Origin of the sequence: Variovorax ginsengisoli (assembly GCF_030811835.1) — a bacterium.
GTDB lineage: Bacteria > Pseudomonadota > Gammaproteobacteria > Burkholderiales > Burkholderiaceae_C > Variovorax > Variovorax ginsengisoli_C.
The window spans coordinates 225,748-275,963 of the sequence record NZ_JAUSRO010000008.1 but is presented as its reverse complement, the minus strand read 5'-3'; the positions used below and the strand labels follow the sequence as shown (position 1 = coordinate 275,963).

The window sequence follows — 50,216 nt, the reverse complement described above, 5'->3', positions numbered from 1 at the left end:
AGGTGGAGCAGGCGCTGGCGGCGGTGTGGGCGCAGGTGCTGGGCGTGGAGCGCGTGGGGCGTAACGACAACTTCTTCGAGCTCGGCGGCGATTCGCTGATGGCGCTCAGGCTGCTCGCCCGCATCCAGCGCATGCCGGAGCCGCGGCTGCAGCTGTCGCTTCAGGACCTGCTCCAAAAGCAAACCATTGCCAAACTGATGGCGGGCACGGCCGCGCCGCTCGCCCCGTCGACCTCGGCGCTGCAGCGCCTGAGCGACAACCGCGCATCCGCATGCGGCATCCCGCTGTTCTGCATCGCACCGGGACTGCGCAACGCGCTCGACTACCAGGCTCTGGCGCGCCGTCTCGAAGACGCGCGTGCGGTCTATGGCCTGAGCTACGTCGACACGGACCGCCTCGACTCCGTCGAACAGATGGCCGAGCGCTTTGCCGGCATGGTTCGCGCAGCCCAGCCCCATGGTCCCGTGGCCCTGCTCGGTTGGTCGCTGGGCACTGTGATGGCGATGCACACGGCCAGCGTGCTCGAGAGGTCGGGCGTGCAGGTGGCGTTCGTCGGACTGGTCGACAGCTTCGTGATGGACGACGAGTTCGATGCAGGCAGCTGGTACGACGACCTGCGGCAGTTCGTCGCCGACGTGGCCAGCGAGGGTGCCGGCGATGTACGGGTCGGTTCCGTGCTCGATCGTTTCGAGTCGATCCGCGATGCACCCGAAGACGCGGTGAACCGCGCGGTGGGCGAGATTCTTGCGGAGCTCGGCATCGACATGGGTTCGATCGACATCGTCGCGAAGGTGGCGGCGGCGCGCCGGTTCAATACGGCCATCGCAGCCATGCCGCCGCTGCCGCGGTTGGCGGTGTTGCCTCATGTCTGGTGGAGCCGACGCAGGACTGCGCAAGAGAAGGCAATGCTGCTGCAGGACTTGGCCGTGAAGCCGCGGGCGAGTTTCGAGATCGATTCGGATCACCAGGGGATCGTCCGGCACGAAGCATTGCTTGCGGACGTGCAGTTTGCGATGGTGTCGGCGGATGCGGCCGCAGCCGCGCAGTGCGCGGCGGATTCGCTCGAGACAGCATGAGCGCGCTGCAAGGCGCGGCCCGTGGGACCGCCCTCAAAGAATGCCAGGGCTCGAAGGTGATTCAACGCGCACTGGCACGTGCCGACGTGATCAAAACTTGTAACGCGCCGTCAGCGTCGCCGAGCGCCAAATGCCGTTGTAGCAGGTGTCCACGTAGCAACCCGCGATGTACTTCTTATTGGTGAGGTTGGACACGTTGAGCGCGAAGCGCCACGGACCCTGCTCGTAGTGAATGGCCGCGTCCAGGACAGTGAAGCCCGGCGTGAAGAAAGTGTTGTGCTCGTCGCCGGCGGTGTTTCCTTGGTGACGGATGCCGCTGCCGAACCCGACGCCGTTGCCCATCGTGTAGTCCAGCCAGACCGAGGCGAGCTGCTTGGGAATCAAGGGGAGGCGTTGCCCGATTTCCTCGGGGTCCGAACTGTTCGTGACCGTGGTGTTCATCTGGGTGTACGCGGCCGCGATGTTCAGGCCCGGAAGCAGTTCGCCCTTGACCTCCAACTCGAGGCCGCGCGAGCGCACCTTGCCGATCTGCCGGCCTTCGTAAGTAGTCGGGTCGTAGGAGACCACGTTGGATTTGCGAAGGTCGAACAGCGCGGCGGTCATCAGCATCTTGCTGCCCGTGGGCTGGTACTTGACGCCCAACTCCACCTGCTTGCCGCGGGTGGGCTTGAAAGGGTCGCTGTTTGCGTCGAGGCCGGAACTGGGCTGGAACGATTCGGCGTAGCTGAGGTAAGGCGCGACGCCATTGCTGAAGAGGTAGGTAAGGCCGGCGCGGCCACTGAACGCGTTGTCGCGCTGTACCGTGTACGCGTTGTTCAGCGTGTCGTCCGTGATCTGGCGGACATGGTCCTGACGGCCACCGACCGTGAGCACCCAGTGGTCGTCGAACTTGATCTGATCTTGCAAGTAGTAGCCAATCTGCCGCGTGTCCTGCCGGTAGATGTTGAGCGGTGTGGTGGGAGTCGGGATGTACTGGCCGTAGATCGGCGTGTAGAGATCCAGTGTGGGCGCGGCGTCGCTGTACTGGTTCGTCGAACCCTTCTGCTGGTTCCAGTCGACGCCCGCCAGCAGCGTGTGCTGCACCGTGCCGGTCTTGAACTTGCCTTCCACGCTGGTGTCCATGACCGACTGCGACATCGGATCATTCCAGGTGCGGGCGGTCCGGTCGAGCGTGCGTCCGTCTTCTTCGACGCCGTCGACCCAGACCACGCGGCGGGCCATTCTCAGTTTCGAGAAGCGATAGTTTTGGCGCACCGTCCAGCCATCGGCGAATTCATGCTGGAAGCGATAGCCGATGCTCTTTTGGTCCTGCTTGATGCCGCTGAAGCTGTAGTCGCCAGGCTTCACCCCTGTGGGTTGGCGCTGAGCATCGGAGACAAAATAGGCGTCTTCGGCCGCACTGTTCTTGATGTACTCGCCATACAGCGTAAAGGATGTCTTTGCACTGGGCTCCCAGCGTAGCGAAGGTGCCAACACGGTGCGCGTGCGATTGAGCTTGTGGCCGTCGGGATAGCGATCCTGGTCGTTGCTGTCGAGGCCCACGCCGATCAGTCGAAAGCTCAGGTCGGAGTTTTCCCCGAAGCTGTCGCCGACGTCGAAGGCCAACTGCTTGCGTTGGAAGCTGCCGTACTGCAGTTCGATCTCGCGGGTGCGTTCGCCCGATGCCAGCTTGGTGACCCGGTTGGTGATTCCGCCCGCATCGCCCTGGCCGAAGATCATCGATGAGGGACCGCGCAGCACCTCGACCCGCTCGAACATGTAGGGGTCGCTCATGTAGTTGGTGACGTTGAACGGCGTCTGCGCCAAACCGTTCTGGTAGATGCTGAGAAGCCCGGAAAACCCCCGGATGGTGATGTCTTCCCAACCCCGGTTGTCGATGCCGTAGACGCTGGTCACGACGCCCGGGGTGTAGCGAACCACCTCCATGGTGTTCTGCGCGCCCCGTGCATCCATTTCCTCGCGGCCGATGACGGAAATCGACTGAGGAATCTCGATGATGGGTGTGTCGGTCTTGGTTCCGGTCAGGCTCCGCTTGGCGGCGTAGCCGGTCACCGGGCCGATCGGGTCTTCTCCCTCGGCCGTGACCCGCACCTCCCGCAGCGTGTTGTCCGATGTCGGCACTGGCGGTGCGGGCTCGGCGGGCGCCTGTGTCTGCGCCGAAGCTGCAGACGTGCAGAGGGTCAAGGCGGCTCCAAAAGCCGCTGCGAGTGAGCCACTTAGCAGACGTTGGCGAGGCAAGGGAAGAGGACGCATGGATGTACTCGCTAGGTATAGAAAAACAATGAAATGGCTGGATTTTAATGAGAAGTGTTCTCATTTATATTTTCTTGTCGCAACACGTAAGAAAATTTTGTTGCTCGAGGTCGACGATTACGTGCTTGTGGCTCGGCGCGACGGCGATGCTTGAGTCGGGCCGAAAAAGCGGCCTCAATTCGCTGCGCCGCGTCGAACGTGAGGGGCGAGTAGGGTGAGTCCTTGATGAAGCGCCGGAAAGAGGCTGCGGTTGAAGTTGTTCCAGCGCAGCTCGAGGATGGTGTCGTCGGGTGCAATGTCGGTTTTGAGCGCGTCGAAGATGACTTCGCCCGAATCGATGCCGTTGTCCACGTAATGCAGCGACGCGCCGGTCTTCCTGACGACGGGCACATCGGCCTTTTCCATCGTTGACCAGTCCACCACCTTCTTGCCTTGCACGCCGTACAGCGCGTCGAGCGTGGCGCAGGCGCCGCGGCGTTCGTAGGGGGATTCGGTGCGCGTGATGCCGGGATGGATGTTGACCATGCGCCGTTCGAAACGCGCACCAGGCCGCACGAGTTCGTCCAGGATGACCAGGAGGCCGTCGAGCAACACCAGATCGGCCTGCAGCGTCAGCAGCTTGTCGAGCAGCGCACGCTCGAAGGCGCTCTTTCCGGGCGCGCGTGCGGGCGCGCCGAGCGGCAGCCGCCGGTAGGCCGAGGGCACGGGATGCAGCATGTCGCGCACAAGGCGGCCCTGCGCGCGCAGTTCGGCCGGAAAGATCCATTTGCGCTCGGGATGCCATGCGAAGCCGTAGTCCGCCAGCGCGGCCTGGTCGCGCGGCGACTGGGCGTCGTCGTCGTAGATCACGCCTTCGAGCGAATAGAGATCGCCCAGCGGCGTGGTGTCCAGCGCTTGGGCCAGGTACTCGAGCGGCGATTTCATGTAGCGCGGCTCGCCCTTGTAGTCGACGTTCTGGCCGGCCCTGTCGGCGGCGGCATTTCTCAAGGACAGGATGTAGACGAGCTTTGCCTTGGACATGGTGTGCAGTGAAGAGAGGATGAATGCGACGGGCAGGTACGACCGGGCGCCGTGCGTGCCTAGAGGAAAAGACGAAATTGCGCGCAATCTGTTCACGCCGCGTTCACCGAACCGGGTGGAGTACCGCTCAGGCCGAAGGCTGTTCGAGTTCGCTTTCCTCCTCGCCCTTGCGGTGGGCGGGCGAGAGAGGGCAGGCATTGCAATGGGTTTCGTGCGGCAGCAGGTAATAGAGGCAGCACTGGCGATGCAGCCTGAACGACACGGGCTTTTCCTCGAAGATCTCCCGCACCTCGCGCTGGCGCCCGAAGAGCGGGTTGTCGCGCAGTGCCTGGCCGTCGCATGTCGGCCAGGCGGGTTCGCCCAGCAGATGCGCCTTGTCCTCTGTGATCGGCGCCGCGCCGCCGGTGGCGGCCAGCACCTGGTCGAGGATCGGTTCGAGGTTGCGCGAGGTGTTGCCCCACAGGATTTTCGGCGCCACCCGCGTCAACCGCACCAGCGCCTGGAAGAGTGGCGCCAGATGGCCTTCCAGCAACGGCGCATAGCGCTCGGCCGTGTCGGCGCCGGGCCGCGCCACGCCTGTCTGCCGGATATGGAAGCACACCGGGTTGCCGCCGCGGTCCGTCTGCAGCCAGATGCTGTCCGCTGACACCGGAAAGACGTGGTGCAGAGCGCTGGCTGCTGCGACCACCGGCGGCAGCAGCACCTCGGCGTAGTCGAGCACCCACGCCGAGGCCACCGCGCGAAGGTCGTTGCCGGCGACCCCTCTGTACCGCGCATGGCGGTCGAGCACCTCGCGCAGCAGCGCTGGCGACGCTACCAGGTCCGCCACGCGCACCGCGCCCGGCGGCGGCGCGTCGGCGCACTGGAGTCTTTCCCCCAGCGGCGCGAGCGCACCCGCGAAGAGAGGGGCCAGCAACGCAATCATCGGCCGGCACGCCGGCAGTCGGCGAGGCGAAAAAAGAGGGGGTGAAGAGGCGCAGCGTGCACCCTGTACAGACGCGCTGGCGCGGCACTTGTTCATCGACCGGTGGGCGCTTTCTGGATCGCGCCATGAACATCGGCCGGCCACAAGCGTCTATAGGGGAGGCGGCGTCGTGCCGACCGGGAGGATTGTCTGCGCTGCGGCTTCCTCCGGCCATTTCGGTCCGGCGGCGGTTGCACGCAGCCGGCTGCAAGTCGCCCTGCGGGGCGGAAAGAGCTTTGAGAAATGACATCCAACAGTAGCAACGCCGCGGAAGTTGCGCGCCTCCTGAAACCATTCACGCCGTGGATCGTGCTGTCGGCCATCACCGGCATCGGCGCGGGCGGCGCGACGGTGGCGTTGCTGCGCACGATCAACGAGGTGCTCAACCAGGATGGCGGCATGGCCGGCGGACTGCTGCTGACCTTCATCGCGCTGAGCCTGATTGCGCTGCTGGGGCGCGTGGCTTCGGACGTCTCGACCAATTTCGTCGGCCAGCGGCTGGTGGCCCAGGTGCGCAAGAGCCTGGCGCAGAAGATTCTCTCGGCCCCCATCGACGCGCTGGAGCGCTACCGCACCCACCGCCTCATGCCCGTGCTGTCGCAAGACGTGGACATGATCAGCGACGCGGCCTTCGTGCTGTCGTCCACGCTCATCTCGGTGGCCGTGGCGATGGGTTGTCTCGGCTACCTGGCCTGGCTGTCGCTGCCTCTCTTCGGCCTGCTCCTGGTGGCGCTCGTCATCGGCATCACGATCCAGTCCCTGACCCAGACCCGCGCGGAAGCCGGCTTCTGGAAGGCGCGCGAGCAGGAAGACCAGTTGCACAAGGCGTACCGCGCGATTAGCGAGGGCGCCAAGGAACTGCGCATGCACCGCGAACGCCGCACCCGCATGTTCGGCGACCAGATCGAGCGCATCGTCGATCGCATCCGCGTGGTGAACAGCCGCGCCATCAATACCTATGTGGTCGCCGCCGCCTTCAGTTCGGCACTCTTCTTCCTGCTGATCGCGCTGATCCTCGGCTGGGCGGCCTTTCGCACCACCGAATCCGCGGTGCTCAGCGGCTTCGTGCTGGTGCTGCTGTTCCTGAAGGGGCCGATGGATCAGATCGCAGGCACGCTGCCGAACGTCGGGCGCGCCAAGGTCGCGTTCCAGCGCATCGCCGATCTGTCGGCGCGTTTTGCTACGCCCGAGCCTCATCTGCACCTGGCATCGCAGAATGCGGCGCCGGTGGCCCTGGAGCGGGGCATCGTCATGCGCGGCGTGCGCTATGCCTTCGAGTCGGCCGATGGTGGCAAGCCTTTCGTGCTAGGGCCGATCGACCTGGACCTGCGCTGCGGCGAGACGGTTTTCGTGGTGGGCGACAACGGCTCGGGCAAGACCACGCTCATCAAGCTGCTGCTCGGCCTGTATGCACCGCAAGACGGCGAAATACTGCGCGACGGCGCCGTCGTGACGCCCGAGACCCGCGACGACTACCGGCAGTTGTTCACCACGGTGTTCTCCGACTTCTATCTGTTCGAGGACCTCGTGGGCCAGGGCAAGGACGGCAAGGCGGGTGCCACGGCGTCGCTGCCGCAGGCCGCGCAGCCCTATCTGCAGCGCTTGGAGATCGCACACAAGGTCAGCGTGAAGGACGGTTCCTTCAGCACGCTCGACCTTTCGACGGGCCAGCGCAAGCGCCTGGCGCTGGTGCATGCCTACCTCGAAGGCCGGCCGGTGCTGGTGTTCGACGAATGGGCCGCCGACCAGGATCCGACCTTCCGCCATCTTTTCTACACCGAACTGCTGCCGGAACTGCGCGCCAAGGGGCACCTGCTGGTCGTGATCTCGCACGACGACCGCTACTTCCACCTGGCCGACCGCATCGTCACCATGCGCGCGGGGCAGGTCGTCCAGGACAAGGGCCGCGCGCACCTGGAAAGCCTTGCGGCCTGAGCGTGCAGAGGCTCACCGAGATTGAAAGAGGAACGCAGGAATGGCGATCCGCCGCCACCGGGGGACGCCCGCCATCACCACAGGAGTTGAAGATCCATGCAACACATTCATGACCTGATCGGCGTCGGGTTCGGCCCGTCGAACATCGCCCTGGCCATCGCGCTCGAGGAAAAGCGACATGGCGGCAAGGCGCTGGACGCGCTCTTTGTCGAGCGGCAGCCCAGCTTTGCCTGGCATCCCCACATGCTGATCGAGCAGGCGCACATGCAGATCTCGTTCCTCAAGGACCTGGCGACGCTGCGCAACCCCACCAGCCGCTTCACCTTCATCAACTACCTGCACGAAAACGGCAGGCTGCCGGACTTCATCAACCTCAAGAGCTTCTATCCCAGCCGCCACGAGTTCAACGACTATCTGGGCTGGGCTGCGCGCCAGTTCGAGGAATCGTGCGCTTACGGCGAAGAGGTGTTCGAGGTGCTGCCCGAAAAGCAAGGTGGCGAAGTCTCGCTGCTGCGCGTGCGTTCGCGCCGTGCAGACGGCCACGTGCAGGAGCGGCTCGCGCGCAATCTCGTGGTGAGCATCGGCGGCACGCCCAATATCCCCGACGGCTTTCGCGCCCTGCGCGCCGACGCGCGCGTCTTCCACTCCAACAGCTACCTCAAGGACATCGCGCGCCACGATCAGGCTCAGCGCGTCGCGATCATCGGCGCCGGCCAGAGCGCGGCCGAGATATTCATGGACCTGCAGGCGCGGCCGAATGCGCCGCAGGTCGACCTGATCATGCGTGCCCGCTCGATCCGTCCGGCCGACGACAGCCCCTTCGTCAATGAAGTCTTCAATGTGGACTTCACCGACTACGTGTTCAGCCGCCCGAGCGACGAGCGTGCCGCGTTGCTCGACGAGGTGTCCCAGACCAACTATGCGGTGGCCGACCTCGACCTGATTCAGCAGATATTCAAGACCTTCTACGACCAGAAGGTCGCGCGCGGCAACCGTCTTCGCATGCTGTGCCAGCACGATGTGAGTATGGTGCGCGCTGCCGCGGACGGCATCTACCTGACGCTGCGCGACCGGGATGTGGGAAAGGAAAGCACTGCACGGTACGACGCAGTCGTTTTGGCCACGGGGTATGCGCGCGAGCAGCACAGGGAGCTGCTGCGCCCACTGGAAGCCTACCTCGGCGATTTGGCGGTAGACCGCTACTACCGCCTCAAGACCACTCCGGACTTCCATCCGGGTGTCTTCCTGCAAGGTGCCTGCGAGGACAGCCACGGCATCAGCGACACGTTGCTGTCGGTGACTTCGGTGCGCACGGGCGAGATCGGCAATGCCCTGCTTGCCGCGACGTACCGCACGCGCCATGCGGTGCATGGTGAATCCCAGGCCGTCCAGATATAGATTGACAGGCCGGCGCTGCGCGGCGCCGTGCCCATGAGCCATTGACCCATCGAAATGCGAAGAATCGTTTACTTGCTGCCCGGCTTACTTCTGATTTTGGCCGCGACCACTTATCTCTGGACACGTCGTCCAGCGGGCGAGATCGAGTCGACTGCGGCGTGGCGTGCGTCCATCGAATCGAGCGTTACTGCGTTCGGCACATTGCAGCCGCGGCGCTATGTGGATGTCGGTGCCCAGGTCTCGGGGCAGATCCTGCGGCTTCACGTACAGCCGGGCGACGTCATCGCGCAGGGGCAATTGCTGGTCGAGATCGATCCCAGCTTGCAACGTGCCACGGTCGATGCCGGCCGCGCCTCGCTGGCAGGACTTCGTGCCCAACTCGCCGACCAGCGCGCCCAGCATCGCCTGGCTGGCCAGCAGCAGGCGCGCCAGCGCCAGATGGCTGCCGACGGTGCCACACGGGAGGAGGACGTGCAGAGCGCAGAGGCTGCTCTCGCTTCGGCCGCCGCGCGCATCGACAACCTTCAGGCCCAGATGGCGCAGACGCAAGCGACCCTCAAGGCCGACGAGGCGCGCCTCGGTTACACGCGAATCTATGCCCCGATGGCCGGTACGGTAGTCTCCGTCGCTGCGCGTGAGGGGCAAACACTCAATGCCACCTACCAGACGCCCGATGTGCTGCGTATCGCCGACCTGTCTTCGATGACCGTGTGGTCCGAGGTATCGGAAGCCGACGTGGGGCGTGTCAAGGCGGGAATGCCGGTTTACTTCACCACGCTGGGCAACAGCCAGCGCCGCTGGCATGGCAAGGTGCGTCAAGTGCTGCCCGCACCACCCCTGCCGGGTACCAAGGCTGGCGGCAGCGACAGCAACACCGCCGCACCCGCCGCGCCCAGCAAGGTGGTGGTCTACACCGCGTTGTTTGACATAGCCAACGCAGACGGCGAACTCATGCCGCAGATGACCGCCCAGGTGACGTTCGTGGAGTTGGCCGCCGCCGATGCGGTGGTCGTGCCCGCAGCCGCGCTGGCGCCCGTGCCAGGTACGGACCGTTTCACGGTGCAGGTGTTGCACGCCGACGGCAGTGTCCAGCCGCGGCAAGTCCGTGTCGGCGTGCGCAACCGCGTCGCCGCGCAGGCGCTCGACGGCATCCAGGTGGGCGACCGTATCGTGACCGGCGTAGCCGATGGCAAGACCGCGAACCCATGAGCGCGATGGCAAGCCAAGCGATGTCACTGATCGAGCTGCAGGACATCCGCAGGTCGTACGGTCAGCCACAGCGAACGGGTGACGATCCATCGCCCACGCAGGTGCTTCGCGGCATTTCGTTGAAGATCCGTGCAGGGGAGTTTGTTGCCATCGTGGGCGCATCGGGTTCCGGCAAGTCCACGCTCATGAACATTCTCGGGTGCCTCGACCGACCGAGCAGCGGACGCTACCTGTTCGAGGGGAAGGATGTCTCCGGTTTCGATGCCGACGCGCTCGCCCGTCTGCGCCGCGAGGCATTTGGGTTCGTGTTCCAGGGCTATCACCTTGTGCAGACCGAATCGGCGCGGGAGAACGTCGAGATCCCCGCGCTCTATGCCGGCATGCCCGAAGCCGAGCGCAGGGCACGTGCCACCGCGCTGCTTGAGCGGCTGGCCATGGGCGCGCGGCTCGACCACCGGCCACACCAGCTGTCGGGTGGGCAGCAGCAGCGCGTGGCCATCGCACGCGCGCTCATGAACGGCGGACGCATCATCCTGGCCGACGAGCCCACCGGCGCGCTCGACAGCGAGAGTGGCGCAGAGGTCATGAAGCTGCTGCACGAACTCGCCGATGCCGGCCATACGGTGATCCTGATCACGCACGACCGGCAGATTGCCGCGCAGGCGAACCGTATCGTAGAGATTCGCGATGGGCAGATCGTTGCCGACTCCGGCGATGCGCATGCCGCCGCAGGGACCGCCCAGTCGCACGATGGCGGGTGCGCACTTGGCCACGGGCAGGCATCGATATCCGCCGATCTGAATGAGGCGGCGCGTGCCGCTTGGCGCGTGATGTGGAGCAATCGCTTCCGTACCGGGCTGACACTGCTGGGCATCGTCATTGGCGTCGCGTCGGTCATTGCGATGCTGGCCGTAGGCGGTGGCTCGCAAAAGCAGGTGCTTGCTCAATTCGAGACCTTCGGTGTTCGCACCATGTTCATCTCCGCCCGTGAGAGCAGCGCGCGTGCGCCGAGCGCTCCACTCACCCTCGACGACGTGGACACCGTGCGTAGCCTGCCGAATGTCGAAGCCGCAACGCCCTACATCGAGGAGCGCGTGGTGGTACGGCGCGGCAACGTCGATCATGGCTCGGAGGGGGGCGGCACCACGGTCGGCTTCAACCACGTGCTGGGATGGCGCGTCACCGAGGGCACGATGTTCGACGCAGTGGACGAGGAGCGTGCGGCCAAGGTGACCGTCATAGGGCAAACCGTTCGCAAGACCCTGTTCGCCGATGGCAGCGATCCGGTCGGGCAGGAGATCCTGATCGACAAGGTGCCGTTCCAGGTGATCGGCGTGCTCGCGGCCAAAGGAACAACGGACGGTGAAGATCAGGACGACCGCGTGGTCGTCCCGTTCTCGGCGGCCGCGGCACGCATCTTCGGCCACCGCAACCCAACCTGGATCGCCGTGCAGGTGCGCGACATGCAACAGGCCACGGCCACGGCGGATGCCATTGAGGACCGGTTGGCGCACAAGCGCAGGGTGCGTGATGTGCATGTCTGGAATCGCGTCGAGGCCATTCGCATGCAGACGGAGACCGCGCGGGCGATGACGATGATGCTGGGCTTGATCGCCACGATCTCGCTGGTCGTGGGCGGCATCGGCGTGATGAATGTCATGCTGATGACGGTGCGGGAGCGCACCCGCGAGGTCGGCATCCGCATGGCAACCGGTGCGCGCCAGACCGACATCTTGCGGCAGTTCATGACCGAGGCAGTGCTCGTGACTTCGGCGGGCGGCACCTTGGGTGTGATCGTGGGGCTTGCGATCGTTGCCGTGCTGATGCTGGCGGGCGTGCCGGTGGTCTTCTCCCTCCTGGCCAGCCTCGGTGCGTTCGGCTGCGCCGTGTTGACGGGCCTGATCTTCGGCTTCATGCCTGCGAGGAACGCGGCGCGCCTCGATCCGGTCGTGGCACTGGCCTCGCAGTAGTCGCAACCATGGCAAGCATGCTGAAAAATCAAATGGGTTGGCGCCAGCGCCTGTCGCCCCTGCCCTGGGTTGGTGCCCTGTGGCTTGCCGGATGTGCTGTCGCGCCCGCCGATCTGCAGCCGCACGCGGTGGACGTGCCCCCCTCCTGGGAAGGCGCGCAGCCTGATGCGCACGCTGCGGCGGTCGATGCGCACTGGTGGAGCCACCTGGGCAGCGCCGAGCTCGACACGGTGATCGCGCAGGCGCTGATGGGTAACCAGGACCTGGCGATGGCGCTGGCCCGTGTTGGCGCTGCAAGGGCACAGGCGCGCATCGCGGGTGCACAGCGGCTGCCCGAACTGACAGGCCAGGTCGATGCAAGCCGCCAGGCCCGCATGGGCGGGCAGGCGCAGGTCGATGGCAATGAACAGGCGATTGGCTTCGCGGCGCGCTACGAGCTCGATCTATGGGGGCGCCAGGATGCACTGCACCGGGAGGCGCGGCAGGGCCTGCGTGCCAGCGTCTTCGAACGCGATGCGTTGCAACTGAGCGTGACCGCCGAGGTCGCGTCGTCTTGGCTGCAGCTGCTGGGCCTGCGCGAACGCGTGGCGCTCGCAGGCAGTAGCCTCGAGAATGCGCAGCGGGTCTTGCGGCTGGTGGAGTCGCGCGAGCGCGCCGGTGCAGCCGCACCGCTGGAACTGGCCCAGCAGCGTGGCCTGGTGGCAGCGCGAGCGCGCGAACGTGCTTACCTGCAGCAGCAGGTGCGCCACGCCCAGACTGCGCTGGCCCTGTTGCTTGGCTTGACCGCATCGGAGCTGGTGCTGAGGGAAGCGGTGGAGCGAGGGCGGCTCGAGGCGCTGCGGATTCCCGCTGTCGCGGCAGGGGTGCCATCGCAATTGCTGGTGCGTCGTCCCGATCTCGCGCAGGCCGAGGCGCGGCTGGCGGCTGCCGATGCGAACGTGCAGGCGGCACGTGCCGCGATGCTCCCGCGCATCACCTTGAGCGCATCCCTTGGCATGCAGGGTCAGGCGCCTGGCGGGCTGTTCGACAACCCCATCTACAGCCTGGCTGCCGGCTTGGCGGCGCCCCTTTTCGACGGTGGGCGGCTCGCGGGCGAGCGCGACTTGGCCCAAGCGCGGCGCGAGGAGTTGGGTGCAGCCTATCGTGCCGCAATCATCGGCGCCTTTGCGGACGCCGAAACGGCGCTCCAGGCGATCGCGGGAGCCGATGCGCAGGCATCGGCGCAGGCCGACGAACTGTTGCAGGCACGTCGTGCAGCGCAGCTTTCGGAAATGCGATACCTCGCGGGCGCCGAGACGCTGCTGGTGCTGCTCGACGCGCAGCGCGAGCTGTATGCAGCGCAGGACCTGGGCGTTCAACTGCGGCTGGCCCGGTTGCAGGCGCGCGTTGCGTTGTACCGCGCGCTTGGCGGTGGATGGCAGGGCGATGGTGGCGCGCTTGCACAAAACGAACGCTGAGATCGCCCGAATCGTAGGCCGCGTAAGCCCCCGCTGCTTCGCAAGTGTCCTGAGGAACAAGTGAAATCAACCCCTAGACCCCGACCCAGATCCCGACCTCGTGCGTGGGGCCGTCGCATCGCCGTTATCGCTGTTGTGGGCGCATGCATCGGCACCGCCCCTGCATGGGGCCGGCCTGAATTGCCCAACGCGTCGATCGAAATCCGCCGCACCGCCGACGGCATCCCCCATGTCCGAGCCTCCACCTGGCGCGGGTTGGGCATCGGCTTGGGCCAGGTGCAGGCCGAGGACGCGCTGTGCACGCTGGCCGACGCCTTCGTCACCTTCGGCGGGCAGCGCTCGCTGTACTTCGGGGCAGAGGCCAAGCCGCAGACGCGTTCCACCTTCGGCACGCCTGCCAACATCGACCTCGATTTCTTCTTTCGTGCTTTTGCCGGCGACGATGCCGTCGAAGCCCTGAAGCGCGAGCAGCCGGTCGAGCTCGACGAACTCATCGCCGGTTATGCCGAGGGCTACAACCGCCATGTGCGGGCACTGCAGGCGGGCGAGCAAACCGATGCTGCGCATGCCTGCGCGGGCGCGTCGTGGGTGCGCACCATCGGCCCCGAAGACATCTACCGTCGCATGGTGGCTGCCGGGCTGGCGGGCGGTTACACACACTTCGTCTCGGAAATCGTGAATGCGAAGCCTGCCGCGGTCGCGCCCCCTGCGCCGACGGACAAGTTCTCGCTGTCCTCACGGCTTGACATACCTGTGGGTGACGCGTCTGGCATCGGTAGCAACGTGCTTGCGTTCGGCCAAGCAGCGACCGGCGAGCGCGGCAGCAGCGTGCTGTTCGGCAACCCGCATTGGTACTGGGGTGGCCCCGATCGTTTCTACCAGGCGCATCTCACGCTGCCCGGCAAGCTGGACGTGGCGGGGGTGTCTTTCCTGGGCATCCCCCTCATCATGATCGGCTTCAACAACGACGTGGCCTGGAGCCATACCGTATCCGCTGCGCGGCGCTTCGGCTTGTTCGACCTGACGCTGGATCCGACCGACCCCACACGCTACCTGGTCGATGGTCGTTCCGAAGCCATGCGCGCCCAACCGCTGACCGTGCCGGTGCGCCGGGCCGACGGCTCGTTGGACCTGGTGCGCCGCACGCTGTACCGCACGCGCTTCGGACCCGTGGTCGACGTGGGTGCGCGCAACGCCGCGCTGGGCTGGGGCGCCCGCAAGGCACTGGCCATTCGCGACGTCAACGCCGACAACCCCCGCATTTTCCGCAACTTCTTTCGCTGGAACCAGGCGCGCTCGCTCGACGAATTCATGCGCATCCAACGCGAAGAGATGGCGATGCCGTGGGTCAACACCGCAGCCATCGGGCGTGGCGACGGGCGGGTCTGGTACGCCGATATCGGTGCGGTACCCGGCGTGTCCGACGCACTGCGTGCCGCGTGCGCCACCCCGTTGTCGAAGGTCTTCGCTGCGCTCGATCCGGCAACCCCGATGCTCGATGGCAGCCGGGCCGCGTGCCAATGGCAGTCCCCGCCAGCGGCAGTGCAACCCGGCACGCTGGGCGCCGAACAGATGCCCCACCTGCTGCGCGAGGACTATGTGGCCAACATGAACGACAGCTACTGGCTCACGAACCCGGCGCAACCACTGACGGGGTTCGCATCGATCCTGGGGGGCGAGGGCCGGCCGCTGTCCATGCGCGGCAGGCAAGGGCATGCGATCGCGGCAGGCCTTGCGGCTGCAGGCGAAACGTCGGTGCGGGCGCTTGCCGGGCGCGTGATGCACCAGACACTGGAAGCCCGCTCCTACACCGCAGACCACTTCAAGACTGCCGTGCTTGAACGCGCCTGCGCCTCCGGCACGGTCGAGTTGCCGCCCGAGGATGCCGCCGCGAAGGCGCGCACGGTCGACGTGCGGCAGGCCTGCCAGGTGCTGCGCCACTGGTCCAACCGGGCCGATGCCGTCGACCGTGGCGCGCTGCTATGGGACTTCCTGTGGGCCCGTGTGCTGAGGATTCCGGCAAAGAACCTTGATATGCAGCCTTTTTCGGCAACCGCCGCGCTCACAACGCCGTCGGACATCGACACCAGCGATCCACGCGTGGCGCAAGCGCTGGCCGGCGCGGTGCAAGACATGGCTCGCAAGGGCTGGGCGCTCGACACGCCGCTGGGCGAACGCAGGTTCGTCCGCAGCAATGGCCGTGAGCTGCCGCTGTGGGGTGGCTGCGACGCCGAAGGCTACTTCACGGTGGCCTGCGCCCATGAAGGCGACTACACCATGGGCGACCGATCGCACGGCAACACCTATCTGCAGGTCGTCTATTTCGACCTGCACGGCGTGCAGGCGCACACGCTGCTGGCGCATGGCGAGCGTGAAACCGCAGTCAGCAACGGCAAGGGCATCGCGCCAGTGGCGCGCTATGCGAAAAAAGACTGGCTGCACTTCCCGTTCCGCGAGGAAGACATCGCGCGTGCCACGCAAAGCCGGCGTTGGTTGTCGCCACCCTGACGACCGGCATCGCTTGCCGGTCCCGTGCCGTCAAAGCCCGGCCTGTGGCGCGGGCGACGACAGCGCCTTCAACAGCTTGTCGTGCACGCCGCCGAAGCCGCCATTGCTCATGCAGACGATGTGGTCGCCGGGGCGTGCCGCGGTTACCACCTTCGCCACCAGCGGCGCGATGGCATCGACCACCACGGCGCGCGTGCCCATCGGCGCCAGCGCGGCAGCGGTGTCCCAGTCGAGCCCGGCTGCATGGCAGAAAGCGAGGTCGGCCGCCTCCAGGCTCCAGGGCAGTTGGGCGGCCATGGCGCCCAGTTTCATCGTGTTGCTGCGCGGTTCGAAGACGGCAAGAATGCGGTCGTTCCGGCGGCCCTCGGTGTCGAGCTTGCGGCGCAGGCCGTCGAGCGTGGTGCGGATGGCGGTCGGATGGTGCGCGAAATCGTCGTACACCGTGACCTCGCCGCCGGCCACCGCCACCGTGCCGCGCAGTTCCATGCGTCGGCGCACGTTGCGGAAGCTGCCCAGCGCCGTCGCGGCGAGCGCGGGTGCAACGCCCACATGCTCCGCCGCGGCAATGGCGGCCAGCGCGTTCATCTGGTTGTGCAGCCCTGAGAGACCCCAGGCGACCTTCCCGACGGGCTGCCCATGGCGCAGCACGTCGAATGCGTCGTGGCTGCCGCGCGGTTGCCATTCGGCAAGCGTGCCGCGGTCGCTGTCGCTGGTGCCGAAATCCGAGACCTCGCTCCAGCAGCCTTGCGCCAGCACGCGCTGCAGGCTCGCCTCGGTGGCGTTGACCACGACGCGGCCGGTGGCGGGCACCGTGCGCACGAGGTGGTGGAACTGCCGCTCGATGGCTGCCAGGTCGTCGAAGATGTCGGCGTGGTCGAACTCGAGGTTGTTCAGGATGGCGGTGCGCGGGCGGTAGTGGACGAACTTGCTGCGCTTGTCGAAAAAGGCGGTGTCGTATTCGTCGGCCTCGATCACAAAGGTGCCTTGGGCGCCCAGCCGCGCCGAAACGCCGAAGTCCAGCGGCACGCCGCCCACCAGGAAGCCGGGGGCCAGGCCCGCGCGTTCGAGGATCCAGGCCAGCATCGAGGTGGTCGTGGTCTTGCCGTGCGTGCCGGCCACGGCCAGCACATGCCGGCCCTGGAGCACGTGCTCGGCCAACCACTGCGGGCCACTGGTGTAGGGCGCCCCGGCATCCAGGATGGCTTCCATCAGCGGGAACTTGGGGGTGCCGTCGGGCAGGCGCGCCCGGGAAACCACGTTGCCCACCACGAACATGTCGGGTTTCAGGGCGAGCTGGTCGGCCGAAAAGCCTTCGATCAGGTCGATGCCGAGCGCGCGCAACTGGTCGCTCATCGGCGGGTAGACGCCGGCGTCGCACCCGGTGACGCGGTGGCCCGCTTCGCGCGCGAGGGCGGCGACGCCACCCATGAAGGTGCCGCAGATGCCGAGGATATGAATATGCATCTGCAGATTCTAGGGACGGTGCCGGCTGGGGGCTTCTGCGAATGCTGCAGTGCGGGCAGAATGTCCGGATGGACACGCCCAAGCGCGAAATCGCCGCCGTTGCTGCCCGCCTCGTGGTCGAAGAGGGGCTGGAGTACGGCCCTGCCAAGCGCCGGGCGCTGCGTGAGATGGGGCTGTCGACGCGCACCGCGCTGCCCCACAACGACGATGTGGAGGCCGAAGTGCGCGACTACATTGCGCTGTTCTGCGCCGATACCCAGCCTGCGGAGCTGCGTGCCCTGCGGCAACTCGCGCTCGAATGGATGACGCGCATGGAGGTTTTTCGTCCGCACATCGGTGGCGCCGTGTGGCATGGCACGGCCACGCGGCTGTCGGACATCTATATCCAGCTGTTCTGCGACGACTCCAAGTCCGCGGAAATCGCGCTGATCGACCACCATGTCGACTACGAGCCGCGCATGGTCACGGGCTTTCATGGCGAGCAGGTCGAGGCGCTCAGCGTGCATGCGATGAGCCGCCTGCTCAACGAGGAGATCGGCGTTCACCTCCTCGTGTATGACCTCGACGACCTGCGGGGTGCATTGAAGCCCGACGGCCAGGGCCGCGTGCCGCGGGGCAACCTGGCGGCGTTGCGCCGCCTGATCGAGAAAGACACGGTATGAGTTCCCCGGCATCGACGTCATCGACCTCCCCACGCTCGCAGGCCGGTCGGCGTGGCCTGCTGTTTGGTGGCGTTGCGGCGGTTGCTGCCGCCGCGGGCCTGGGTGGCGCCTGGTGGCGGCACAGCGCCACACCCCGTGGTGAGCGGCTGGACGCCAGCGTCTGGGCCTCCAGATTCGACCGACCCGAGGGGGGCGAACTTGATTTCGCCACGCTCAAGGGCAAGCCGGTGCTGATCAACTTCTGGGCGACGTGGTGTCCGCCCTGCGTGGAAGAGTTGCCAATGGTCAATCGCTTCTATCGCGAACATGCGCCTAACGGCTGGCAAGTGGTGGGTTTGGCCATTGATCAACCGAGCGCCGTACGCAAATTCCTGGCTCGGACGCCGGTGGACTTTCCGATCGGGCTGGCCGGCCTGCAGGGCACCGACCTGGTTCGCGCACTGGGCAATACAACTGGTGGCCTTCCCTTCACTTTGGTCATTGCCGCCGATGGCACGGTGGCCGCGCGTAAAATGGGCAAGCTCGAACCCTCCGATCTGGACGCATGGTTGCGTGCATAAGTTCACGGGTAGAATCCGCCCCCACGACGCGGCGGTAGCCGTGCGAACGTCTCAATAAGCCGCTTTTCAAGCGAGTTATGTCCTAATGGCCGGCGATGTCCGGTGATGGAGTCCCATGGATCTGCGCAAGCTCAAGACACTGATTGATCTGGTGTCCGAATCGAATATTTCCGAACTCGAAATCACGGAGGCCGAAGGCAAGGTCCGCATCGTCAAGGCGGGTGAGGCTGCGCCCGTGCAGTACGTGCAAAGCGCCGTTGCTGCCCCCGCGGCCGCACCGGCGGCTGTCGCTGCTGCGGCGCCTGCGCCGGCTGCTGCGCCCGCGGCCACCGGCCATGTCGTGAAGTCGCCCATGGTTGGCACTTTCTACCGCTCGTCGAGCCCGGGCGCTCCGGCTTTCGTCGAAGTGGGAAGCCAGGTCAAGGAAGGCGACACCATCTGCATCATCGAAGCGATGAAGATCCTCAACGAGATCGAAGCCGACAAGTCGGGCACGATCACCCAGATCCTCGGCGAGAACGGACAGGCGGTCGAATACGGTCAATCGCTGTTCATCATCGAGTGACCATGTTCAAGAAGATCCTGATCGCCAACCGCGGTGAGATTGCCTTAAGAATCCAGCGAGCCTGCAGCGAACTCGGCATCAAGGCCGTGATGGTCTATTCCGAGGCGGACCGCGAAGCAAAGTACGTCAAGCTCGCACAGGAAGCCGTGTGCATCGGCCCGGCACCCTCGGCATTGAGCTACCTGAGCATGCCGGCCATCATCTCGGCGGCCGAAGTGACCGACGCCGAGGCGATCCACCCCGGCTACGGCTTTCTCAGCGAGAACGCGAATTTTGCCGAGCGCGTGGAGCAAAGCGGCTTCCAGTTCATCGGCCCGACGCCCGAGTCGATCCGCATCATGGGCGACAAGGTGTCGGCCAAGCAGGCGATGATCAAGGCGGGTGTGCCCTGCGTCCCCGGTTCCGAAGGCGAGCTGTCGGATGACGCGCCGACCAACAAGCGCATTGCGCGGGCCATCGGCTACCCGGTGATCATCAAGGCCGCCGGCGGCGGTGGCGGGCGCGGCATGCGCGTGGTCCACACCGAGGCAGCGCTGATCAACGCGATCCAGATGACCAAGGCGGAAGCCGGCGCAGCCTTCAACAATGCGGCCGTCTACATGGAGAAGTATCTCCAGAACCCGCGGCACATCGAGATCCAGATCCTGGCGGACAAGCACAAGAACGCCGTCTACCTGGGCGAACGTGATTGCTCGATGCAGCGACGCCACCAGAAGGTCATCGAGGAATCGCCGGCACCGGGCATCGCACGGAAGTTGATCGAGAAGATCGGCGAGCGTTGCGTGGCGGCCTGCAAGAAGATCGGCTACCGCGGTGCCGGTACCTTCGAGTTCCTCTACGAAAACGGCGAGTTCTATTTCATCGAGATGAACACGCGCGTGCAGGTGGAGCATCCGGTGACGGAATTCACCACCGGCATCGATATCGTCAAGACGCAGATCCTGGTGGCTGCCGGCGAGAAGCTGCCGTTCACGCAGCGCCAGATCGAGATGCGCGGGCATTCCATCGAATGCCGCATCAACGCCGAAGACGCCTGGAAGTTCACGCCGTCGCCGGGCCGCATCACGATGTGGCATCCGCCGGGCGGCCCGGGTGTGCGCGTCGACTCGCACGTCTACACGAACTACTTCGTGCCACCGAACTACGACTCGATGATCGGCAAGATCATCGTGCACGGCGACACCCGCGACCAGGCACTTGCGCGCATGCGTACCGCCTTGAACGAGACCGTGATCGAAGGCATCCAGACCAACATCCCGCTGCACCGCGAGCTGATGGTCGACGCCAAGTTCATGGCCGGCGGGACCAACATCCACTACCTTGAAGAGTGGCTGGCGGCGCATAAGCGGTGACTCGCCCCCAGGCTTCGCGCACTTCGTGTCGCTGCGCCTTCCCCCTACCGGGGGCAACACCGGAGGCCCGGCAGAGCCGGTTCCTCGGTGTTCTTGGTGAAGAGAAGAGGGATTTGTCATGTTTGAACTTCGTCTGATGGCGCCGGAAGACCGGGTCGAGACCGTCAGCGACGCGCTCGACGCGCTCGACGCGCTGAGCGTGTCGGTCGAGGACGCCGACGCGCAGACCGATGCCGAGCAGGCGCTGTTCGGCGAGCCCGGCATGCCGCCGCCCAAGGAGGGCTGGCAGCGGTCGCGCGTGATCGCGCTGTTCCAGACCGAGGTGCTTGCGCGCGAGGCGGCTCAGGTGCTCCACGCACAGGACTTCTTCGACGGTTGCCAGTTGCTTGGCGTGGCCGACGTTCCCGAGCAGGACTGGGTGCGCCTGACGCAGTCGCAGTTCGCACCGGTGGAGATCACGCCTGAATTCTGGATCGTGCCGACCTGGCACGAGCCGCCTGCCCAGGCGCGGGAAGTCATCCGGCTCGACCCGGGCCTGGCTTTCGGCACCGGCACCCACCCGACCACCCGCATGTGCCTGCGCTGGATCGCCACGCGCCAGCGCGCCGCGCTCGGCCGCGTGCTCGACTACGGTTGCGGTTCGGGCATCCTTGCCATCGGCGCGGCGAAGTTCGGCGGGCTCGACATCGACGCGGTCGATATCGACGAAGCCGCGGTGCAATCCACTCGCCTGAACGCCGAGGCCAACCGTGTGCAGCTTCGTGCGGGCTTGCCCGACGCCGTGCAAGGGCACTACGACACGGTGCTGGCCAACATCCTGGCGACGCCCCTCAAGGTGCTCGCACCGCTGCTGTGCGAGCGCGTGGCAGCAGGCGGATCGCTGGTGCTGGCCGGCATCCTGGAGCGCCAGGCCGACGAACTCAAGCTCGCCTACGCGCCCTACGCCAACCTCGAAGTGAGCGACAGCGAGGACGGCTGGATCCTGATGACGGCGCGCCTGTGAGCCAGGGGAGGGGCACCGCAGCCCCGACCTACAATCGGCGCGCATGAGCACCACTGCCTGTTGTCCCTCCTGCGGCACCACCTTTCGCGTGGCGCCCGAGCAGTTGCGTGCGTCCGACGGCTGGGTGCGTTGCGGTCGCTGCAGCCGGGTGTTCGACACGACCGACACGGCAATGCTGCCTGCAGGACCTGCAGCCGCCATCCCCGATGCGCCCACTGCACCCGCTGGGTTGCACGACGACGAAGAAGACGACGCGCCCTGGACGGGGCCCGCGCCTGCCGAGGCGCTGCGCAACCTCCCATCGCTGGATCTGGGTGTCGGGACGGCGCCGCCGACGGTCGCAGCAACGTTTGCGTCCAGCCCTGTTGCTGCGCCGCCACCGCCACCGCTGCCTTTTCCTGTGCCACCCGTTCCTCAGGCGCCAGCGGCCGAGATGGCGACCGAGGCGCTGATCACCCCGCCCGTGGCCGTGCTGCGTCAAGCCGACATACACCTGCCTTCCGATGGCCCAGCGCATCGCGCCCAGGTCGACGCTGCCGCGGTGGCGCGCAGCGCCCGGGAGCGCCTGGGTGCCACCACGGTCACTCCCCCGCCCGCGGCAGTACCCCGCCGTGCGCGGCGCATCGCCTTCGTCATCGGTCTGGCCGTGCTGGTGTTTGCTGCGCTGCTGGCCCTGCGTTGGCGCGACACGCTCTGTTCGTGGGTGGGATGCGGCGCCTGAGCGCCTGCACCGACGCCTGTTCTATTCCTTTCTCCTTCAACGGTTCATCCCATGGCAGCAGTGATTTGCGGTTCCCTCGCGTTCGACACGATCATGACCTTCGGTGGGCGCTTCGCCGACCAGATCCTCCCGGACCAGTTGCACATTCTCAATGTGTCCTTCCTGGTGCCGGAGATGCGCCGCGACTTCGGCGGCTGTGCGGGCAACATCGCCTACAGCCTCAACGCGCTGGGCGGCCAGGCGTTGCCGATGGCCACCGTCGGCAATGACGGCGCGGACTACGTTGCACGCCTGCGCGAACTCGGCATCGGCACGGAGTTCGTGCGTGAGCTCAGCGACACCTACACCGCGCAGTGCTTCATCACCACCGACCTCGCCAATAACCAGATCACGGCTTTTCATCCCGGTGCGATGCAGCAGGCACACCTGACGAAGATCGAGGCACGTCCGGATATCCGACTGGGCATCATCTCGCCGGACGGGCGGGATGCCATGCTCGAGCATGCCGCGCAATTCAAAGTGGCCGGTATTCCATTCGTGTTCGATCCAGGCCAAGGCCTGCCGATGTTCAACGGCGACGAACTCACGCGCTTCATCGAGCAGTCGGACTGGGTCACCGTCAACGACTACGAGGCCAGGATGCTCAGCGACCGCACGGGCTGGAGCAGCGCAGAGATTTCGCGCCGCGTGCAGGGACTGGTGGTGACGTTGGGGGCGCAAGGCTGCGAGGTCTGGGTGAAGGGTGAATGCACCGTGGTACCGGCGGTCGTTCCCACCGGGATCGTCGATCCGACCGGGTGCGGCGACGCCTGGCGCGGCGCGCTGCTGTTCGGTCTGGAGAAGGGCTGGTCGCTGGTGGATTGTGCGGCGCTGGGCAACCGGATCGGCGCGCTCAAGATCGCCGTTCGCGGTCCGCAGAACTACCAGGTCGACCGCGAGGCGCTCGGGCTTTGAGGTGCCCCATGCCGCCCTGACCGGCGGCATAAAAAAAGCCCGGCACCGTGAGGTACCGGGCTTTTCGCCTTCAGGGGCGCAGAGCGACTCAGGGCTTGCTGGCGGTCGGGAACGGCCAGGCAGCCTGCGGGTTCAGCGTCGTTTGTGCAGCAGGCGCAGGGGCAGGGGCGACGGGCGCCTTGGCGGCAGGCTTTGCGGCCTTCTTGGCAGCAGGCTTCGACGCGGGCTTGGCGGCAGCCTTGGTGGCGACCTTCTTGGCCGCTACCTTCTTTGCCGGAGCCTTCTTCGCAGGTGCCTTGACGGCAACGGCTTTCTTCGCCGGGGCCTTCTTGGCTGCGACCTTGGTGGCGACCTTCTTGGCTGCTACCTTCTTCGCTGCAACTTTCTTGGCCGCAACCTTCTTCGCTGGCGCCTTGGCGGTCACTGGCTTGGCTGCTGCCTTGGGCGCTGCGGCCTTCGCGACGACCTTCTTGGTTGCTGCCTTCACGGCGGTCTTCTTGGTCGCGACGGCCTTCTTGGCGGCGACCGGCTTCTTTGCAGCGACCTTCTTGGTGGCAGCCTTCACAGGTGCCTTCTTCGCTTCAACCTTCTTGGCCGTCACCGGCTTCTTTGCAGCGACTTTCTTCGCCGATGCTTTCTTTGCAGTTGCCATTTTCATTCTCCTTGATCAAGTTGAAAAATCAACCTTTTGAAGCGCTCCATGCCCGCTTGTGAACGTGGAGCGATTCATGGCGTTGGATTTCAAGCTCCAGCACCATGAACACCTGCGCCCGCACCACCGCCACGTTCTCAGACGCGGTCGCTGGTGAGGGCAATTCTGAATGCATCGATTGTCGTGCGTAAAAGACTAATCCCAGGAGAGCGCACCGCCCGATTGATACTCGATCACGCGTGTTTCGAAGAAATTGCGCTCTTTCTTCAGGTCAATCATTTCGCTCATCCACGGAAACGGGTTCTCTTCGTTCGGGAACAGCGTTTCCAGGCCGATCTGCTGCGCGCGCCGGTTGGCGATGTAGCGCAGGTAGCCCTTGAACATGGAGGCGTTCATGCCGAGCACGCCACGTGGCATGGTGTCTTCGGCGTATTGGTATTCGAGCTCGACCGCCTTCATGAACAGCGCCTTGATCTCGGCCTTGAATTCGTTTGTCCAGAGGTTCGGGTTCTCGAGCTTGAGCTGGTTGATCAGGTCGATGCCGAAGTTGCAGTGCATCGACTCGTCGCGCAGGATGTACTGGTACTGCTCTGCAGCGCCGGTCATCTTGTTCTGGCGGCCCAATGCGAGGATCTGCGTGAAGCCGACGTAGAAGAACAGGCCTTCCATCAGGCAGGCGAAAACGATCAGCGACTTGAGCAGTGTCTGGTCGGTTTCGTGCGTGCCGGTCTTGAAGTTGGGGTCGCTGATCGCGTCGATGAACGGGATCAGGAACTGGTCCTTGTCGCGGATCGACTTGACTTCGTTGTACGCGTTGAAGATCTCGCTCTCGTCCAGGCCGAGCGACTCGACGATGTACTGGTAGGCGTGCGTGTGGATCGCTTCCTCGAAGGCTTGGCGCAGCAGGAACTGGCGGCACTCGGGTGCCGTGATGTGGCGGTACGTGCCCAGCACGATGTTGTTGGCAGCCAGCGAATCGGCGGTCACGAAGAAGCCGAGGTTGCGCTTGACGATGCGGCGCTCGTCTTCGGTCAGGCCGTTCGGGTCCTTCCACAACGCGATGTCGCGCGTCATGTTCACTTCCTGCGGCATCCAGTGGTTGGCGCAGGTGGCGAGGTATTTTTCCCAGGCCCACTTGTACTTGAACGGCACCAGCTGATTGACGTCGGTCTGGCCGTTGATGATGCGTTTGTCCGAGGCCTTCACGCGGTGTGCGACGGCGGCCTGAACGGGCGCAGTGGCGGGCGTGGATGCGTGCGCAGGGGCTGCGCTTGGCGAAGTCGGCACGTCCACCGGGCGCGCATTCTGCGCACCGTTTTGTGATGGTTGTGGCGATCCTTGCGGCAAGGATGGCTTGACTTCTTCGTCCCAGGTCAACATAGAAAAATCCAATGCTCAAATTATGTGAGCAACGATGTGAGTTGCAAAGTGCGGCTCTTCATCGCGCTCGAATTATCTCGTGCTTATGTTGTTCGCGAACATCGCATCGTGTCAGGCGATGCCGCGAATCACACTCGCTTCAGGCCTGCATCACTGGCAGGCTTCGCAGGTCGGATCGTCCACACCGCAGAAGGCGATGTCGGTGGCCGGGATGTTGCTCATCTGTGCCTTGGCAGCGGCGGCCGCGGCATCGAGTGCGCTCATCTGCGATGCGGGTGCCTCGCCGCCCGACGAGACTGCATTCAGTCGGCCCGATTGCACCGTCGACTTCTCGGCATGCGTCGCACTCTGCGTGCGCAGGTAGTAGGTCGTCTTCAGGCCGCGCAGCCATGCGAGCTTGTAGGTGTCGTCGAGCTTCTTGCCCGATGCGCCGGCCATGTAGATGTTCAGCGACTGCGCCTGGTCGATCCACTTCTGGCGACGCGCGGCGGCCTCGACCAGCCAGCGGGTCTCGACTTCGAATGCCGTGCCGTAGAGCGCCTTGATGTCCTGCGGCACGCGGTCGATCGGACGCAGCGAGCCGTCGAAGTGCTTCAGGTCCATGACCATCACGTCGTCCCACAGGCCCAGGCGCTTGAGGTCGCGCACCAGGTAGTGGTTGATCACCGTGAACTCGCCCGACAGGTTCGACTTGACCGACAGGTTGCCAAAGCACGGCTCGATCGAGGCATCGACGCCGATGATGTTCGAAATGGTGGCCGTCGGTGCGATGGCCACGCAGTTCGAATTGCGCATGCCGTCGGTCTTGATCTTGCTGCGCAGCGCGTCCCAGTCGAGCGTGACCGAACGGTCGACCTCGACATAACCGCCGCGTGCCTTCTCAAGCATGTCCAGCGTGTCGATCGGCAGGATGCCCTGGTCCCACAGCGAGCCCTTGTAGCTGGAGTACTGGCCGCGCTCACGGGCGAGGTCGGTCGATGCCCAGTAGGCGTAGTAGCAGATCGCTTCCATCGAGCGGTCGGCAAACTCCACGGCTTCCTGCGACGCATACGGAATGCGCAGCTCGTACAGCGCGTCCTGAAAGCCCATCAGGCCCAGGCCGACCGGACGGTGGCGCAGGTTGGAAGTGCGTGCCTTCTCGACCGCGTAGTAGTTGATGTCGATCACGTTGTCGAGCATGCGCATCGCCGTCGAGATCGTCTTCTTGAGCTTTTCCTTGTCGACCTGGCCGTCCTTCAGATGCTGCAGCAGGTTGACCGAGCCGAGGTTGCAGACCGCGGTTTCGGTGTCGCTGGTGTTGAGCGTGATCTCGGTGCACAGGTTCGACGAATGCACGACGCCAGCGTGCTGCTGCGGCGAGCGCACGTTGCAGGCGTCCTTGAACGTGATCCATGGGTGGCCGGTTTCGAACAGCATCGTGAGCATCTTGCGCCACAGGTCGCTGGCGGGCAGCGAACGCGAAGGCTTGATCTCGCCGCGTGCGGCCTTGGCTTCGTATGCCACGTAGGCGCGCTCGAACTCGGCGCCGAAGAGGTCGTGCAGTTCGGGCACGTCGTTGGGCGAGAACAGCGTCCAGTTGCCCTTTTCCATCACGCGGCGCATGAACAGGTCGGGGATCCAGTTGGCGGTGTTCATGTCGTGCGTGCGGCGGCGGTCGTCGCCGGTGTTCTTGCGCAGTTCCAGGAACTCCTCGATGTCGAGGTGCCACGTTTCCAGGTACGTGCAGACCGCGCCCTTGCGCTTGCCGCCCTGGTTCACGGCCACGGCCGTGTCGTTGACCACCTTCAGGAAGGGCACGACGCCCTGCGATTCGCCGTTGGTGCCCTTGATGTGGCTGCCCAGCGAGCGCACGCGCGTCCAGTCGTTGCCCAGGCCGCCGGCGAACTTCGACAGCAGCGCGTTCTCCTTGATCGATTCGTAGATGCCACCCAGGTCGTCGGGGACCGTGGTCAGGTAGCAGCTGGAGAGTTGCGAGCGCAGCGTGCCGGCGTTGAACAGCGTGGGCGTGCTCGACATGAAGTCGAAGGACGACAGCACTTCGTAGAACTCGATGGCACGTGCCTCGCGGTCTTTTTCCTGCAGCGACAGGCCCATGGCCACGCGCATGAAGAAGGCCTGCGGCAGTTCGATACGGGTCTTGCGCACGTGCAGGAAGTAGCGGTCGTACAGCGTCTGCAGGCCGAGGTAGTCGAACTGCAGGTCGCGTTCGGCCTTGAGCGCTGCGCCCAGGCGGGCCAGGTCGAAGGTGAGCAGTTGCGCATCGAGCAGCTCGTTGTCCACGCCCTTCTGGATGAATTGCGGGAAGTAGTCGACATAGGCCTGCGAGCGCTCCACGGGCATCACTTCACGGCCGACGATTTCCTTGAAGATCGTGTGCAGCAGCAGGCGTGCGGTCGCGAAGGTGTAGTCGGGGTCCTTTTCGATGAGCGTGCGGGCCGCCAGGATCGAGGCCTTGTAGACCTCGTCGAGCGGCACGCCGTCGTACAGGTTGCGCATCGTCTCGGCTTCGATCGGCGCAGCGGTGACGCCGTCGCCCAGGCCCGAGCAGGCCGATTCGATCAGGCCCTTGAGTTCGGCCACGTCGAGCGCCACGCGCTGGCCGCCGTCGAGCACGTGCAGCTGCGGCGCTGCGGGCACGACCTGTTCGCCCTTCTTGGCGCGTTCCTGCATGCGGCGCTCGCGGTAGAGCACGTAGGCGCGTGCGACTTCGTGGTGGCCGCCGCGCATCAGGCCGAGCTCGACCTGGTCCTGCACGTCTTCGATGTGGAAGGTCCCGCCGCCTGGACGCGAACGCATCATCGCGCGCACCACCGCCTGGGTCAGCGTGTCGACCGTTTCACGCACGCTGGCCGACGCCGCGCCCTGGGTGCCGTGCACCGCCAGGAAGGCCTTCATCATCGCGATGGCGATCTTCTGGGGCTCGAAAGGGACGACCGCGCCGTTGCGGCGCAGGATCTGGTAGTGCGCCAGCGTGTTGCTGTCGGGCATGCCGGCGGTGTCGCGAGGCTCGGCGCCGCCGGGCTGCGCGGTGGCGGCACGGGCGGACGACGGGGTGTTCAGTGCAGTTTGCATGGAGGTCCTCAAGGGGAAATCGGTAGGATCGATGGCCATTGCGGCGATCGTTTCGGCGGCCAGCGCCGAGCCAGGAGCACACTATATCTGGGGTCAAAAGGGCCCACAACCACTAGATGTAGCGTTTTGTTCCGAGAAGGTGAGCGGAAAAAATGCTGCTGGACGGCCCATTGCACACCAGCCCGCGTCAGTACTGTGTCATGCCTGTGAAAGCCAAGCTTCATGCGGGTTTCGGGCGCTTTCCGGCTTCCAGGCCGCATGGCTGCTCGCTCTGCATTTCGCCTGCCGATGGGCCGATGCTGTTGCGTAACCACATCGGCTGCGCCCCATCGATTGGAAAAATTTCAGCGAGGCCCCGTGTTTTTCACATGCCGGGAGGAAAAGCCGCCGCGTCCCAATTCAGCGAGGCGCGAAGCCGCTGCCAGTCGAACCCCGGACCCGGATCCTGCTTGCGCCCCGGTGCCACGTGCTCGTGCCCGGCGATGAAGTGCAGGGGGTAGCGGCTTGCCAGCGCAGGACACAGGCGTGCGAGCGCCACGTACTGCGCATCCTCGAAGTGCTCGCCCTCCAAGCCTTCGAGTTCGATGCCGATGGAGTCGTCGTTGCAGTTGCCGCGTCCGCGCCAGGCCGACGGCCCGGCATGCCAGGCCCGCGCATCGCAGCTGACGAACTGCCAGAGTTCGCCTGTACGCCGAAGAAAGAAATGGGCCGATACCTCGATGCCGCGGATCTGCTGGAAGTAGGGGTGCGCATCCCAGTCGAGCCGGTTGGTGAACAGGCGCTGCACCTCGTCGCCGCCATAGCAGCCCGGCGGCAGGCTGATCGAATGCAGCACCACCAGGTCGATCTGCGCGCCGACCGGCCGCGGGCCGAAGTTGGGCGAGGGCAGGTGCAGGGCCTCGCGGTACCAGCCTTCGTGCCAGAGAGCGACCTCCGGGATGCGGGCTGGATGTGAAGAAAGCGGGGTCACGGCAACGTGCAGTGCGAGGAACGCGACGACCGCGTCAGGTGCGCGGCGTGGCGCGTTCGGCCGCCTGCAGGTGGGCCTGGCTGCAGTACATGCCGCCGCGCGCGCCGCGCACTGCATCGGCGGCAGGCAGATGCAGGCCGCAGTGCGCGCAACGCAGCATGTCCTGCGGTGCGCCGACCGCCTTGGGCGCGGGGCGGGGTTCTGCCGCCTGACGCGCGCGCAACGCGTCTCGCCGGCTCTTGCGCCAGTGCCAGATCGCGAAGAAAACGACGAAGAAGACGATCAGGTATTTCATGGACAGGCGTGCAAGAGACGCTCGGTGGGAGAGGTAGAGCCTTCAGGCGGCGCGGTGCAGGAGCACTTCGAGCACGAAGCGCGAGCCGACGTAGGCCAGCAGCAGCAGCGCCGCGCCCACGTAGAGCACGCGACGCGCCGTACGGCCGCGCCAGCCAAAGCGCGCCCGCCCGATCAGCAGGATGGCAAAGACGACCCAGGCGAGCAGCGAGAACACGGTCTTGTGGTCCCACTTCCAGTTGCGGGCCGCGGTGCCGTAGAGGGTCTCGCCGAACAGCACGCCCGCCAGGAGCGTGGCCGACAGCAACACGAAGCCGGCCGTGACGAAGCGGAAGGTCAGGCGTTCGAGCGTGAGCAGCGGCACGCCGGTCTGCGGACCCGCGACCAGGCGGATCTGCTTTTCGGCGCGAAGGGTGAGCCATGCATGAACCACGGCCGCGCCGAACAGCCCGTACGACGCGATGCCCAGCGCCAGGTGCAGCGGCAGCCAGGGCGATGCACTCACGTGCAGCGGCGTGCCCGGAAACACGATGGCCGTCAGCACGACGGCTGCGCCCAGCCCGGCGAGCACGCGGCGCACCGCTAACTGCGGGAACATGCGGCTTTCAATGGCATAGACCGTCAGCACCAGCCAGGCCGTGACCGACAGCGCGGGCGCGAAACCGAAATGCGGCACGCCGCTGGTCAGGCCCCAGGCGAGCGCCAGACCATGCAGCAGCCATGCCAGCGCGAGCAAGCCCTGGGCCGTCTGCCGGGTCAGCCGCGACGCCATGGCAGCGATGAAGCCGTAGGCTGCCGCAGTGGCGATGCCCAGTGCCACGCCAAGTGGAGAGGGGATCGCTAAAATCATCAGGCTAGTTTATCTCCCCCGGGCCGCGCGCACGCCGTGTCGCGTCCCGTTTCATCGGCCCGCGCACCGCGGGCAAAGGCATCCCGCTCATGGCCACCGCCCTCACAGAAAAATTCTCCCGCCTCGTCAAGACGATGAGCGGCCAGGCCCGCATCACCGAAGCCAACGTGCAGGACATGCTGCGCGAGGTGCGCATGGCCCTGCTCGAGGCCGACGTGGCGCTGCCGGTGGTGCGCGACTTCATCGCGCGCGTCAAGGACAAGGCGCTCGGCCAGGATGTGCTGGGCTCGCTCAAGCCTGGCCAGGCGCTGGTGGGCATTGTCAACCGCGAACTCGCCGCCACCATGGGCGAGGGTGTCTCCGACATCAACCTGGTGGCGCAGCCCCCGGCCGTGATCCTCATGGCCGGCCTGCAGGGCGCCGGCAAGACCACCACCACCGCCAAGCTGGCCAAGCACCTGATCGAGAAGCGCAAAAAGAAGGTGCTGACCGTCTCGGGCGACGTGTACCGTCCGGCGGCCATCGAACAGCTCAAGACGGTGACGAAGCAGGCTGGCGCCGAATGGTTCCCGAGCACCCCCGACCAGAAGCCGCTGGACATCGCCCGCGCTGCGCTCGACCATGCCCGCCGCCACTTCTTCGACGTGCTGCTGGTCGACACCGCCGGCCGCCTGGCGATCGACGAGGTGCTGATGACCGAAATCAAGCAGCTGCACGCCGAACTCAAACCGGTCGAAACGCTGTTCGTCGTCGACGCCATGCAGGGCCAGGATGCGGTGAACACGGCCAAGGCCTTCAAGGAAGCGCTGCCGCTGACCGGCATCATCCTGACCAAGACCGACGGCGACTCGCGCGGCGGTGCGGCGCTGTCGGTGCGGCAGATCACCGGCGTGCCGATCAAGTTCGCCGGCACCAGCGAGAAGATCGACGGGCTGGAGGTGTTCGACGCGGAGCGCCATGCCGGCCGCATCCTGGGCATGGGCGACATCGTCGCGCTGGTCGAGCAGGTCACCGCTGGCGTCGACGTCGCCGCGGCCCAGAAGCTCGCCGCCAAGGTCAAGAGCGGCGCGGGCTTCGACCTGGACGATTTCCTTGGCCAGTTGCAGCAGATGAAGCAGATGGGCGGCCTCTCGAGCCTCATGGACAAGCTGCCTCAGCAAATGGCCGCCAAGGCGACCGAGGCCGACATGACCCGTGCCGAGCGCGACATCCGCCGCAAGGAAGGCATCATCCAGAGCATGACGCCGCTGGAGCGCCGCAAGCCCGAGCTGCTCAAGGCCACCCGCAAGCGCCGCATTGCCGCTGGCGCGGGTGTGCAGGTCCAGGAAGTGAACCGCCTGCTCAACGAATTCGAGCAGATGCAGACCATGATGAAGAAGATGAAGGGCGGCGGCCTGATGAAGATGATGAAGAAGATGGGCGGCATGAAGGGAATGCCGGGCATGGGCGGGCCAGGGGGGCCGAAGCTGCCTTTCTGATCTGAACTGTCTTTTCCCTCCACCGAGGCCGAGACACCCTTCACACCAATCCGGAGGGTGGCGTTTACCTGATCGCGCCCATGAAATGGGCCCATCCGAAATAGTGGAAATCCGCCGTGGCCGGCGGGTCGCAGGCATCATCCGGGCCAACTGATTCAGCCAAGGAATGTCGTGCAAAGTCTTCAAGCCCTTTTCTCGGATCCGACCGCCTGGGCGGCGCTGATTGCGCTGGTGATCATGGAGGTTGTGCTGGGCATCGACAACCTCATCTTCATTTCGATCCTGTCCAACAAGCTGCCCGAGCACCAGCGCAAACGGGCACGCCGCATCGGCATTTCGCTCGCGCTGGTCATGCGCCTCGCGCTGCTGTCCATGATCGCGTGGCTGGTCGGTCTCACGGCGCCGGTCTTCGATCTCGGACTGAAGGGCGCGCTCGATGCCGCCGGCGTGCCGAGTTTCGAAACCCAGTTTTCGTGGCGCGATCTGATCCTGATTGCCGGCGGCCTGTTCCTGATCTGGAAGGCCACCAAGGAAATCCACCACCATGTCGACCCGACACCTGCCATCGTCACGGCGGACGGCAAAGCGGTAGCCACCATCGCGTTCTCGTCAGTGCTCATCCAGATCGTCCTGCTCGACATGGTGTTTTCAGTCGATTCCATCCTGACGGCCGTCGGCATGACCGACAACCTAGCGGTGATGGTGATCGCAGTGGTCACGGCCGTGACCGTCATGCTGATCGCGGCCGAGCCGCTGGCCAATTTCATCAACCGCAATCCGACCGTCGTGATGCTGGCGCTCGGCTTCCTGCTCATGATCGGCGCCGTGCTGATCGCGGACGGCTTCGGTGTGCATGTACCCAAGGGTTACATCTACGCAGCCATGGCTTTTTCCACACTGGTGGAAGTGCTCAACATGCTGTCACGGCGCGCGCGCAGCCAGACGTCCTGAAACGGCGCTTTGCCATGAAGACCCCGCGCCGGTTTGAATACGATGTCTTCGCAGACTACTTCCAGTTCTACCTTCAGGACGAGTCCGCCGAAAGCAATCTCGGCGCGTGCTGGACGGACGAAGCCGTGGAGCGCCTGCTGGTGGTCGCGCCTCCCGGCACCATCGGCATCGGGACGGTTCGCAACATGAGCGTCCCCGTGGCGGTGGAAGTGGCCGGCGCGCAGCCCGATCCGGATTTTGAATCGTGGGACTACGTGGCCGAATGCGCCTTGGAGGTGCCCTCGGGCCGCATCGTGATCGCGGGATGCACGGATTATTTTCCTGACGCGCCCAGGATCGACGTCGAGCCGGGCAGCTACCGCGTTCGCATCTCCTACGGGGCGCTGGATTCGGTGTCCGAAGATGGGCTCGAGGGGCGCGACCACTATCGCCTGCAACTGTGGCCAGCACCGTCGACCGGGCTTCGTATTCTCAAGCCGCGGGTGGCCTGATTCAGCGGCGCTTCCACCGCGAGCCCATGAAAAAACCGCCCGAAGGCGGTTTTTTCATGGGGGAAGAGCCGACTCAAGCGGCAGCCAGCGCAGGACGCGCCAGGCGCACCGCGTGCATCCAGGCCCGGCGCAGCACGGCCGGCGAACGCGATTCCTCGGGAATCAACAAGAAACCACGATCGCGCAGCGTGGTGCCCAGCGCGATCTGGCTGGTCAGCACGGTCAGCGGAATCGCCAGCAGCAGCGGCAGACCCACAGGCATCAGCCAGACCAGCGCGCTCGGATCGATCATCGCAATGCCTGCAGCCAGTGCAGCGACCACCAGGCTCATCGGCGCGAGCTGCGATGCAGCGATCTTCCAGGGCACGGCATTGGCTTCACGAGGAGGCGACTTCCAGTCGAGCTTGATGCCGGTGAGGGCAACCACGACGAACAGCGAGTGCGCCAGCATGCGGACCGGGGCTTGCACGATGGCCAGGGCGCTTTCCAGCGCCGTGCTCTTGGCCAGACCCCACACACCACCGTACTGGTTCTGTTCACCACGCATCAACACGGCAGCGACGCCGAGGATGCGGGGCAGGAACAGCAGGCACAGCGTCCACAGCCACAGGCCGGCGAGCTCCATCGGCAGCACATTGAAGCTGGAGACCAGGCTCGAACCACTCAGCCACAGGGCCGTGCCCAGCGTCAGGAAGGCGAGCCACAGCGGCGCAGACACATAGGCCATGGTGCCGGTCACGAACATCGCGCGGTGCACCGGGTTGATGCCGGGCTCGGCCATCAGGCGGGCGTTCTGCAGGTTGCCCTGGCACCAGCGGCGGTCACGCTGCAATTCGGCCAGCAGGTCCGGCGGTTGCTGTTCGTAGCTGCCGACCAGGTCGGACACCAGCCACACGTGGTAGCCGGCACGGCGCATCAGCGCGGCTTCGACGAAGTCGTGCGACATGATGCCGCCGGACATGCCGCCGGTGCCCTTGATCGGGGCCAGCGCGCAATGTTCCATGAAAGGCTGAACGCGGATGATGGCGTTGTGGCCCCAGTAGTGGGACTCGCCGAGCTGCCAGAACTGCATGCCGAGCGTGAACAGCCGACCGGTCACGCGGGAGGCGAACTGCTGGGCACGGGCGTGCAGGGTGACGTGGCCGATGGCCTGCGTCGCGGTCTGGATGATGCCGGCGGTGGGGTTGGCTTCCATCAGCTTGACCATCGAGGTCAGGCAGTCGCCGCTCATGACCGAGTCGGCATCAAGCACGACCATGTAGCGGTAGTCCTTGCCCCAGCGGCGGCAGAAGTCGGCCACGTTGCCGGCCTTGCGATGCGTGCGGCGGGTGCGCAGGCGGTAGTACACCTCGACCTGCGGCTGGTTCGGGCTGGTGGCCAGCGCGGCGCGCAGGTCTTCCCATGCGGCGCGTTCTGCAGCGGCCGTTTCAGGGTTGTAGCTGTCCGACAGCACGAACACGTCGAACTGCTTCGAATGGCCGGTGGCGGCAACCGATTCGCAGGTGGCGCGCAGGCCGGCGAACACCGTGGCCACGTCCTCATTGCAGATCGGCATGATGATCGCCGTGCGTGCTTCGGGGTTCATGGGGTGGTCGACGACCTGCTTGGCCGACAGCGCGTGCTTGTCGCCGCGCACGGAAACATAGAAGCCCATGAGCGCGGTCACGAAACCGGTCACGACCCAGCCCGACAGCAGGCCGTACAGGCCGATCTGGCCGTATTCGAGCCAGACGTTGTCGTAGTCGGGTTGCACGCTGGCAAACAGCGTCGAAGCGATCACCGTGCTCAGCAGCGTGAGCAGCATGAACGCGGTGCGGCGCTGCTTGGCAGCACGTTCCCATGGCTGGGCCGGACCGGTGTCGCCACGGGTCTTGATGGGCGCAGCCTTGTCACGGCCAGCGCCGAGCTTGACCAGGGCAGCGGTGCCCAGGCTGTTCCAGAAACCACGCCACGGGCGCGGTGTCATCGAACCGCGGTTGATCGGCGGTGCGGTGACGGCATTGGGGTGGCGCTCTTCACGCACCGCGCTGCGATGGCTGAAGTCGGCCTCGTCGAGGACGCTCAACTGGGAGAAATCGTTTGGCTTCATGGTGGGATTACCAACGTTGCTTGTTGAGGGAAGAAGGGGTGTCGCCAATTGCCGGAAGGCGCTTGAAGACGGAATCTGCAAAGAGGCCGTTGGCCGCATCGATGGCGGCCAGGGGATGTCCCGCGACACGGGGCCGTGAGAGGGAAAACTGCTTTTGCCGCAAGCCATCACGCTGCGGGCGCATCGCGAAAGAGGGGCTGATTTGTGCTGTCATGCCTGTACAGGGGCAAACCCTGTGCCAGGCCTGAAAAATCGTTCTACATCAACAACTTGCGCAGATTTTTCAGTTTTTTGGGAGCCGGCCGCTGTGTTCGGCGCCTCCAACCCCCTCTTTTTGTCGTTGAATCACGACAGGCTGAGGGGTGGCCTTTCAGGAATCCAATAAAATCAATGACTTAGGTGCGTCGCTGAGAAGCGACAAGCTCAGGCTGCCGGCGACACCGGGTCCGCCTTGAAGTGTCCGGGCGTGAGTTCGTGCTTTTGCAGCAGGCGATAGAGTTCGGTGCGGTTGCGATCGGCCAGGCGGGCGGCGTCCGCCACGTTGCCATCGGTCAGCTTGAGCAGGCCGACCAGGTAATCGCGCTCGAAGCGGTGTTTGGCCTCGGCATAGGTCTGTACTTCGACGCTGGGCACGCGCAGCGCGCGCTGCACCAGCGACAGCGGGATCAGCGGCGAACTCGACAGTGCGCAGACCTGCTCGACCACGTTGAAGAGCTGGCGCACATTGCCCGGCCATGAGGCCATGGTCAGCGCCTTCAGCGCCTCGGGCGCAAAGCCCGACAGGCGCTTGCCGTATTTGGTCGACAGCCGTTGCAGGAAATGGTTGGCCAGCAGCGGAATGTCCTCGCGCCGCGCATTGAGCGGCGGCAGCGTGAGCGTGACCACGTTGAGGCGGTAATACAGGTCCTCGCGAAACTGCCCGTTCTCCATCGCGACGTCGAGGTCGCGGTGGGTGGCCGAAATGATGCGCACATCGACTTCGATCGACTGGCTTGCGCCCAGCGGCCGCACCGCGCGTTCCTGCAGCACGCGAAGCAGCTTGACCTGCAGCGCGGGCGGCATGTCGCCGATCTCGTCGAGCAGCAGCGTGCCGCCGTCGGCCTGCTGGAACAGCCCTTTGTGGTTGGCCACCGCGTCGGTGAAGGCGCCCTTCATGTGGCCGAACAGCTCGGACTCGAGCAGTGCCTCCGGAATGGCGCCGCAATTGACTGCCACGAAGGGCTTGTCGGCGCGTGCGCTCGCCTTGTGGATGGCGCGCGCCAGCATTTCCTTGCCCGCGCCGCTGTCGCCGCGCAGCAGCACGCTCGCGTCGGACTTGGCGACCATGCGCGCTTCGGCCAGCAGCTCGGCCATGCGGTTGCTGCGGCTGATGATGTCGGCGCGCCAGCTCTCGTCGCCGCTTTTGCTTGGCGTCGTGGCGGGGGCGCCCAGGGCGAGGGCCTGCGCGATCTTGTCGAGCAGCTCGCGCCCGTCGTAGGGCTTGGTGAGATAGGTGAAGACACCGCGTGCGGTCGCCTCGACCGCGTCGGGGATGGTGCCGTGCGCGGTCAGGAGGATCACCGGCAGGGTCGGATGCTGCTTCCTGATTTCGTCGAAGAGCGCCAGCCCGTCGCGGCCGGGCAGGCGCACGTCGCTGAGCACCAGCTGGGGGTGCTCGATTTCCAGCTGGGTGAGTGCCGACTCGGCCGAGGTCACGGCCGTCACCTGGTAGCCCGCGGAATTCAGGCGCATGGACAGCAGGCGCAGCATGTCGGGGTCGTCGTCGACCACCAGCAGGCGGGCGCCGGTGGCTTTCACAAGGGCTTTGTCTTCGCTCATGGGGAGGCGGGCCGGTTGAGGTTGCCACCGCCGGTCGCGGGCAACGAGTGATTGGGTCGGGCGAAGCTGCGCTCGATGGCGCGCAGCGCCTCCAGGCGGTCGTTGAGCTGGTCGATGCGCCGCTGGGCGTCGCGCGCCTGCTGGAGCTGGCGGTCGCGATCGTCTTCGACCCGGCGTTGTTCCATGTAGCGCGCGGCCAGCGTGCGGGCCAGCGGCTGCAACGGCTGCGCCTCGCTGGAGGCATTGGCCGCCACACGCTGCATCAGGCCCAGCGCACGCGCCAGGTCGGCTGGCACGCGGGTCTGCGCCAGCACCAGCGCCACCTGCATCTGGGCTTCGGGCGCATCGCCCGGGTCACCCAGGCGGGCGAGTTCGGCGCTCAGTTCGTTGTTGCCCAGAGCACGCACCCGGTCGGCATAGCTGAGCATCGCCACCACCGGCGCGGCGTTCGGCGTGATCCACTGCTGCAGGAACCCGGGGCGTGTGGCCGGCGCGATCAATTCGACTTCGACCGGCCGCACCTGGGGCTTGGCGATCGTCGAGGCCGCAGGCCCCGGCGCATTGGCCTGCGTGTCTGCAGGCGTGGCGACAGGCTGCTGCGGTGGCGGCGTCTGGCAAGCCGCCAGCAGCAAGGGCGCGGCGAGTGCCAGGATGGCGAGGGAAGGGCGGTCGAACGGAAAAAACATGGCTCGTAAAAATCGCGCGTGGGGCGTAGGGGGTGCGGCGGTCAGGCCGTGAGCGGCAACTCGATGCGAAAGCGTGCGCCCGGTCCGCCGGGCAGCAAGCTGATCCGGCCACCATGGGCACCAATGTACTCCTGCACGATCGACAGGCCGATGCCTGTGCCTTTGAGCGCATGCTCGGGCTGCCGTTCGCCACGAAAGAAGGGCTCGAAGATGCGATCCCGGTCGCCGTCGGCCACGCCCGGGCCGGCGTCGGCGATGTCGATGCGGGCGGTGTCGGCCGTGCCCGAGACCGTCAACGTGATGGTGCCGCCGCGTTCGGAAAAGCGGATCGCATTGGACAGCAGGTTGGCAATGGCGGTGCCCAGCTTGACCGGGTCGACCGTGATGGCGAGCGGCTCGCCTTCGGCACGCACCTTCAGGCCATGGGCCTGCCACTGCAGGCGCTGCGCCTCGATCTGTTCCTCGATCAGCGGCAGCAGCGGCGTGCGCTGGCGGCGCAGTTCGCGCGCTTCGAAGGCGGCGGCGTTGAAGCGCAGCAGCGCCTCGATCTGGCCCTGCAGCGAAATGGCGTTCTGCTGCAGGATCTGCGCGACCTCCTGCTGCGCCGGATTGAGGGCGCCTGTCACGCCGTCTTCCAGCAGCGAAATGCCTTCGCGCAGCGCCGCCAGGGGTGTCTTGAGCTCATGCGAGACGTGACGCAGAAAGCGTGCCTTGTCGGCGTCGAGCTCGGTCAGGCGCAGGCGCAGCCATTCGAGCTGCTGCGACAGCCGCCGCACGTCGGCCGGCCCGCGGATGTCGATCGGCTCGTCCAGCTTGTTCTCGCCGAGTCCGACGATGGCACGTTCGAGCCGCTTGAAGGGGCGGGCCAGCCAGACGCCGAAGGCCAGCGCGAGCACCACCGCGAGCACGCTGGCGGCAACGACCTGGCGCATCAGGCGTGTGCGGGCCGCCTCGATGCGGTCGGCCAGCGCCTTGTTCTGGGTTTCGATGAGCGACTGGGCCTGTTGGGCGATCTGGGTGTTGAGCGCGTCGAGGTCGCGGAACTGCATCGCCATCGCGCCTTCGCGCGCCAGCGCGGTGTCGGCGGGCCCGCCGAGCAGGCCCTTGAGCGTGCCGAGCTGCGCACGCCAGGCCTCGACCGTCGTGGCGGGCAGGCGGTTGTCGACCAGGCGATCGAGGATGCCCTGGGCGTCGCGCGCGGCGTCGTCGAAACGGCGGCGCAGCACGGCGTCGTTGAGCACGAGCGACTGGCGGCCTGCGCGCTCCATGGCCGCGCTGCGCTCGGCCAGCGATTGGGCCGAGCCCGACAGGGTGAGTGCTCTGGCGGCGGCGTCGCGGCTCTGGGTCATGAGCGCGTCGTACTGGAACACGGAGCGCAGGGCCACGCCCACCAGCAAGGCGGTGATCAGCAGGAACGCGAACAGCAGCAGCTGCTGGAAGGAGCCGCGGGCGGTCTTGAACGCTGCCATCAGGCGGCAACCGCCGAGGCCGTGGCACCGGGCTGGGTGGCCGATTCGCGCGTGAGCACCTCGCCGCGCAGCGTGTAGGCCAGCGACTGGGTGATGCGCAGGTCGGTCATCTGCCCGACCAGCCGCGCGTCGCCCTTGAAGTTGACCACGCGGTTGCACGCCGTGCGGCCCATCAGTTCCTGGGCGTCCTTTCGTGAGGCGCCCTCGACCAGCACCCGTTGCGTGCTGCCGACCAGGGCCTGGCCGAAGTGGCGCACGTTGGCGTCGATCACCCCCTGCAACTGCTGCAGCCGCGCGAGCTTCACTGCGTGCGGCGTGTCGTCGTGCAGCGCGGCAGCCGGCGTGCCGGGGCGCGGGCTGAAAATGAAGCTGAAGCTGGCGTCGAACCGGCAGTCGTCGATGAGCTTCATCATCTTGCCGAAGTCCTCGTCGGTTTCGCCGGGGAAGCCGACGATGAAGTCGCTGGAGAGGGCCAGTTCGGGCCGGATGGCGCGCAGCTTGCGCACCGTGCTCTTGTATTCCATGGCGGTGTAGCCGCGCTTCATCGCCATCAGGATGCGGTCGCTGCCGTGCTGCACGGGCAGGTGCAGGTGGCTCACCAGTTGCGGCACTTTGGCGTAGGCCTCGATCAGCCGGGGCGTGAATTCGTTCGGATGGCTGGTGGTGTAGCGGATGCGCTCGATGCCCGGGATCTCGGCGACGTATTCGATGAGCAGCGCGAAGTCGGCGATTTCGGCGGTGTCGCCCATCCGTCCCCGGTAGGCATTCACGTTCTGGCCAAGCAGCGTGACCTCGCGCACGCCCTGGTCGGCCAGGCCGGCAATTTCGACCAGCACGTCGTCCAGCGGGCGATTGACTTCCTCGCCGCGGGTGTAGGGCACCACGCAGTAGCTGCAGTACTTGGAGCAACCTTCCATGATCGAGACGAAGGCGGTCGCGCCCTCGACGCGCGCGGGTGGCAGGTGGTCGAACTTCTCGATTTCCGGAAAGCTGATGTCGACCTGCGGGCGGTCCTGCGCGACGCGCTGGGCGAGCAGTTCGGGCAGGCGGTGCAGCGTCTGCGGGCCGAAAACGATGTCCACATAGGGGGCGCGCGCAATGATGGCCTGGCCTTCCTGGCTGGCCACGCAGCCGCCCACCCCGATCTTCACGCCCTTGGCCTTGAGGTGCTTGATGCGCCCGAGGTCGCTGAACACCTTTTCCTGCGCCTTCTCGCGCACCGAACAGGTGTTGAAGAGGATCAGGTCGGCCTCCTCGACGTCCAGGGTGGGCTCGTAGCCGTCGGCCGCGTGCAGCACGTCGGCCATCTTGTCCGAGTCGTACTCGTTCATCTGGCAGCCGAAGGTTTTAATGAAGACTTTTTTGCTCATGGTGGAGAAAGCTCTTGTCGTGCGGATGGCTTGGGGCCGTGTCTGTCAGCGGGTGCGGAGGGCGGGTGAATGGCGCGAGCGCCATCGATGTGCGCGTCGCGGGCGCAGGTCGAGCGCCGGCGCTAGGCGCGGCGCAACAGGCCGCAGCCGGTGGTGCCGGGCGGCGCAAGGAACGGTAGGACGGGGGTGATCGCGAGGTGGCTGCAGCGATTCATGGGGTATATCCAGAGGCTGTCGATCGCGGATTTTAGCGGGCGCAGCCGCTCAAGCGCCCGTCGGCGCCGCGGCGAGGTGTGAGCAAGGCCCTCGCATTGCAACCAAATGCGCCATGCGACAGGCCGATGTCAGTCGCGCGTGGCGCGCCGCTGCACGCAGTCGACATACGCGTGGCCGTCGGGCGGACGCCCGGCGCGCTGTGCTTCCCACATCATGCGGCCCAGGCATTCCATGGCTTCGTGGTGGGCGTCGAGCAGCGAGCCGCGGCGCGCCGCCAGCAGTTCCACCGCCTGGCGGATGCCGCGCGGCTGGTCGATGGAGCTCTGCTCGCTGATCGACAGGTGCATCGACAGGTGGAGGAAGGGATTTTCCTGCCCGTCCTTGCCGTCGTAAACGCGTGTCACGGCGGCATCGGCATCGGCCAGGTCGGCATGGTATTCGGGGTGCTGGTCGATCCAGCCAGCCGCGATGGTTTCGAGGGCTTCCATCGGAAGGCCAGCGCGGCTCTTGGCGTAGACGTTGCAGAAGAAGCGGCGAACGTCTTCTTGGGAGGGATTGAACATCCCCCGAGCGTACACGGGCAACGGGGCCGTTGGCGGCCCGGCGGGCTCATTGCCGGGGCTGCAGGGTCATGCCGATCAGGCGCGACACCACCAGCGCCAGGTACATCACGCCAACGAACATCGCCACGCTGGCCACTGCGCGCGCGTGTACCGTCACGGGGATGACATCCCCGATTCCGGTGCTGGAGAGAAGCGCGAAGCTCAGGTACATCAGTTCGGTCCAGGTGCGTGCCGCGGGTGCGTTCACCGCGGCCAGGAAGCAACCCGGCTGCAGTTCCTGCACCAGCACGAACAGGTGCGTGAAGCCCCACGCGAGCAGCGTGAAGGTGGCGCCGGCGGCGAACAGTTCGTCCAGCGAGGCCTTGCGGTCGGCCATCATGTAGGCGATCAGGCTGCCGGCCGCATAAAAGTAGAAGATCGATTCGAGTGCCGACGACACGGCCAGTCCATAAGGCGTGCCGGTGACCGTCTGCACGGACAGAAGCACCAGCGTCGGGGTCGCGAGCGTGATGCTGATCCACACCAGGCCGGGTGTGCGGCGCACCATGCGCACGGTGATGAACAGCACCACGATCCCGAAGACACCCAGCGCCAGCCGCGCCGCGGGCGTGGATTCCGCAAAGGGATAGAGCAGGATGCCCAACAGTTGAACCAGCAGCAGCACCGCCGATGGGTGGCGTCGGGTGTGCACGATCAGTCGCAGGAGCTTCATGGGGAGCGTGTATTCAGGGAGGGCTGATTACAACAGCCGGGAGATCTGGTCGGCCGCCTCGCGCAGCGCCGGCAGCATGGTGTCCTGCATCACCTTGGCACTGGTGCGGTTGGCCTGGCCGCTGATGTTGAGCGCAGCCGTCATGCGGCCGGCGCGGTCGACGATGGGCGCGGCGATCGAGATCAGCCCCTCTTCCAGCTCCTGGTTGACCAGGCACCAGCGCTGGCGGCGCACCTGGGCGATCTTCAGCACCAGCGCGTCGATATCGGTCACCGTGTGCTTGGTCAGTGCCTCGGGCGGCGCGGCCTCGAGCCGCGCGCGCATCACCGGTTCGGGCAGGTCGGCCAGCAGCAGCCGGCCCATCGAGGTGCAGCAGGCCGGCAGCCGGGAGCCGACGCCCAGGCTGATGCGCATGATCTTGTGGGTCGACACGCGCATCACGTAGACGATGTCGGTGCCTTCGAGCACGGCGGCCGAGCAGGACTCCTGCACCTGTTCGGCCAGCGTCTCCATCACCGGCTCGGCGCGGTTCCAGATCGGCATCGACGACAGGTAGGCAAAGCCCAGGTCGAGGATGCGCGGCGTCAGCGCAAACAGCTTGCCGTCGCTCTCCACGTAGCCCAGCGTCTGCAGCGTCAGCAGGATGCGGCGCGCACCGGCGCGCGTCAGGCCGGTGCTCACCGCCACCTCGCTGAGCGTCTGGCGCGGCGCGGTGGCGCTGAAGGATCGGATCACCTGCAGCCCGCGCGCGAACGACTGCACATAGCTGTCGCCAGGTGCGGGCGTGGCGGTGGGTGGCTGCGTGGTTGCCATGGTCGTTGTTCTTGTCTAGAATTCATTATAAGAACAAATGTTCGCAATACGAACAAAAGCCCAAGCGCTTGTGGCTTGTGTTGAAGGCGAACGTCTGGCCCGCGCCAAGGCCCCTTGGCTTTTTCCTTCCCGGAGACAAATCACATGATCGACAAGATCGCCCGTTCGGTTGCCGACGCGCTGGCCGGCATCCAGGACGGCGCCACCGTGCTGATCGGCGGCTTCGGCACCGCCGGTATCCCCAATGAACTCATCGACGGCCTGATCGAACAGGGTGCCAAGGACCTGACGGTCGTCAACAACAACGCCGGCAACGGCGAAACCGGCCTGGCCGCGCTGTTGAAGGCGGGGCGCGTGCGCAAGATCATCTGCAGCTTTCCGCGCCAGGCCGACAGCCAGGTGTTCGACGGCCTCTACCGCAGTGGCAAGCTGGAGCTGGAGCTGGTGCCGCAGGGCAACCTGGCCGAGCGCATTCGCGCGGCGGGTGCCGGCATTGGCGCCTTCTTCTGCCCGACGGGCTACGGCACGCAGCTCGCCGGCAACCGCGAAACCCGCGAGATCGACGGCAAGCAGTACGTGCTCGAATACCCGATCCATGGCGACGTGGCGCTCATCAAGGCCGAGCGTGGCGACCGCTGGGGCAACCTGGTCTATCGCAAGGCGGCACGCAACTTCGGTCCGGTGATGGCCATGGCATCGACAAAGACCATCGCCACCGTGCACGACATCGCTGAACTCGGTACCCTGGACCCCGAGACCATCGTGACCCCGGGCATCTTCGTGCACCAGGTCGTGCGCATCGAGCGCATCGCCACCCAAGCCGGTGGTTTCAAGAAATGAAGCTCGGTGTTCCAGCCAATGATCACGTCCGCATTCGGAGTTCAGTCATGACCACAGTTTCCTACCAACGCCGCACCAAGGACCAGCTCGCCGCCCGCGTGGCGCAGGACATCTTCGACGGTGCTGTCGTTAACCTCGGCATCGGCCAGCCGACGCTCGTGGCCAACCACCTGCCGGCCGGCCGCGAGGTCATCCTCCAGAGCGAGAACGGCATCCTCGGCATGGGCGCTGCACCGCCGGCGGGCGAGGAAGACTACGACCTGATCAATGCCGGCAAGCAGCCCGTCACGCTGCTGGCGGGTGGCTCGTTCTTTCACCATGCCGACAGTTTCGCGATGATGCGCGGCGGCCATCTGGACATCTGCGTGCTCGGCGCCTTCCAGGTCTCCGCCACCGGCGACCTGGCCAACTGGAGCACCGGCGAAGAGGGCGCGATTCCCGCCGTCGGCGGCGCCATGGACCTGGCCATCGGCGCCAAGCAGACCTGGGTCATGATGGACCTGCTGACCAAGAAGGGCGAGAGCAAGATCGTGGGCCAATGCAGCTATCCGCTGACGGGCATCGGCTGCGTCAAGCGGGTGTATTCCGATCTGGCCACACTCGAATGCACGCCCAGCGGCCTGAAGCTGATCGACAAGGTCGACGGCCTGGAACACGCCGAACTGGAGAAGCTGGTGGGCCTGCCCATCGCTGCGTAAAAGGCGGACATCGGCGCGTTTTCCGCGCCTGGCAAAGCTTATTCAATCATTTTTTTCGAGACAACCGACATGACCACTCAAGCCTTCATCTGCGATGCCATCCGCACGCCCTTCGGCCGCTACGGCGGCGCCCTCAGCAGCGTGCGCGCCGACGACCTCGGCGCGATTCCGCTCAAGGCGCTGATGGAGCGCAACAAGAACGTCGACTGGCTGGCCGTGGGCGACGTGCTGTACGGTTGTGCCAACCAGGCCGGCGAGGACAACCGCAACGTGGCGCGCATGTCGGCGCTGCTGGCGGGTCTGCCGGTGGAACTGGGTGGCGCCACCATCAACCGCCTGTGCGGTTCGGGCCTGGACGCCCTGGGCACCGCGGCGCGCGCCATCAAGTCCGGCGAGGCCGGCCTGATGATCGCCGGCGGCGTCGAAAGCATGAGCCGCGCGCCCTTCGTCATGCCCAAGGCCGAAAGCGCCTTCAGCCGCGCCAACGCGGTCTACGACACGACCATCGGCTGGCGCTTCGTCAACAAGCTGATGAAGGCGCAGTACGGCGTCGACTCGATGCCCGAGACGGCCGAAAACGTGGCCACCGACTACAAAATCGAGCGCGAGGCGCAGGATCTGATGGCGCTGAACTCGCAGCTGCGCGCCGTGGCGGCGCAGAAGGCCGGCTTCTTCGACGCCGAGATCGTGCCCGTGACGGTGCCGCAGAAAAAGGGCGACGCCGTCATCGTGAGCAAGGACGAGCATCCGCGCGAGACCAGCCTGGAGGCGCTGGCCAAGCTCAAGGGCGTGGTGCGTCCCGACGGCACCGTGACCGCCGGCAATGCCAGCGGCGTGAACGACGGCGCCGTGGCGCTGCTGCTGGCCAGCGAGGCGATGGCCGCGAAAAATGGCCTGACGCCGCGCGCCCGCGTGGTCGGCATGGCGACGGCCGGCGTCCCGCCCCGCGTCATGGGCATCGGCCCGGCGCCCGCCACACAAAAGGTGCTGGCGCTCACAGGCCTGACGATCGACCAGATGGACGTGATCGAACTCAACGAAGCCTTCGCGGCGCAGGGGCTGGCTGTACTGCGCCTGCTCGGCCTGAAGGACGACGACGCCCGCGTGAACATCAACGGTGGCGCCATCGCGTTGGGCCACCCGTTGGGCGCCAGCGGTGCGCGTCTGGCAACCACGGCCATCAACCAGCTGCACAAGCAGAACGGCCGCTATGCGCTGTGCACGATGTGCATCGGCGTCGGACAGGGCATCGCGCTGATCCTGGAACGGGTGTGAACGGGCCGAATCGACGGCTGCTGCTCGCCGCGATGGCGGCAGCAGCAGCGCCAGCGTGGGCGCAATCCGGCGCAACCGGTGCAGCGGGTGCATCCAGCAACAGGCCGATCCGGATCGTCGTGCCCTTTGCGCCGGGCGGCGGCAACGACGTGTTTGCGCGCCAGATGGCCAAGGGCCTGGGCGAGCTGCGCGCGCAGCCGGTGGTGGTGGACAACAAGCCGGGTGCCGGCGGCAACCTCGGCACCGAGCAGGTGGTGCGCAGCGCGCCCGACGGGCTCACGCTGCTGCTGGGGCATTCGGGGACCGTGTCCATCAATCCTGCGCTCTACAAGGGCCTGAAATTCGATGCGCGCAAGGACCTGTTGCCGGTGGCAATGTTCGCCTCTTCGGCGCTGGTGCTGGTCGTGCCGGCATCGTCGCCCGTGCGCACGGTGGCCGACCTGGTCGCCGCCGCAAAAGCGAAGCCCGGCGCGTTCAACTACGCGTCCAGCGGCAGCGGCACCGGCGGTCACCTGACCGGCGAGTCCTTCGCCCAGAAGACCGGCGTCGACATCAGCCACATCCCCTACAAGGGCACGAATCCGGCCCTCACAGATGTGGCTGGCGGGCAGGTGCAGATGATGTTCAGCGTCATCCCGCCGGCGCTGGCGCTGGTCAAGGGTGGCAAGTTGCGCGCCATCGCCGTCACGGGCGCCCAGCGTCTGCCGAGTCTGCCCGACGTGCGCACGTTGGCCGAATCCGGTGTTCCTGGGTTGGCCGGGTTCGAAAGCACCTTGACCTACGGCATTCTCGCGCCGCGCGGCACGCCCGACGCCTTCATCCGGACGCTGGCATCGCAGATGCTGCAGGTGGCAGCCACGCCCGAATTCCAGTCGCGGCTGGACGTCGAAGGTGCGGTACCGCTGCTCGGCGGGCCTGCCGACTATGCGGCGTTGATCGCTCGCGAGAGCGCGAAATGGGCCGAGGTCGTCAAGGTCTCAGGCGCCACGGCGGAATAAAAGAATCGCGCGAAGGCCGCTGCTTTCGCGCCGTATCCAGGAGATTGAGCGTGTCTATTTTTCCTCTTCGCGGATCGCGTCGCGGCTTCGGGCTGGCCGCTGCGGCCGTCATGCTCGCCATCGTCGGCGCGCGCCCTGCCGCTGCTCAAGCGGCCTATCCGTCCAGGCCGATCCGGCTCATCGTGCCGTACTCCGCCGGTGGCGGCGCCGACAATGCAGCGCGCGTCCTGGCGCAGCGGCTGTCGGTGACGCTGCGCACCCAGGTCGTGGTCGACAACCGGCCTGGCGCCAGCGGCATGATCGGCGCGCAGGCCGTCGCCAAGGCCGATGCCGACGGCTACACCGTGCTCTACGATGCGTCGACCTTCGCGGTCAACCCGTCACTGCGCAAGATGTCCTTCGATCCGGTCAACGACCTGTTGCCGATTTCGCTGGCCTTGACCGTCCCCAACATCCTGGTGGTGCCGCCGAAGGCGCCGGTGGCAGACTTCAAGGCCTTCGTGGCGTGGGCGCGCAACGAGCCGGGCAAGGTGTCGTTCGCGTCCTATGGCGCCGGCAGCCCGGCCCATCTGGCAGGCGAGCTGCTCAATCGCGAGGCGCGCATCAACATGCTGCATGTGCCTTACAAAGGCGGCGCACCGGCGCTGGCCGACGTGATCGGCGGGCAGGTCGACAGCTACTTTGCCAACGCCGGTTCGGGCCTGAATTACGTGCAGTCGGGCCAGCTCAAGGCGCTGGCGGTCACATCGCGCCAGCGCATGGCGGCCTTGCCGCAGGTACCGACCATCGCGGAGAGCGGCTTCCCTGATTTCGAGGTGCTGGAATGGAACGGTTTCTTCGTGCCCAAGGGCACGGCGCCGGCCATCGTCGAGCGGCTCTCGGCCGAAGTGCAGGCCGCCGTGCGCGACCCCGAGACACGGGCGCGCCTGGTCAAGCTGGGCGCCGATCCGGTCGGTGGCACACCGGCCGAATTCAAGACCTTCATCGCCAGCCAGACGCAGCGCTGGGCGCAGCTGATCCAGACCAACAAGATCACCGCTGACTGACCTGCCCATGCGCGCCGGCAACGGCGTCTGCACGCACTTGCCGTGGCCCTGCCCTTCATCACCGATCCGTTCTTCTATGCCGTCGCCATCCCGGCGGTGCTGCTGCTGGGCATCAGCAAGAGTGGTTTCGGTGCGGGTTTCGGCTCGCTCGCGGTCCCCTTGATGGCGCTCGCCGTGACCGTGCCGCAGGCAGCGGCGATCCTCATGCCGGTGCTGTTGCTGATGGACCTGCTGGGCATCGCGGCGTTTCGGCGCGACGTCGACTGGCCCTTGCTGAAGTTCCTGGTTCCCTGTGCGCTGGTGGGCACGCTGATCGGCGCACTGCTGTTTCGCTGGCTGCCCGCGCGCACCGTGGCCGGCATCGTGGGCGTGTCGACGCTGGTGTTCCTGGCGCAGCGGCTGCTGTTTCCGCCGAAGGCCGGCAGCAAGCCGCCACCGCGCGCGGTGGGCGCGGTGCTGACCGCGCTGAGCGGCTTCACCAGTTTCATCGCGCATGCGGGTGGCCCGCCCGTCAATGCGTACCTGATCCCGATGCGGCTCGCGCCGGTGACGTTCACGGCCACGATGGCTTACCTTTTCTTTGTCGTGAACCTCAGCAAGTGGGTGCCCTATGCCTGGCTCGGGTTGCTCGACTGGCGCAACCTCGCGACCTCGCTGGTGCTGTTGCCGCTGGCACCGCTGGGCGTGTGGGTGGGCGTGCACATCGCACGGCGTATCGACGCCGTCTGGTTCTATCGCTTCGTGTACGCGGGCATGCTGTTCACCGGCCTGAAGCTGACCTGGGACGGCTTCGCCGGCTGAGCGCAGCCTCGCAGCCTCACAGGTAGATCTTCTGCAGCAGCCGGATCAGCGTCTCGCGCTCCTTGGCGCTCAGGCGTGCGCTCGCATCGGACTCCAGCTGCGTCACCGCCTGCTCCGCCTCGGTCACCAATGTCTCGCCTTCGGGGGTCAGGTGCAGCCCGACCGCGCGCCCGTCGCGGGGATGCGGGCGCCGTTCGATCAGCCCGCGGCTGTCCATGCCGGCGATCAGGCTTACCAGATTCGGCGGCAGGATGTCGAGCGTTGCGCAGAGTTCGCGCGAGGTGGCGCCGGGGTTATGCAGCAGCAGCGACAGCACCGAGAAATCGACCTGGCGCAGGCCATAGACGGCCATGCGTTCGGCAAAGACCTCGCTGATGACCAGCCAGGCGCGTCGTGTGTTGTAGCCCACCAGGCGCTCGAGCACGGCGGTGTCGAGCGCATCGCTGCGGTGTGCGGCGAGGGCGGGTGGGGTGTCGCGTTTCCTGCGTGAGGTGACCATGGTCCAGGACGAATGCGCAGGGTGTCTCAGGCGGTGGCTGCCGGGGCTGCGGTCACGGCCTCGCACGCGCGTTTGACCATGCCCAGCCGCATGTCGAACTCGGGCAGCGCATGGCGCCGGAACGCGGCGCAAGGCGCCGACCAGCGCGCATCGCCATCGGCCGCCATGTCGATGCGGGCCCAGGCCCAGGCCATCATCGCGAGCATCACGACACGCAGGTAGTCGTCGGCGACCTCGTACGGCAGCGTGGGCGCGGCATGCGCGGCCATGGCCACCGAGGTCGTGAGGTAGCGCAGCTGGGCGAGCCGGCGCTGCACGTCGGCGTCCGCGTCGCGCGAGGCGTCGAGCTCGTCTCGCAGCTCGATCAGCACGCCCGACATGGCGCTGCCGCCGTCGGGCAGCACCTTGCGCACCAGCAGGTCGATGGCCTGGATCTCGTTGGTGCCCTCGTAGATCATGCTCACGCGCGCGTCGCGCACGACCTGCTCGATGCCCCATTCGCGCACATAGCCATGGCCACCGAACACCTGGAGGCACTCGCTGGCGCCCAGGAAGCCCTGCTGCGTGCAGGCGGCCTTGAGCACCGGCGTGACGATGGCGCACCAGCGCTGCGCGCGTTCGCGGGCCTTGGCATCGTCGCCGTGCTGTGCGACGTCGAGCATCAGCGCCGTGCGGTAGCCGAGGACGCGGGCGCCGTCGATCCAGGCGCGCTGGGTGTCGAGGATGCGGCGCACCGCCGGGTGCTCGGCGATCAGGTCGGCGGCTTCGGTGCCGCGGCTTGCCGGCACCGGGCCCGGCGCGCGCATCTGGCGCCGCTCGCGGGCATAGGCGTCGGCCTTTTGCCAGGCGGCGTCGAGCAGGCCGATGCCCTGCAGCGCCACGTGCAGCCGCGCCGAATTCATCATCACGAACATCGCGGCCAGGCCGCGGTGGGGTTCGCCGACCAGCCAGCCCGTGGCCTCATCGAAGCGCATGACGCAGGTCGAACTGCCGTGCAGGCCCATCTTTTCCTCGATGCGCTCGCAGTGCACGCCGTTGCGCGTGTCGTCGTCCAGCATCTTGGGCACGAGCACCAGCGACAGGCCCTTCGGACCGGGAGGCGCATCGGGCATGC

44 protein-coding genes (1 of these 44 running past the window's edge) are annotated in these 50,216 nt (G+C 66.2%); 23 read left to right on the top strand and 21 right to left on the bottom strand.

What is annotated here, in order from left to right; genetic code table 11:
- Window positions 1-1,076: thioesterase domain-containing protein (locus J2W36_RS14745; protein ID WP_307690502.1), on the top strand; the 1,076-nt coding region annotated here is incomplete at its 5' end.
- A 90-nt stretch (window positions 1,077-1,166) separates the two neighbouring features.
- Here J2W36_RS14745 and J2W36_RS14740 read toward each other — a convergent pair.
- From J2W36_RS14740 to fhuF, 3 genes are all read right to left on the bottom strand, one after another.
- Complete coding sequence (locus J2W36_RS14740; protein WP_307690501.1) at window positions 1,167-3,260, bottom strand: TonB-dependent siderophore receptor; 2,094 nt, start codon at window positions 3,258-3,260, stop codon at window positions 1,167-1,169.
- A gap of 243 nt (window positions 3,261-3,503) precedes the next feature.
- Entirely contained in the window at window positions 3,504-4,349 is an 846-nt protein-coding gene (locus tag J2W36_RS14735) for a formyltransferase family protein (RefSeq protein ID WP_307690500.1), read from the bottom strand.
- A gap of 127 nt (window positions 4,350-4,476) precedes the next feature.
- Complete coding sequence (fhuF, locus tag J2W36_RS14730) at window positions 4,477-5,274, bottom strand: siderophore-iron reductase FhuF (RefSeq protein WP_307690499.1); 798 nt, start codon at window positions 5,272-5,274, stop codon at window positions 4,477-4,479.
- 282 nt (window positions 5,275-5,556) lie between these two features.
- Here fhuF and J2W36_RS14725 point away from each other — a divergent pair, with 282 nt between their 5' ends.
- The 6 genes from J2W36_RS14725 (at window position 5,557) to J2W36_RS14700 (ending at window position 15,790) form a co-directional block, all read left to right on the top strand.
- Window positions 5,557-7,248: a cyclic peptide export ABC transporter gene (locus J2W36_RS14725; protein ID WP_307690498.1), complete on the top strand. Its 1,692-nt coding sequence runs from the start codon at window positions 5,557-5,559 to the stop codon at window positions 7,246-7,248.
- Between the two features lie 96 nt (window positions 7,249-7,344).
- Entirely contained in the window at window positions 7,345-8,646 is a 1,302-nt protein-coding gene (locus J2W36_RS14720) for a lysine N(6)-hydroxylase/L-ornithine N(5)-oxygenase family protein (RefSeq protein WP_307690497.1), read from the top strand.
- Between the two features lie 54 nt (window positions 8,647-8,700).
- Window positions 8,701-9,855, top strand: a complete 1,155-nt coding sequence (locus J2W36_RS14715; protein WP_307690496.1) for an efflux RND transporter periplasmic adaptor subunit — start codon at window positions 8,701-8,703, stop codon at window positions 9,853-9,855.
- 5 nt (window positions 9,856-9,860) lie between these two features.
- Window positions 9,861-11,825 carry a MacB family efflux pump subunit gene (locus tag J2W36_RS14710; protein ID WP_307690495.1) on the top strand — a complete coding sequence of 655 codons (1,965 nt, stop codon included), beginning with the start codon at window positions 9,861-9,863 and terminating at the stop codon, window positions 11,823-11,825.
- Between the two features lie 17 nt (window positions 11,826-11,842).
- On the top strand, window positions 11,843-13,282 hold the full coding sequence (locus J2W36_RS14705) for an efflux transporter outer membrane subunit (RefSeq protein WP_307690494.1): 1,440 nt from the start codon (window positions 11,843-11,845) through the stop codon (window positions 13,280-13,282).
- A 135-nt stretch (window positions 13,283-13,417) separates the two neighbouring features.
- Window positions 13,418-15,790, top strand: a complete 2,373-nt coding sequence (locus tag J2W36_RS14700) for a penicillin acylase family protein (protein ID WP_307690493.1) — start codon at window positions 13,418-13,420, stop codon at window positions 15,788-15,790.
- 30 nt (window positions 15,791-15,820) lie between these two features.
- Here the strand turns inward: J2W36_RS14700 and mpl are convergent, their stop codons facing one another.
- Complete coding sequence (mpl, locus tag J2W36_RS14695; RefSeq protein ID WP_307690492.1) at window positions 15,821-17,254, bottom strand: UDP-N-acetylmuramate:L-alanyl-gamma-D-glutamyl-meso-diaminopimelate ligase; 1,434 nt, start codon at window positions 17,252-17,254, stop codon at window positions 15,821-15,823.
- 68 nt (window positions 17,255-17,322) lie between these two features.
- Here mpl and J2W36_RS14690 point away from each other — a divergent pair, with 68 nt between their 5' ends.
- The 7 genes from J2W36_RS14690 to J2W36_RS14660 all read left to right on the top strand — a co-directional run bounded on the left by J2W36_RS14690 (window position 17,323) and on the right by J2W36_RS14660 (window position 23,071).
- Window positions 17,323-17,916 carry a hypothetical protein gene (locus tag J2W36_RS14690; RefSeq protein WP_307690491.1) on the top strand — a complete coding sequence of 198 codons (594 nt, stop codon included), beginning with the start codon at window positions 17,323-17,325 and terminating at the stop codon, window positions 17,914-17,916.
- A complete protein-coding gene (locus J2W36_RS14685; protein WP_307690490.1) occupies window positions 17,913-18,476 on the top strand; it encodes a TlpA family protein disulfide reductase in 564 nt (187 codons plus the stop codon). The genes J2W36_RS14690 and J2W36_RS14685 overlap by 4 nt, the downstream gene beginning before the upstream one ends.
- 115 nt (window positions 18,477-18,591) lie before the next feature.
- Window positions 18,592-19,041, top strand: a complete 450-nt coding sequence (gene accB / locus J2W36_RS14680) for an acetyl-CoA carboxylase biotin carboxyl carrier protein (RefSeq protein ID WP_307690489.1) — start codon at window positions 18,592-18,594, stop codon at window positions 19,039-19,041.
- Between the two features lie 2 nt (window positions 19,042-19,043).
- Complete coding sequence (accC, locus tag J2W36_RS14675; RefSeq protein ID WP_307690488.1) at window positions 19,044-20,393, top strand: acetyl-CoA carboxylase biotin carboxylase subunit; 1,350 nt, start codon at window positions 19,044-19,046, stop codon at window positions 20,391-20,393.
- 118 nt (window positions 20,394-20,511) lie between these two features.
- Complete coding sequence (gene prmA, locus J2W36_RS14670; RefSeq protein ID WP_307690487.1) at window positions 20,512-21,396, top strand: 50S ribosomal protein L11 methyltransferase; 885 nt, start codon at window positions 20,512-20,514, stop codon at window positions 21,394-21,396.
- Window positions 21,397-21,439: 43 nt separating this feature from the next.
- Window positions 21,440-22,117 carry a zinc-ribbon domain-containing protein gene (locus J2W36_RS14665; RefSeq protein ID WP_307690486.1) on the top strand — a complete coding sequence of 226 codons (678 nt, stop codon included), beginning with the start codon at window positions 21,440-21,442 and terminating at the stop codon, window positions 22,115-22,117.
- A gap of 51 nt (window positions 22,118-22,168) precedes the next feature.
- Entirely contained in the window at window positions 22,169-23,071 is a 903-nt protein-coding gene (locus J2W36_RS14660) for a carbohydrate kinase family protein (protein ID WP_307690485.1), read from the top strand.
- Between the two features lie 88 nt (window positions 23,072-23,159).
- Here J2W36_RS14660 and J2W36_RS14655 read toward each other — a convergent pair whose 3' ends face one another.
- From J2W36_RS14655 to J2W36_RS14630, 6 genes are all read right to left on the bottom strand, one after another.
- The gene (locus J2W36_RS14655; protein ID WP_307690483.1) at window positions 23,160-23,723 is read right to left on the bottom strand and encodes a histone H1-like DNA-binding protein; all 564 of its coding nucleotides are present in this window, start codon (window positions 23,721-23,723) and stop codon (window positions 23,160-23,162) included.
- Window positions 23,724-23,918: 195 nt separating this feature from the next.
- Entirely contained in the window at window positions 23,919-25,103 is a 1,185-nt protein-coding gene (locus J2W36_RS14650) for a ribonucleotide-diphosphate reductase subunit beta (protein ID WP_307690482.1), read from the bottom strand.
- 150 nt (window positions 25,104-25,253) lie between these two features.
- Window positions 25,254-28,175 carry a ribonucleoside-diphosphate reductase subunit alpha gene (locus tag J2W36_RS14645; protein WP_307690481.1) on the bottom strand — a complete coding sequence of 974 codons (2,922 nt, stop codon included), beginning with the start codon at window positions 28,173-28,175 and terminating at the stop codon, window positions 25,254-25,256.
- Window positions 28,176-28,539: 364 nt separating this feature from the next.
- Window positions 28,540-29,145 (bottom strand): 1,6-anhydro-N-acetylmuramyl-L-alanine amidase AmpD, encoded by a 606-nt coding sequence (ampD, locus tag J2W36_RS14640; RefSeq protein WP_307690480.1) that lies wholly within the window; start codon window positions 29,143-29,145, stop codon window positions 28,540-28,542.
- Window positions 29,146-29,179: 34 nt separating this feature from the next.
- On the bottom strand, window positions 29,180-29,440 hold the full coding sequence (locus tag J2W36_RS14635) for a PP0621 family protein (protein ID WP_307690479.1): 261 nt from the start codon (window positions 29,438-29,440) through the stop codon (window positions 29,180-29,182).
- Between the two features lie 42 nt (window positions 29,441-29,482).
- Window positions 29,483-30,289 (bottom strand): cytochrome C assembly family protein, encoded by an 807-nt coding sequence (locus J2W36_RS14630; protein WP_307690478.1) that lies wholly within the window; start codon window positions 30,287-30,289, stop codon window positions 29,483-29,485.
- 89 nt (window positions 30,290-30,378) lie between these two features.
- On the opposite strand from J2W36_RS14630, the gene ffh reads away from it, so the two are divergent.
- From ffh to J2W36_RS14615, 3 genes are all read left to right on the top strand, one after another.
- Window positions 30,379-31,767 (top strand): signal recognition particle protein, encoded by a 1,389-nt coding sequence (gene ffh / locus J2W36_RS14625; RefSeq protein ID WP_307690477.1) that lies wholly within the window; start codon window positions 30,379-30,381, stop codon window positions 31,765-31,767.
- 171 nt (window positions 31,768-31,938) lie between these two features.
- Entirely contained in the window at window positions 31,939-32,718 is a 780-nt protein-coding gene (locus tag J2W36_RS14620) for a TerC family protein (RefSeq protein ID WP_307690476.1), read from the top strand.
- 14 nt (window positions 32,719-32,732) lie between these two features.
- Window positions 32,733-33,209, top strand: a complete 477-nt coding sequence (locus J2W36_RS14615) for a hypothetical protein (RefSeq protein ID WP_307690475.1) — start codon at window positions 32,733-32,735, stop codon at window positions 33,207-33,209.
- A gap of 73 nt (window positions 33,210-33,282) precedes the next feature.
- Here the strand turns inward: J2W36_RS14615 and mdoH are convergent, their stop codons facing one another.
- The 9 genes from mdoH to J2W36_RS14570 form a co-directional block, all read right to left on the bottom strand.
- Window positions 33,283-35,298, bottom strand: coding sequence for a glucans biosynthesis glucosyltransferase MdoH (gene mdoH / locus J2W36_RS14610; protein ID WP_307690474.1), 2,016 nt, complete (start codon window positions 35,296-35,298; stop codon window positions 33,283-33,285).
- A gap of 7 nt (window positions 35,299-35,305) precedes the next feature.
- On the bottom strand, window positions 35,306-35,512 hold the full coding sequence (locus J2W36_RS14605; RefSeq protein ID WP_307690473.1) for a hypothetical protein: 207 nt from the start codon (window positions 35,510-35,512) through the stop codon (window positions 35,306-35,308).
- Between the two features lie 209 nt (window positions 35,513-35,721).
- Window positions 35,722-37,116: a sigma 54-interacting transcriptional regulator gene (locus J2W36_RS14600; protein ID WP_307690472.1), complete on the bottom strand. Its 1,395-nt coding sequence runs from the start codon at window positions 37,114-37,116 to the stop codon at window positions 35,722-35,724.
- Window positions 37,113-37,802: a hypothetical protein gene (locus J2W36_RS14595; protein ID WP_307690471.1), complete on the bottom strand. Its 690-nt coding sequence runs from the start codon at window positions 37,800-37,802 to the stop codon at window positions 37,113-37,115. Before J2W36_RS14595 ends, J2W36_RS14600 begins: the two co-directional genes overlap by 4 nt.
- 41 nt (window positions 37,803-37,843) lie before the next feature.
- The gene (locus tag J2W36_RS14590) at window positions 37,844-39,271 is read right to left on the bottom strand and encodes a sensor histidine kinase (RefSeq protein ID WP_307690470.1); all 1,428 of its coding nucleotides are present in this window, start codon (window positions 39,269-39,271) and stop codon (window positions 37,844-37,846) included.
- Window positions 39,271-40,641 carry a tRNA (N6-isopentenyl adenosine(37)-C2)-methylthiotransferase MiaB gene (gene miaB, locus J2W36_RS14585; RefSeq protein ID WP_307690469.1) on the bottom strand — a complete coding sequence of 457 codons (1,371 nt, stop codon included), beginning with the start codon at window positions 40,639-40,641 and terminating at the stop codon, window positions 39,271-39,273. Before miaB ends, J2W36_RS14590 begins: the two co-directional genes overlap by 1 nt.
- A gap of 344 nt (window positions 40,642-40,985) precedes the next feature.
- Window positions 40,986-41,420 (bottom strand): DUF1841 family protein, encoded by a 435-nt coding sequence (locus J2W36_RS14580; RefSeq protein ID WP_307690468.1) that lies wholly within the window; start codon window positions 41,418-41,420, stop codon window positions 40,986-40,988.
- Between the two features lie 46 nt (window positions 41,421-41,466).
- Window positions 41,467-42,132, bottom strand: coding sequence for an ion channel (locus J2W36_RS14575; protein WP_307690467.1), 666 nt, complete (start codon window positions 42,130-42,132; stop codon window positions 41,467-41,469).
- 27 nt (window positions 42,133-42,159) lie between these two features.
- The gene (locus J2W36_RS14570; protein WP_307690466.1) at window positions 42,160-42,945 is read right to left on the bottom strand and encodes an IclR family transcriptional regulator domain-containing protein; all 786 of its coding nucleotides are present in this window, start codon (window positions 42,943-42,945) and stop codon (window positions 42,160-42,162) included.
- Between the two features lie 144 nt (window positions 42,946-43,089).
- On the opposite strand from J2W36_RS14570, the gene J2W36_RS14565 reads away from it, so the two are divergent.
- The 6 genes from J2W36_RS14565 to J2W36_RS14540 all read left to right on the top strand — a co-directional run bounded on the left by J2W36_RS14565 (window position 43,090) and on the right by J2W36_RS14540 (window position 48,603).
- Window positions 43,090-43,785, top strand: coding sequence for a 3-oxoacid CoA-transferase subunit A (locus J2W36_RS14565; protein WP_307690465.1), 696 nt, complete (start codon window positions 43,090-43,092; stop codon window positions 43,783-43,785).
- Window positions 43,786-43,832: 47 nt separating this feature from the next.
- A complete protein-coding gene (locus J2W36_RS14560) occupies window positions 43,833-44,483 on the top strand; it encodes a 3-oxoacid CoA-transferase subunit B (RefSeq protein ID WP_307690464.1) in 651 nt (216 codons plus the stop codon).
- A gap of 69 nt (window positions 44,484-44,552) precedes the next feature.
- On the top strand, window positions 44,553-45,758 hold the full coding sequence (pcaF, locus tag J2W36_RS14555; RefSeq protein ID WP_307690463.1) for a 3-oxoadipyl-CoA thiolase: 1,206 nt from the start codon (window positions 44,553-44,555) through the stop codon (window positions 45,756-45,758).
- A gap of 32 nt (window positions 45,759-45,790) precedes the next feature.
- The gene (locus tag J2W36_RS14550; RefSeq protein WP_370869329.1) at window positions 45,791-46,756 is read left to right on the top strand and encodes a Bug family tripartite tricarboxylate transporter substrate binding protein; all 966 of its coding nucleotides are present in this window, start codon (window positions 45,791-45,793) and stop codon (window positions 46,754-46,756) included.
- Window positions 46,757-46,866: 110 nt separating this feature from the next.
- A complete protein-coding gene (locus tag J2W36_RS14545) occupies window positions 46,867-47,802 on the top strand; it encodes a tripartite tricarboxylate transporter substrate binding protein (protein WP_370869328.1) in 936 nt (311 codons plus the stop codon).
- Between the two features lie 42 nt (window positions 47,803-47,844).
- Entirely contained in the window at window positions 47,845-48,603 is a 759-nt protein-coding gene (locus J2W36_RS14540; protein ID WP_307690460.1) for a sulfite exporter TauE/SafE family protein, read from the top strand.
- 16 nt (window positions 48,604-48,619) lie between these two features.
- Here J2W36_RS14540 and J2W36_RS14535 read toward each other — a convergent pair whose 3' ends face one another.
- Together J2W36_RS14535 and J2W36_RS14530 are read right to left on the bottom strand one after the other, a co-directional pair.
- The gene (locus J2W36_RS14535) at window positions 48,620-49,102 is read right to left on the bottom strand and encodes a MarR family winged helix-turn-helix transcriptional regulator (RefSeq protein ID WP_307690459.1); all 483 of its coding nucleotides are present in this window, start codon (window positions 49,100-49,102) and stop codon (window positions 48,620-48,622) included.
- 26 nt (window positions 49,103-49,128) lie between these two features.
- Window positions 49,129-50,216: the 3' portion of an acyl-CoA dehydrogenase family protein gene (locus J2W36_RS14530; RefSeq protein WP_307690458.1), read on the bottom strand. 643 nt of this gene lie beyond the right edge of the window; only the last 1,088 of its 1,731 coding nucleotides appear in the window; its start codon lies off the right edge, out of view; it ends in the stop codon at window positions 49,129-49,131.

Excerpts from the sequence above, each read along its gene's own strand:
- J2W36_RS14690 (WP_307690491.1), top strand. The coding sequence starts at position 17,323 with ATGGACACGCCCAAGCGCGAAATCGCCGCCGTTGCTGCCCGCCTCGTG.
- J2W36_RS14550 (WP_370869329.1), top strand. The coding sequence starts at position 45,791 with ATGGCGGCAGCAGCAGCGCCAGCGTGGGCGCAATCCGGCGCAACCGGT.
- J2W36_RS14595 (WP_307690471.1), bottom strand. The coding sequence starts at position 37,802 with ATGTTTTTTCCGTTCGACCGCCCTTCCCTCGCCATCCTGGCACTCGCC.
- J2W36_RS14580 (WP_307690468.1), bottom strand. The coding sequence starts at position 41,420 with ATGTTCAATCCCTCCCAAGAAGACGTTCGCCGCTTCTTCTGCAACGTC.
- J2W36_RS14660 (WP_307690485.1), top strand. The coding sequence starts at position 22,169 with ATGGCAGCAGTGATTTGCGGTTCCCTCGCGTTCGACACGATCATGACC.
- J2W36_RS14545 (WP_370869328.1), top strand. The coding sequence starts at position 46,867 with ATGCTCGCCATCGTCGGCGCGCGCCCTGCCGCTGCTCAAGCGGCCTAT.
- J2W36_RS14650 (WP_307690482.1), bottom strand. The coding sequence starts at position 25,103 with ATGTTGACCTGGGACGAAGAAGTCAAGCCATCCTTGCCGCAAGGATCG.
- J2W36_RS14600 (WP_307690472.1), bottom strand. The coding sequence starts at position 37,116 with ATGAGCGAAGACAAAGCCCTTGTGAAAGCCACCGGCGCCCGCCTGCTG.
- J2W36_RS14645 (WP_307690481.1), bottom strand. The coding sequence starts at position 28,175 with ATGCAAACTGCACTGAACACCCCGTCGTCCGCCCGTGCCGCCACCGCG.
- J2W36_RS14615 (WP_307690475.1), top strand. The coding sequence starts at position 32,733 with ATGAAGACCCCGCGCCGGTTTGAATACGATGTCTTCGCAGACTACTTC.
- J2W36_RS14710 (WP_307690495.1), top strand. The coding sequence starts at position 9,861 with ATGGCAAGCCAAGCGATGTCACTGATCGAGCTGCAGGACATCCGCAGG.
- J2W36_RS14570 (WP_307690466.1), bottom strand. The coding sequence starts at position 42,945 with ATGGCAACCACGCAGCCACCCACCGCCACGCCCGCACCTGGCGACAGC.
- accC (WP_307690488.1), top strand. The coding sequence starts at position 19,044 with ATGTTCAAGAAGATCCTGATCGCCAACCGCGGTGAGATTGCCTTAAGA.
- fhuF (WP_307690499.1), bottom strand. The coding sequence starts at position 5,274 with ATGATTGCGTTGCTGGCCCCTCTCTTCGCGGGTGCGCTCGCGCCGCTG.
- J2W36_RS14655 (WP_307690483.1), bottom strand. The coding sequence starts at position 23,723 with ATGGCAACTGCAAAGAAAGCATCGGCGAAGAAAGTCGCTGCAAAGAAG.
- J2W36_RS14590 (WP_307690470.1), bottom strand. The coding sequence starts at position 39,271 with ATGGCAGCGTTCAAGACCGCCCGCGGCTCCTTCCAGCAGCTGCTGCTG.
- J2W36_RS14605 (WP_307690473.1), bottom strand. The coding sequence starts at position 35,512 with ATGACAGCACAAATCAGCCCCTCTTTCGCGATGCGCCCGCAGCGTGAT.
- pcaF (WP_307690463.1), top strand. The coding sequence starts at position 44,553 with ATGACCACTCAAGCCTTCATCTGCGATGCCATCCGCACGCCCTTCGGC.
- J2W36_RS14720 (WP_307690497.1), top strand. The coding sequence starts at position 7,345 with ATGCAACACATTCATGACCTGATCGGCGTCGGGTTCGGCCCGTCGAAC.
- miaB (WP_307690469.1), bottom strand. The coding sequence starts at position 40,641 with ATGAGCAAAAAAGTCTTCATTAAAACCTTCGGCTGCCAGATGAACGAG.
- J2W36_RS14685 (WP_307690490.1), top strand. The coding sequence starts at position 17,913 with ATGAGTTCCCCGGCATCGACGTCATCGACCTCCCCACGCTCGCAGGCC.
- prmA (WP_307690487.1), top strand. The coding sequence starts at position 20,512 with ATGTTTGAACTTCGTCTGATGGCGCCGGAAGACCGGGTCGAGACCGTC.
- J2W36_RS14565 (WP_307690465.1), top strand. The coding sequence starts at position 43,090 with ATGATCGACAAGATCGCCCGTTCGGTTGCCGACGCGCTGGCCGGCATC.
- mdoH (WP_307690474.1), bottom strand. The coding sequence starts at position 35,298 with ATGAAGCCAAACGATTTCTCCCAGTTGAGCGTCCTCGACGAGGCCGAC.
- J2W36_RS14635 (WP_307690479.1), bottom strand. The coding sequence starts at position 29,440 with ATGAAATACCTGATCGTCTTCTTCGTCGTTTTCTTCGCGATCTGGCAC.
- J2W36_RS14630 (WP_307690478.1), bottom strand. The coding sequence starts at position 30,289 with ATGATTTTAGCGATCCCCTCTCCACTTGGCGTGGCACTGGGCATCGCC.
- mpl (WP_307690492.1), bottom strand. The coding sequence starts at position 17,254 with ATGCATATTCATATCCTCGGCATCTGCGGCACCTTCATGGGTGGCGTC.
- J2W36_RS14535 (WP_307690459.1), bottom strand. The coding sequence starts at position 49,102 with ATGGTCACCTCACGCAGGAAACGCGACACCCCACCCGCCCTCGCCGCA.
- accB (WP_307690489.1), top strand. The coding sequence starts at position 18,592 with ATGGATCTGCGCAAGCTCAAGACACTGATTGATCTGGTGTCCGAATCG.
- J2W36_RS14575 (WP_307690467.1), bottom strand. The coding sequence starts at position 42,132 with ATGAAGCTCCTGCGACTGATCGTGCACACCCGACGCCACCCATCGGCG.
- J2W36_RS14705 (WP_307690494.1), top strand. The coding sequence starts at position 11,843 with ATGCTGAAAAATCAAATGGGTTGGCGCCAGCGCCTGTCGCCCCTGCCC.
- J2W36_RS14735 (WP_307690500.1), bottom strand. The coding sequence starts at position 4,349 with ATGTCCAAGGCAAAGCTCGTCTACATCCTGTCCTTGAGAAATGCCGCC.
- J2W36_RS14725 (WP_307690498.1), top strand. The coding sequence starts at position 5,557 with ATGACATCCAACAGTAGCAACGCCGCGGAAGTTGCGCGCCTCCTGAAA.
- J2W36_RS14715 (WP_307690496.1), top strand. The coding sequence starts at position 8,701 with ATGCGAAGAATCGTTTACTTGCTGCCCGGCTTACTTCTGATTTTGGCC.
- ffh (WP_307690477.1), top strand. The coding sequence starts at position 30,379 with ATGGCCACCGCCCTCACAGAAAAATTCTCCCGCCTCGTCAAGACGATG.
- J2W36_RS14665 (WP_307690486.1), top strand. The coding sequence starts at position 21,440 with ATGAGCACCACTGCCTGTTGTCCCTCCTGCGGCACCACCTTTCGCGTG.
- J2W36_RS14560 (WP_307690464.1), top strand. The coding sequence starts at position 43,833 with ATGACCACAGTTTCCTACCAACGCCGCACCAAGGACCAGCTCGCCGCC.